General features: G+C 57.2%; 58 protein-coding genes, 1 tRNA gene and 2 pseudogenes (2 of these 61 running past the window's edge). 27 read left to right on the forward strand and 34 right to left on the reverse strand.

What is annotated here, in order from left to right; genetic code table 11:
• From ACR0DY_RS07045 to ACR0DY_RS07095, 11 genes are all read right to left on the reverse strand, one after another.
• Positions 1-462, reverse strand: partial view of an IS6 family transposase gene (locus tag ACR0DY_RS07045; RefSeq protein WP_480486156.1) — the 5' portion only. 246 nt of this gene lie to the left of the window's left edge; 462 of the gene's 708 nt are visible here — the first part of the coding sequence; its start codon is at positions 460-462; the stop codon falls past the left edge of the window.
• 407 nt (positions 463-869) lie between these two features.
• The gene (locus tag ACR0DY_RS07050; protein ID WP_209504393.1) at positions 870-2,024 is read right to left on the reverse strand and encodes a Gfo/Idh/MocA family protein; all 1,155 of its coding nucleotides are present in this window, start codon (positions 2,022-2,024) and stop codon (positions 870-872) included.
• On the reverse strand, positions 2,024-3,079 hold the full coding sequence (locus ACR0DY_RS07055) for a sugar phosphate isomerase/epimerase family protein (protein WP_480481740.1): 1,056 nt from the start codon (positions 3,077-3,079) through the stop codon (positions 2,024-2,026). Before ACR0DY_RS07055 ends, ACR0DY_RS07050 begins: the two co-directional genes overlap by 1 nt.
• A gap of 27 nt (positions 3,080-3,106) precedes the next feature.
• Positions 3,107-4,165, reverse strand: a complete 1,059-nt coding sequence (locus tag ACR0DY_RS07060) for a LacI family DNA-binding transcriptional regulator (protein WP_480486158.1) — start codon at positions 4,163-4,165, stop codon at positions 3,107-3,109.
• A gap of 7 nt (positions 4,166-4,172) precedes the next feature.
• Positions 4,173-5,795 carry a dihydroxyacetone kinase subunit DhaK gene (locus ACR0DY_RS07065; protein ID WP_480486159.1) on the reverse strand — a complete coding sequence of 541 codons (1,623 nt, stop codon included), beginning with the start codon at positions 5,793-5,795 and terminating at the stop codon, positions 4,173-4,175.
• Positions 5,796-5,806: 11 nt separating this feature from the next.
• Positions 5,807-6,799, reverse strand: a complete 993-nt coding sequence (locus tag ACR0DY_RS07070) for an ABC transporter ATP-binding protein (protein ID WP_480545709.1) — start codon at positions 6,797-6,799, stop codon at positions 5,807-5,809.
• Positions 6,792-7,889 (reverse strand): ABC transporter ATP-binding protein, encoded by a 1,098-nt coding sequence (locus ACR0DY_RS07075; protein ID WP_209597607.1) that lies wholly within the window; start codon positions 7,887-7,889, stop codon positions 6,792-6,794. The genes ACR0DY_RS07070 and ACR0DY_RS07075 overlap by 8 nt, the downstream gene beginning before the upstream one ends.
• Positions 7,890-7,891: 2 nt before the next feature.
• Entirely contained in the window at positions 7,892-8,080 is a 189-nt protein-coding gene (locus ACR0DY_RS07080; RefSeq protein ID WP_480545710.1) for a hypothetical protein, read from the reverse strand.
• Entirely contained in the window at positions 8,077-9,015 is a 939-nt protein-coding gene (locus ACR0DY_RS07085) for a carbohydrate ABC transporter permease (RefSeq protein ID WP_010442361.1), read from the reverse strand. Before ACR0DY_RS07085 ends, ACR0DY_RS07080 begins: the two co-directional genes overlap by 4 nt.
• A complete protein-coding gene (locus ACR0DY_RS07090; protein ID WP_170332156.1) occupies positions 9,012-9,959 on the reverse strand; it encodes a carbohydrate ABC transporter permease in 948 nt (315 codons plus the stop codon). Before ACR0DY_RS07090 ends, ACR0DY_RS07085 begins: the two co-directional genes overlap by 4 nt.
• Before the next feature lie 79 nt (positions 9,960-10,038).
• A complete protein-coding gene (locus tag ACR0DY_RS07095) occupies positions 10,039-11,358 on the reverse strand; it encodes an ABC transporter substrate-binding protein (RefSeq protein ID WP_209504400.1) in 1,320 nt (439 codons plus the stop codon).
• Between the two features lie 219 nt (positions 11,359-11,577).
• Here ACR0DY_RS07095 and ACR0DY_RS07100 point away from each other — a divergent pair.
• Positions 11,578-12,513: pseudogene (locus ACR0DY_RS07100) on the forward strand (IS5 family transposase).
• Between the two features lie 129 nt (positions 12,514-12,642).
• Here ACR0DY_RS07100 and urtE read toward each other — a convergent pair.
• From urtE to urtA, 5 genes are read right to left on the reverse strand one after another with little or no spacing between them, the layout of a single operon-like run.
• The gene (urtE, locus tag ACR0DY_RS07105; RefSeq protein ID WP_209504401.1) at positions 12,643-13,338 is read right to left on the reverse strand and encodes an urea ABC transporter ATP-binding subunit UrtE; all 696 of its coding nucleotides are present in this window, start codon (positions 13,336-13,338) and stop codon (positions 12,643-12,645) included.
• Between the two features lie 3 nt (positions 13,339-13,341).
• Positions 13,342-14,082, reverse strand: coding sequence for an urea ABC transporter ATP-binding protein UrtD (urtD, locus tag ACR0DY_RS07110; RefSeq protein WP_209504402.1), 741 nt, complete (start codon positions 14,080-14,082; stop codon positions 13,342-13,344).
• Positions 14,079-15,308: an urea ABC transporter permease subunit UrtC gene (urtC, locus tag ACR0DY_RS07115; protein WP_480898008.1), complete on the reverse strand. Its 1,230-nt coding sequence runs from the start codon at positions 15,306-15,308 to the stop codon at positions 14,079-14,081. Before urtC ends, urtD begins: the two co-directional genes overlap by 4 nt.
• A 3-nt stretch (positions 15,309-15,311) precedes the next feature.
• Complete coding sequence (gene urtB / locus ACR0DY_RS07120) at positions 15,312-17,264, reverse strand: urea ABC transporter permease subunit UrtB (RefSeq protein ID WP_480898010.1); 1,953 nt, start codon at positions 17,262-17,264, stop codon at positions 15,312-15,314.
• A gap of 60 nt (positions 17,265-17,324) precedes the next feature.
• Positions 17,325-18,605: an urea ABC transporter substrate-binding protein gene (urtA, locus tag ACR0DY_RS07125; protein WP_209504405.1), complete on the reverse strand. Its 1,281-nt coding sequence runs from the start codon at positions 18,603-18,605 to the stop codon at positions 17,325-17,327.
• 281 nt (positions 18,606-18,886) lie between these two features.
• On the opposite strand from urtA, the gene ACR0DY_RS07130 reads away from it, so the two are divergent.
• Genes ACR0DY_RS07130 through ureG form a run of 8 tightly spaced genes read left to right on the forward strand, consistent with a single transcriptional unit; the run spans position 18,887 to position 24,070 of the window.
• A complete protein-coding gene (locus tag ACR0DY_RS07130; RefSeq protein WP_480481749.1) occupies positions 18,887-19,822 on the forward strand; it encodes an urease accessory protein UreD in 936 nt (311 codons plus the stop codon).
• Position 19,823: 1 nt separating this feature from the next.
• The gene (locus ACR0DY_RS07135) at positions 19,824-20,126 is read left to right on the forward strand and encodes an urease subunit gamma (RefSeq protein ID WP_209504406.1); all 303 of its coding nucleotides are present in this window, start codon (positions 19,824-19,826) and stop codon (positions 20,124-20,126) included.
• Between the two features lie 16 nt (positions 20,127-20,142).
• On the forward strand, positions 20,143-20,304 hold the full coding sequence (locus ACR0DY_RS07140) for a peptidase M23 (protein WP_209504407.1): 162 nt from the start codon (positions 20,143-20,145) through the stop codon (positions 20,302-20,304).
• Positions 20,301-20,606: an urease subunit beta gene (locus tag ACR0DY_RS07145; RefSeq protein WP_209597619.1), complete on the forward strand. Its 306-nt coding sequence runs from the start codon at positions 20,301-20,303 to the stop codon at positions 20,604-20,606. Before ACR0DY_RS07140 ends, ACR0DY_RS07145 begins: the two co-directional genes overlap by 4 nt.
• Complete coding sequence (ureC, locus tag ACR0DY_RS07150) at positions 20,606-22,315, forward strand: urease subunit alpha (RefSeq protein ID WP_209504409.1); 1,710 nt, start codon at positions 20,606-20,608, stop codon at positions 22,313-22,315. Before ACR0DY_RS07145 ends, ureC begins: the two co-directional genes overlap by 1 nt.
• Before the next feature lie 18 nt (positions 22,316-22,333).
• Positions 22,334-22,786: an urease accessory protein UreE gene (gene ureE, locus ACR0DY_RS07155; protein WP_209504410.1), complete on the forward strand. Its 453-nt coding sequence runs from the start codon at positions 22,334-22,336 to the stop codon at positions 22,784-22,786.
• The gene (locus ACR0DY_RS07160; protein WP_245220424.1) at positions 22,752-23,423 is read left to right on the forward strand and encodes an urease accessory protein UreF; all 672 of its coding nucleotides are present in this window, start codon (positions 22,752-22,754) and stop codon (positions 23,421-23,423) included. Before ureE ends, ACR0DY_RS07160 begins: the two co-directional genes overlap by 35 nt.
• Entirely contained in the window at positions 23,420-24,070 is a 651-nt protein-coding gene (ureG, locus tag ACR0DY_RS07165) for an urease accessory protein UreG (RefSeq protein ID WP_480481751.1), read from the forward strand. The genes ACR0DY_RS07160 and ureG overlap by 4 nt, the downstream gene beginning before the upstream one ends.
• 664 nt (positions 24,071-24,734) lie before the next feature.
• Here the strand turns inward: ureG and gcvA are convergent.
• Positions 24,735-25,607 carry a transcriptional regulator GcvA gene (gene gcvA / locus ACR0DY_RS07170; RefSeq protein WP_480476256.1) on the reverse strand — a complete coding sequence of 291 codons (873 nt, stop codon included), beginning with the start codon at positions 25,605-25,607 and terminating at the stop codon, positions 24,735-24,737.
• 122 nt (positions 25,608-25,729) lie between these two features.
• Between gcvA and ACR0DY_RS07175 the strand changes: the two genes are divergently transcribed.
• From ACR0DY_RS07175 to ACR0DY_RS07190, 4 genes are read left to right on the forward strand one after another with little or no spacing between them, the layout of a single operon-like run.
• Positions 25,730-26,437 (forward strand): SDR family oxidoreductase, encoded by a 708-nt coding sequence (locus ACR0DY_RS07175; RefSeq protein ID WP_480476254.1) that lies wholly within the window; start codon positions 25,730-25,732, stop codon positions 26,435-26,437.
• A gap of 28 nt (positions 26,438-26,465) precedes the next feature.
• Positions 26,466-27,716, forward strand: coding sequence for an NAD(P)/FAD-dependent oxidoreductase (locus ACR0DY_RS07180; protein WP_480481752.1), 1,251 nt, complete (start codon positions 26,466-26,468; stop codon positions 27,714-27,716).
• 10 nt (positions 27,717-27,726) lie between these two features.
• Positions 27,727-28,086: a dihydrodipicolinate synthase family protein gene (locus tag ACR0DY_RS07185; protein ID WP_480481753.1), complete on the forward strand. Its 360-nt coding sequence runs from the start codon at positions 27,727-27,729 to the stop codon at positions 28,084-28,086.
• 17 nt (positions 28,087-28,103) lie between these two features.
• Entirely contained in the window at positions 28,104-28,385 is a 282-nt protein-coding gene (locus ACR0DY_RS07190) for a dihydrodipicolinate synthase family protein (RefSeq protein WP_480545712.1), read from the forward strand.
• On the opposite strand, the pseudogene ACR0DY_RS07195 reads toward ACR0DY_RS07190, so the two are convergent.
• From ACR0DY_RS07195 to ACR0DY_RS07210, 4 genes and pseudogenes are all read right to left on the reverse strand, one after another.
• A pseudogene (locus ACR0DY_RS07195) lies at positions 28,352-29,212 on the reverse strand (transposase); the annotation flags it as partial. The gene ACR0DY_RS07190 and the pseudogene ACR0DY_RS07195 overlap by 34 nt on opposite strands.
• Before the next feature lie 152 nt (positions 29,213-29,364).
• Positions 29,365-30,822, reverse strand: a complete 1,458-nt coding sequence (gene terL / locus ACR0DY_RS07200) for a phage terminase large subunit (RefSeq protein ID WP_480898012.1) — start codon at positions 30,820-30,822, stop codon at positions 29,365-29,367.
• A 6-nt stretch (positions 30,823-30,828) separates the two neighbouring features.
• Positions 30,829-31,263: a DUF5681 domain-containing protein gene (locus ACR0DY_RS07205; RefSeq protein ID WP_480898014.1), complete on the reverse strand. Its 435-nt coding sequence runs from the start codon at positions 31,261-31,263 to the stop codon at positions 30,829-30,831.
• On the reverse strand, positions 31,256-32,650 hold the full coding sequence (locus tag ACR0DY_RS07210; RefSeq protein WP_480898016.1) for a site-specific DNA-methyltransferase: 1,395 nt from the start codon (positions 32,648-32,650) through the stop codon (positions 31,256-31,258). Before ACR0DY_RS07210 ends, ACR0DY_RS07205 begins: the two co-directional genes overlap by 8 nt.
• A 464-nt stretch (positions 32,651-33,114) precedes the next feature.
• Here ACR0DY_RS07210 and ACR0DY_RS07215 point away from each other — a divergent pair, with 464 nt between their 5' ends.
• From ACR0DY_RS07215 to ACR0DY_RS07225, 3 genes are read left to right on the forward strand one after another with little or no spacing between them, the layout of a single operon-like run.
• Positions 33,115-33,345 carry a DUF3489 domain-containing protein gene (locus ACR0DY_RS07215; RefSeq protein WP_480481758.1) on the forward strand — a complete coding sequence of 77 codons (231 nt, stop codon included), beginning with the start codon at positions 33,115-33,117 and terminating at the stop codon, positions 33,343-33,345.
• Positions 33,342-33,758, forward strand: coding sequence for a DUF2924 domain-containing protein (locus ACR0DY_RS07220; RefSeq protein ID WP_480481759.1), 417 nt, complete (start codon positions 33,342-33,344; stop codon positions 33,756-33,758). Before ACR0DY_RS07215 ends, ACR0DY_RS07220 begins: the two co-directional genes overlap by 4 nt.
• Positions 33,755-35,434, forward strand: coding sequence for a recombinase family protein (locus ACR0DY_RS07225; RefSeq protein WP_480545714.1), 1,680 nt, complete (start codon positions 33,755-33,757; stop codon positions 35,432-35,434). Before ACR0DY_RS07220 ends, ACR0DY_RS07225 begins: the two co-directional genes overlap by 4 nt.
• A 375-nt stretch (positions 35,435-35,809) precedes the next feature.
• Here ACR0DY_RS07225 and ACR0DY_RS07230 read toward each other — a convergent pair.
• A tRNA-Ser gene (locus ACR0DY_RS07230) sits at positions 35,810-35,899 on the reverse strand.
• A gap of 202 nt (positions 35,900-36,101) precedes the next feature.
• Between ACR0DY_RS07230 and ACR0DY_RS07235 the strand changes: the two genes are divergently transcribed.
• The 8 genes from ACR0DY_RS07235 (at position 36,102) to ACR0DY_RS07270 (ending at position 43,657) form a co-directional block, all read left to right on the forward strand.
• Entirely contained in the window at positions 36,102-37,382 is a 1,281-nt protein-coding gene (locus tag ACR0DY_RS07235) for an SPOR domain-containing protein (RefSeq protein ID WP_480537462.1), read from the forward strand.
• Between the two features lie 16 nt (positions 37,383-37,398).
• Positions 37,399-38,565 (forward strand): D-alanyl-D-alanine carboxypeptidase family protein, encoded by a 1,167-nt coding sequence (locus ACR0DY_RS07240; protein WP_480486176.1) that lies wholly within the window; start codon positions 37,399-37,401, stop codon positions 38,563-38,565.
• Positions 38,562-39,188 (forward strand): dTMP kinase, encoded by a 627-nt coding sequence (gene tmk / locus ACR0DY_RS07245; RefSeq protein ID WP_480486178.1) that lies wholly within the window; start codon positions 38,562-38,564, stop codon positions 39,186-39,188. The genes ACR0DY_RS07240 and tmk overlap by 4 nt, the downstream gene beginning before the upstream one ends.
• 3 nt (positions 39,189-39,191) lie before the next feature.
• Positions 39,192-40,313, forward strand: coding sequence for a DNA polymerase III subunit delta' (locus ACR0DY_RS07250; protein WP_480481763.1), 1,122 nt, complete (start codon positions 39,192-39,194; stop codon positions 40,311-40,313).
• Positions 40,310-41,116: a TatD family hydrolase gene (locus ACR0DY_RS07255; protein ID WP_480545716.1), complete on the forward strand. Its 807-nt coding sequence runs from the start codon at positions 40,310-40,312 to the stop codon at positions 41,114-41,116. Before ACR0DY_RS07250 ends, ACR0DY_RS07255 begins: the two co-directional genes overlap by 4 nt.
• Positions 41,113-41,931 (forward strand): MBL fold metallo-hydrolase, encoded by an 819-nt coding sequence (locus ACR0DY_RS07260; protein WP_480506331.1) that lies wholly within the window; start codon positions 41,113-41,115, stop codon positions 41,929-41,931. Before ACR0DY_RS07255 ends, ACR0DY_RS07260 begins: the two co-directional genes overlap by 4 nt.
• 33 nt (positions 41,932-41,964) lie before the next feature.
• A complete protein-coding gene (locus ACR0DY_RS07265) occupies positions 41,965-42,897 on the forward strand; it encodes an AEC family transporter (RefSeq protein WP_480481765.1) in 933 nt (310 codons plus the stop codon).
• Positions 42,898-42,958: 61 nt separating this feature from the next.
• A complete protein-coding gene (locus ACR0DY_RS07270) occupies positions 42,959-43,657 on the forward strand; it encodes a CbiX/SirB N-terminal domain-containing protein (protein WP_480481766.1) in 699 nt (232 codons plus the stop codon).
• A 38-nt stretch (positions 43,658-43,695) separates the two neighbouring features.
• Here ACR0DY_RS07270 and ACR0DY_RS07275 read toward each other — a convergent pair whose 3' ends face one another.
• The 5 genes from ACR0DY_RS07275 to ACR0DY_RS07295 form a co-directional block, all read right to left on the reverse strand.
• Positions 43,696-44,688, reverse strand: a complete 993-nt coding sequence (locus ACR0DY_RS07275; RefSeq protein WP_480481767.1) for a diguanylate cyclase domain-containing protein — start codon at positions 44,686-44,688, stop codon at positions 43,696-43,698.
• Positions 44,685-45,272, reverse strand: coding sequence for a heme NO-binding domain-containing protein (locus ACR0DY_RS07280; protein ID WP_480481768.1), 588 nt, complete (start codon positions 45,270-45,272; stop codon positions 44,685-44,687). The genes ACR0DY_RS07275 and ACR0DY_RS07280 overlap by 4 nt, the downstream gene beginning before the upstream one ends.
• A gap of 118 nt (positions 45,273-45,390) precedes the next feature.
• Entirely contained in the window at positions 45,391-46,950 is a 1,560-nt protein-coding gene (locus tag ACR0DY_RS07285; RefSeq protein WP_480481769.1) for a trimethylamine methyltransferase family protein, read from the reverse strand.
• Between the two features lie 118 nt (positions 46,951-47,068).
• Entirely contained in the window at positions 47,069-47,761 is a 693-nt protein-coding gene (locus ACR0DY_RS07290) for an HAD family hydrolase (protein ID WP_480481770.1), read from the reverse strand.
• Between the two features lie 24 nt (positions 47,762-47,785).
• Positions 47,786-48,070 carry a DUF3572 domain-containing protein gene (locus ACR0DY_RS07295; RefSeq protein ID WP_267362783.1) on the reverse strand — a complete coding sequence of 95 codons (285 nt, stop codon included), beginning with the start codon at positions 48,068-48,070 and terminating at the stop codon, positions 47,786-47,788.
• Positions 48,071-48,159: 89 nt separating this feature from the next.
• Between ACR0DY_RS07295 and ACR0DY_RS07300 the strand changes: the two genes are divergently transcribed.
• Positions 48,160-49,560, forward strand: coding sequence for a diguanylate cyclase domain-containing protein (locus ACR0DY_RS07300; protein WP_480898019.1), 1,401 nt, complete (start codon positions 48,160-48,162; stop codon positions 49,558-49,560).
• 5 nt (positions 49,561-49,565) lie between these two features.
• On the opposite strand, the gene ACR0DY_RS07305 is transcribed toward ACR0DY_RS07300, so the two are convergent.
• From ACR0DY_RS07305 to ACR0DY_RS07320, 4 genes are read right to left on the reverse strand one after another with little or no spacing between them, the layout of a single operon-like run.
• The gene (locus ACR0DY_RS07305) at positions 49,566-50,039 is read right to left on the reverse strand and encodes a periplasmic heavy metal sensor (RefSeq protein WP_480898021.1); all 474 of its coding nucleotides are present in this window, start codon (positions 50,037-50,039) and stop codon (positions 49,566-49,568) included.
• Entirely contained in the window at positions 50,036-50,389 is a 354-nt protein-coding gene (locus ACR0DY_RS07310) for a hypothetical protein (protein WP_267362789.1), read from the reverse strand. The genes ACR0DY_RS07305 and ACR0DY_RS07310 overlap by 4 nt, the downstream gene beginning before the upstream one ends.
• Positions 50,379-50,996: an RNA polymerase sigma factor gene (locus ACR0DY_RS07315; RefSeq protein WP_480481774.1), complete on the reverse strand. Its 618-nt coding sequence runs from the start codon at positions 50,994-50,996 to the stop codon at positions 50,379-50,381. Before ACR0DY_RS07315 ends, ACR0DY_RS07310 begins: the two co-directional genes overlap by 11 nt.
• A gap of 6 nt (positions 50,997-51,002) precedes the next feature.
• Positions 51,003-51,473 carry an EF-hand domain-containing protein gene (locus tag ACR0DY_RS07320; protein ID WP_267362793.1) on the reverse strand — a complete coding sequence of 157 codons (471 nt, stop codon included), beginning with the start codon at positions 51,471-51,473 and terminating at the stop codon, positions 51,003-51,005.
• 219 nt (positions 51,474-51,692) lie between these two features.
• On the opposite strand from ACR0DY_RS07320, the gene ACR0DY_RS07325 reads away from it, so the two are divergent.
• Entirely contained in the window at positions 51,693-52,091 is a 399-nt protein-coding gene (locus tag ACR0DY_RS07325) for a DUF983 domain-containing protein (protein WP_480476112.1), read from the forward strand.
• Positions 52,092-52,116: 25 nt separating this feature from the next.
• Entirely contained in the window at positions 52,117-52,818 is a 702-nt protein-coding gene (locus ACR0DY_RS07330; protein WP_480476934.1) for an NUDIX hydrolase, read from the forward strand.
• A gap of 10 nt (positions 52,819-52,828) precedes the next feature.
• Here ACR0DY_RS07330 and ACR0DY_RS07335 read toward each other — a convergent pair whose 3' ends face one another.
• The 3 genes in view from ACR0DY_RS07335 to ACR0DY_RS07345 are tightly spaced (at most 11 nt apart) and all read right to left on the reverse strand, a layout consistent with a single transcriptional unit that may run on beyond the window.
• Positions 52,829-54,496 (reverse strand): ribonuclease J, encoded by a 1,668-nt coding sequence (locus ACR0DY_RS07335; RefSeq protein ID WP_480545718.1) that lies wholly within the window; start codon positions 54,494-54,496, stop codon positions 52,829-52,831.
• Positions 54,493-55,272, reverse strand: a complete 780-nt coding sequence (locus ACR0DY_RS07340) for a type III pantothenate kinase (protein ID WP_209504438.1) — start codon at positions 55,270-55,272, stop codon at positions 54,493-54,495. Before ACR0DY_RS07340 ends, ACR0DY_RS07335 begins: the two co-directional genes overlap by 4 nt.
• Positions 55,273-55,283: 11 nt before the next feature.
• On the reverse strand, positions 55,284-55,356 hold the 3' end of the coding sequence (locus ACR0DY_RS07345; protein WP_480545719.1) for a biotin--[acetyl-CoA-carboxylase] ligase. The gene runs 677 nt beyond the window's last position; only the last 73 of its 750 coding nucleotides appear in the window; its start codon lies beyond the right edge, outside the window; the stop codon is at positions 55,284-55,286.

The following is a 55,356-nucleotide window of genomic DNA, read 5'->3' on the forward strand; positions in this document are numbered from 1 at the left end:
GCCCATTTCTCTGAGCGCAGCCATGTAGGAAGCGAAGCGATCTGTGACGATCTCTTCGGCGCAACCATGTGGCTTCATCAATTTCTTGAGGAATTTCAGCGCTGCAGCTTTGTTTCGGCGTTTGGTGACAACGGCTTCCAGCACCTCGCCTTCATGATCCACAGCCCGCCAAAGATAGTGCCGCTTGCCATTCACCTTCACGAAAACCTCGTCCACGTGCCACTTCGATTTTGAAAAGGCTCTGAGTTGCTGAACACGCTTTCTTCGGATCTCAGCGGCAAACACCGGCCCAAACCTATTCCACCAATACCGGACAGTTTCGTGACTCACGTCGATGCCTCGCTCGTGCAGCAGATCTTCGACATTTCGAAGCGAGAGTGGAAACCGAATATACAGCATCACCGCAAGGCGGATGATCTCGGGGCTGGTTTTGAAGTATTTGAATGAGGCAGGTCTGGTCATGGGAAAAAGCTACGCAACCGCCCTGCTCCGCTCAAGCAAAGTTCTTCTGACAAGACCGCTGCAGGCATTGGTTTTGCTTTCATGCCTGAGTATTCGGTTACTCTGCCGGGCTTGTTGCAGCGCCCGCTTGTGGAGCCAGAAGTTTCAAGAACTATCGCGGCCTTTACAGTCCCTGGCCGAAAATACTCGCCGGCTCTCGATGCGCTGATGAGGTTTTCGCAGACTTTTGCATGGCCGGGATAAAAAACTTCGGTTTTGGGCCTGCTCTGAAACCCGATTTTCCTGCCGTTTGTAGTTAGAGTTTTTCGCTCGTATTTTCCTTTGGTCGTTCCAAGAGTTTGCGACACTTTCATCAAACGGCAAGTTAACGTGACAACCCCCGTCTGCCCTATGCCCACAACCAGATTCTAAGCTAAGTCGATCCAAGCCGCATTCCTTGAAGAGCTTTGCACGCACGCGGCCACAAATTTAACGCCATTGAGCCCGTCATAGACTGTTGGATAAACAACCGAAGCGTCAGGTGAAATACCATTTCGGAAAGCTTGGATCGCTTCAGCAGCCTCTCCATAGATATTCGCGAACCCCTCAAGATATCCCTCGGGATGTCCCGGAGGAACTCTACTCAACCGGTTGGCTGCATCAGCAGCACTAGCTCCATTTCGTGTGATTAGACGCTTTGGTTCGTTGTATGGCGTGAACCACAGGTAATTGGGATCTTCCTGAGCCCACTCCAACCCACCTTTTTCGCCATAGACGCGCAAACGAAGTGCGTTTTCGTTGCCGGGAGCCACCTGAGAAGACCACAGCATACCGCGCGCTCCGCCTTTGAAGCGAAGCAAGACGTGGGCGTTGTCATCGACTTTGCGCCCCAGCACAAAGGCCTGCAAGTCTGCCGCAAGGCTTTCCGCTTTTAGCCCGGTCACGAAGCAGGCAAGGTTGTATGCATGAGTTCCGATGTCACCGGTTGATCCACCCGCGCCCGAGCGTTCGGGATCGGTTCGCCATTCCGCCTGTTTGAAATCCTGCTGCTCGGTCAGCCAATCCTGTGGGTATTCAACCTGAACCACGCGGATCTTGCCAATGTCGCCGTTGGCAACCATTTCACGCGCCTGCCGAACCATTGGATAGCCTGTGTAATTGTGGGTCAAAATGAATAGGGCATTCGCACTTTCTGTTGCTTTGACCAGCTTTTTCGCATCGGCAAGGGTCGAGGTGAGTGGCTTGTCACAAATTACATGAATACCGCGTTTCAGGAACTCACGTGCGGCTGCATAATGAACGTGATTTGGCGTGACAATTGAGACTGCCTCGATCCCAGATTTCAGTCGGGCTTCCCTAATCGCCATTTGTTTGAAGTCTTCATAGACCCGTTCGAGCCCCAATGCCTGACCACTTTCAAGAGATTTCTCTGGCGTCGAAGACAAAGCACCGGCAACCAGCTCGAACTTGTCGTCCAATCGCGCGGCGATGCGATGAACACCCCCTATGAAGGCGTCGTTTCCGCCGCCAACCATGCCAAGCCGAATGCGTCCTGAGGTTTCTTCACTGCGTCCTGTGACCATCACTCAATCCCCAGCATTTTACGATTGGCGGCTTCGTCAGCGCCACCGTCGGCGAAATCATCAAAGGCTTTCTCGGTCACACGGATGATGTGATCTGACACAAATTGAGCACCTTCACGCGCTCCATCCTCGGGGTGTTTGAGGCAGCATTCCCATTCGACCACAGCCCAGCCATCAAAGTCATTCGCGGCCATTTTTGAGAAAACTGCACCGAAATCCACCTGACCATCGCCCAGTGAGCGGAACCGCCCTGCCCGATTGACCCAGCTTTGATACCCGGAATAAACACCTTGCCGCCCGGTCGGGTTGAACTCGGCATCTTTGACATGGAACATCCGAATTCGATCTTTGTAGATGTCGATGTTGTCCAGATAGTCGAGGCATTGTAGCACGTAGTGCGACGGGTCGTATAGCATGCAGGCCCGTGGGTGATTTCCCGTCCTTTCCAGAAACATCTCGTAGGTCACACCATCGTGGAGGTCCTCTCCGGGGTGAATTTCGTAGCAGACATCGACACCGCATTCATCGGCGTGATTCAGGATGGGCACCCAACGGCGCGCAAGCTCATCAAATGCCGTTTCAATCAAACCGGCAGGGCGCTGCGGCCAAGGATAGACATATGGCCATGCCAACGCGCCTGAGAATGTCGCATGTGCCGAAATGCCTAAATTTTTCGAAGCGGACAGCGCTTTGTTGACCTGGTCTACGGCCCATTCTTGACGGGCTTTAGGGTTTCCTCTGACGCTTTCCGCTGCAAAGCCATCAAACGCACTGTCATAGGCTGGGTGAACGGCAACAAGCTGACCCTGAAGATGCGTTGAAAGCTCGGTGACTTCGACGCCATTTTCTTGGGCCTTGCCTTTGAACTCATCGCAGTATCCGACGCTGGATGCGGCCTGTTCGAGGTCGAACAACCGGCCATCCCAACTGGGAACCTGAACGCCATTGTATCCACAGTCAGCCGCCCATTTTGTGATCGCGCCCCACGAATTGAACGGCGCTTCGTCCCCGGCAAATTGTGCAAGAAACAAAGCTGGACCTTTGATTGTCTTCATTGAATTTCCTCCCCAAAACCTGAGTCTCTATGGCGGTAAATTTTCCTTCAGATAGATGTCGATACGGATACGTTCCTGGGCTTTGTTGAATGGCACTTTGTCTGAAGTTGCACGCAGCAGACGGACGGCTGAACGAACAATGTGCCCAGTGTCTTGCGAGATAAGAGCGTCAAATGTACCGAGCGTAAGCGCCTCACGACTAAGCGGAGTAAGCTCATGAGCTATGATCACCAGATCTTTGCTGAGCTTGTTTTCTGAAAGAAATTGAATCAGTCCTGCATTGCCTGCTGCGGAGGAATAAATTCCAACCAGATCCGGGTAGGTTTCAAAGATCTCGGGCATCATCTTGTAAATCAGATCCGGGTCATCCCGGCCCTCGACAGACGCTACGACTTCGAGGTGTGGAAATTCCTCAGCTACAACTAGATCAAAGCCTTGACGGCGCTCTAGGTGGTCACGTGCCAAACGGGATCCTGTAAGTACCAAAACCTTGCCGTCACGATGCACAAATCGTCCCATCAGCTGAGCTGCGGTTCGCCCTGCCGAAACGTTATCAATTCCTACAAAGTGGTCTCGCTCAGAACTCGGCAAGTCAGACACCAACGCAACCACCGGAACGCCTTTGTCCCTGAGCCTTTTTACGGCGTCGCGGACAGAAGGCGTTTCAGGCCCGAAAACGGCAACGCCATCAACATCCGAACTGGCGACAGCATCCAGAATGTAGACGATTTCTTGCGGCTCGAACGGAGCGACCTTCTTTATCGCAATGCGGGTCCGCTCGATAAATTGGTCACGGGATTGTTCTGCGATCCGACTGCTGATTGCCTCCACAAACTCGTTGTCCGTGTCCGGCAGAACAAAGAGGAAGTTGTAAACTCGGTTTCGCGCTAGGTTGGCCGCGGCCGTATCGCGCACATATCCCAGCTCATCAATCGCCTTTTGGACTTTCTGCACGGTCACTGCCCGCACGCCGGGGCGCCTGTTCAAGACCCGGTCAACAGTCGCCAGACTGACACCCGCAACGCGCGCGATGTCGTTGACGGTTGGCTTTTTCACCAATTCTAGTTTTTGTTTTTGGTTTTCCACGTGTTCTTCAGTCCTCAATCTCCCGCGCCAAGCCTTCAAATAACAAGGCAACGGCCTCAGCCCCCGGATCGTTATGTCCAACTAGATTTTCTTCGGGAACATAAGCTGCACGACCCGCCTTCGCACGACGAATTTTTGCCGTGTTGTCCGCGCCTTCGCGAGCAGCCTTGGCCGCATCGGTTAGGCCAAACGGGAGAGCGGCAAGTGCGGGTGCCAGAGCGTCAATCATCGTTCTGTCGCCGACCTTGGCCCCCCCAACCTGGCTGACCCTATTCAGACCTTCGATCAAGGATTTCGGGACAGACGCGCCGCTCGCACAAGCATCTCCGGCTGCGTTGAAGAAGATTGCGAGTATCACCCCGGAAGAACCACCCATAGTCTGGCTCAATTCATTGCCCAATGCCGGGAACAATTGTGTCAGATCAGCAAGCGGCATGTGGTCAAGGCTACCTTGCAATGCTCTTGCGGCAGTGGCCAATGTGCTTCCTGTATCGCCATCTCCGGATTTCGCGTCCAGCTCGTTCAGGTTCTTCTCTGCGTTAATGAGCAGTTCAGACAACCGGGTGATCGTTTCCCTTGTGGTGGGATTGTTCGAAGGGATTGGATCGATTGGAGTCAGGCCATCAGGCAACGGGGCTACTTTGATCGGGTCAATGGAATTGACGCCGGGCCATGCGGCCAGATCAACGGGTGCTTCAAGAGCTGACAATTCGTCCTGATCCACAGGCAGAATGGAAACCGAAAACCCGTGCATATCCAGCGAAGTCATCATGGGGGCCGGGCCAATGATATGCTGGGCAATACCAGTTTCAGACAACGCATGCGTGAGGACAGCCATTTCTAGCGGAGTTGTAGAGCCGAGGTTGTTGACCAGCGCCACACAATCCCCTGAACTCACCCTTTGCTTTAGTTTCGCCACCACTGTGGACATGGCCGATACAGCATTTGAAAATTCGACTTGTTGTACACCGGGCTCGCCGTGGATGCCCAAGCCGAGTTCCGCTTTGCCAGGGGCAATCCGGTCTTCTTTTGGAGAGCCCGGAACAGTGCAGGTGTCCAAGCTCATTCCGATGCTGACAACCTTTGCTATGGTACTTCTTGCTGCTTTGGTAACGGTGTCCAGATCGGCACCCCCTTCAGCAAGCGCTCCGGCAATTTTGTGCACCAATAACGTACCTGCCACGCCACGTGGTTGCGGAAGGTCGGGCAAGGCGATGTCATCATCAACTACGACCATCTCTACTTTGCGGCCCAATGCACGGGCGCGTTCAGCCGCCAGTCCAAAATTCAATCGATCACCGGTGTAATTTTTGACGATAAGCAGGCACCCGGCCTCACCCGTGACCGCAAGAATGCCCGCCAGAACTGCCTCGACCGAGGGTGAGGCGAAAACTTCGCCGCAGACCGCGGCTGTCAACATACCGGCGCCAACGAAACCTGCATGGGCGGGCTCGTGACCAGACCCTCCGCCAGAAACCAAGGCGACTTTCGACTTGTCCCAATCCGACCGGTAGACAACCTTGATATGCGGGTATCCGTCCAGCCGTGTAAGCTGCCCGCCTGAGGAAGCCAAAAGGCCATCTATCGCCTCGGTTACCAGGGTTTCTTTTGTGTTGAGGAACTGGGCCATGCTTTTGCTCCTTAATTCACGCGCGCGCCAGACGCGTCAAAATACAACGGGTTATGGGGGCGAATTTTTATAATTTTTCCAGAGGGGTAATCCTGATGAACATCAATCAGGGTGACAACCGGGTGGCCATTCAGGTCCAGGTGCAGCCGTGTTTGGTCGCCCAGATGTTCGGCACGTATGACACGCGCTTCACTGCCCTCGCCTTCAATGATGTTTTCCGGGCGAAGACCAATCTGTGGTCCTTTGTGATCGCCTCCGAACAACTCGGACGGCAGGATGTTGATTCGCGGCAGACCCAACCTGCTGGCAACGTAAACACTGCCCGGGTTTTCGTAGATATCCCGGGGTGTCCCGTATTGAACCAACCGGCCGTTCTCTAAAACGCCGATATGCGTAGCCATTGTCATGGCTTCGACCTGATCGTGGGTCACGTAAAGCAAGGTTGATCCCAGATCGGCCTGAATCCTTTTCAGTTCGACCCGCAAATCCGCCCGAAGCTTGGCGTCCAAAGAGCTGAGCGGCTCGTCCATCAGGAAAATCTGGGGATCGCGCACCAGTGCCCGTCCAATTGAAACGCGCTGCATTTCGCCGCCAGACAGTTCAGTGGCTTTGTTGTCCAGCTTGTGCGGGATCTGCAGGATCTCCGAGACTTCGTTGACCTTCCTGGCGATCTCATCCTCTGGCGTCTTCAGGATCGGTGACCTCAGAGGGAAGGACAGGTTCTCACGCACCGTCATATGGGGGTACAGCGAGTATTGCTGGAAGACCATCGCCACATCACGCTGGGCAGGTGTATCCATCCCGACGTCGCGCCCGGCAATGCGAACAGTGCCTGAATCCAGTTTCTCAAGCCCGGATATCAATCTCAGCGTTGTTGTTTTTCCCGCGCCCGTCGGACCCAACAAAACCACAAAGGCACCGTTGGGGATCGTCATTGAGATATCATCCACCGCTTTGATTTCGCCGAATGACTTCGAAATGTTTTCCAGAACGACTTCAGCCATTGCTTAGTACCTCGTCGTTCAGAGCGGACCTCAACGCGCGTCCGGTAGAATTTTCGAAAAGGGTCACTGCGGATGAGCGGAACTTCAAGCCAACCGTCTCGCCGGGGTTAACGGTTTCGCGCGCATCTATGCGGGCTTTCAGCTCTCCGTTCGGGCTTTGCAGCGTCACGATCTGGGTGGTTCCAAGATATTCTGCGGCCAGGACCTTGGCTCGGTAGGCGCTGGCATCCGACAGAAAAACATGCTCAGGGCGAACACCGAAAACCAAGTCACCTTCCGCCCCTTCCAACAGTGTGGGTACGGCTTCGTCGTGACCATTCAGTCGCACCGTTTCCGAGCCAGGCGCGACCTTTCCCTGAAACGGCAGGAAGTTCATCGAAGGAGACCCGATAAAATCTGCAACGAACATCGTAGCTGGTTTGTCGTAGATTTCCTGAGGTGTGCCGAATTGCTCGATCACAGCGTTGTTCATCACCACGATCTTGTCCCCCATTTGCATGGCTTCCAGCTGATCATGTGTGACGTAAACAGTGGTCGCCCCCATGCGATCATGAAGCGCGCGCAGTTCTTCGGCCATGTGCTCACGAAATTCGGCATCCAGGGCACCAAGAGGTTCGTCCATCATGAACGCCTTGGGTTCGCGAACAATCGCGCGTCCAAGCGCCACGCGCTGCCTATCGCCGCCTGACAACCCACCTACCGGGCTATCGAGGATGTCCTTGATCCCCAGAATTCCCGCGACTTCTTCTACTTTGGCTTTGACAGCAGCACGCGGCATGCCCTGCGATATCAGGGGGTAGCTGATATTTTTTCGCACGTTCATGTGCGGATACAGCGCAAACATCTGGAACACGAAGGCAATGTCTCGCTCCGATGGGGGGCGCTGGCTGATCTCCTCGCCGTCCAGGTAGATTTCACCCGACGTCGGAAGTTCCAAGCCTGCGATCATCCGCAGCGTCGTCGTCTTTCCGCAGCCGGATGGCCCTAGCAACATGAAGAACTCACCGTCCTCAATCGTGAACGAGCTTTCGCGGACAGCCGTGAAATCGCCGAACATCTTCTTTACGTTTTTAACTACGATCTGGGCCATTTCTACTCCGGGAAATGGCTGACGATGATGAACATGACGGTTCCGATCAGCGTGACGATGAAAGAATATGTGAAGGCCCAAAGGACAAAGGGCTGCATAAGCATGAAGACACCCAGAGCGATGAGGATGGTCGCGATCATCTCCCATGGGCCCCGGCGAAAACGCATCAATCCGGCAAGAAACTCGCTCATTTGCGCACGGCTCCGAATGTGATCCCACGCAGCAGGTGTTTGCGCATCAGGATGGTGAAAATCATGACAGGGATCAGGAAGATCGTGGCACCTGCCGCCACTGCAGGCCAGTCCAGGCCGCCAATACCGATAATGGTTGGGATGAACGGTGGTGCAGTCTGCGCGTTCGCGGATGTCAGCAGCACGGCAAACGCGTACTCATTCCAGGCGAAGATCAGGCAAAAGATAGCTGTTGAGGCTATGCCGGTCGCGGCTTGCGGCAGCACCACTTTGTAAAACGCCTGAAACCTCGTGTAGCCATCTATGAGCGCGGCTTCTTCGTACTCTCTTGGGATTTCGTCGATGAAGCCTTTTAGCAACCAGACCGCCAAGGAAATATTCACGCCCGTATACAGCAGGATCATCCCCAGATGCGTGTCGCTTAATCCAAGGTTTCTGAACATCAGGAAGATTGGGATGGCGACAGCGACCGGTGGCATCATCCTTGTGCTCAGGATAAAGAACAAAAGGTCGTCCTTGAGCGGGACCTTGAACCTGCTGAACGCATAGGCGGCCAGCGTACCAAGGAAGATACTCAAGAACGTCGAGCCAAATCCGATGATAACCGAATTCATAAAGCGCTCGCCAAACTTTGATGGCCCGACAATCACCATGTCGTATTGGCGGACGATCTCATCGGCCCAGTTCTGCGGCGGGTTCGCTTCCAAAAACTCCTGCGTCTGCCGCGTGCGCGTGGTGAAGAGATTTACATACCCTTCAAGCGTTGGGTCAAAGACCACTTTGGGTGGGTAGCTGATCGCATCGGCTGGAGACTTGAAACCTGTCAGTAAAATCCAAACCAGCGGGATCATTGTGATCAGCGCATAAGTGATGACCAGAAAACCGGCGATCCACTTGGAACGGTTCGAAGGTTCGGTTACGGAAAAACTGCTCATCTCTGTTTCACCTTGTTCAAGGCTTTGACGTAGATCGACGCAAGGCCGAACACGGTGACGAAAAGGATGATCGCATAGGCCGAGGCGTAGCCCGTACGCCACTTCTCAAACGCCTCCCGCTTGAGATTGATTGAGGTGAGTTCCGTTACAGAACCGGGCCCTCCGCCGGTTAGCTGAACCACCAGGTCGAACATCTTGAAGTTCTCGATCCCTCGAAACAGCACGGCAAGCATCAGGAACGGCAGGACCATCGGGATGGTGATCGTAAAGAACTGCCGCAGCTTGCTGGCCCTGTCGATCTCAGCCGCCTCGTAGATGTAATCGGGAATGCTGCGCAGCCCGGCCAGACAGATTAGCATCACGAAGGGGGTCCACATCCAGGTGTCGACAATAACGATCGCCCAAGGGGCCAAAGTAACGGATCCCAGCATTTCAAAGCTCGATGGATCTTTGCCTGTGAACCATGACACGATGTAGTTAAACAGCCCGATTTGAGGTTGATACAGGAACTTCCAGAAGTTCCCGACGACTGCAGGAGACAGCATCATCGGCAGCACGATGATCGTGGTCCAAAGATCGTTGCCCTTGAATTTCTTGTTGATCAACCAGGCCAAAGTAAACCCGATCAAGACCTGGAAAAAGATCGTCCAGAACAGGAAGTGCGCCGTCGCCTGCATATTTAGCCAGGTGTCCGAGTCTGTCAGAATACGCTCGTAATTCCTGAGCCCGACATCTTTGACTTCGCGCCCGATCCGGTTGGCCTTGTAGTTGGTAAAGCTCAGTTGGATGGTCCAGATCAACGGAAAGATGTTGATCGCCAGCAATAGAAAAATCGTCGGGGAGATGAATATCCAGGCGATCGCGCGGTCGGATAACCCTCGGATTTTTCGCGCAACTCGCTCGGGCGTTGCCTGGGCAACGCGATCTACGGTCCGGTCAGACATCTCTTTGCCAGTTCTTGTTGGTTTAGGACTCACGGGTGAAGGTGGAGCGGGATTGCGCCCGCTCCTGCCTGTGTCCGGACTACAGCTTGCCTTCGTCTTCGAAGACTTCAGTCCAATCTTCGATCAAAAGATTAAGAGCTTCTTGAGCTGTACCTTGATCAGCAACGACGTAGTCGTGGATGCGTTTCTGCATGGCCAGCAGGAGTTCTGCATAGGCAGGCTCTTGCCAGAAATCCTGAACCCCAGCCATTGCTTCCAGGAAGTCACCGGCAAACGGTTGGCTGTCCACGAAACCAGGATCTTCCAGCACTGAGTTATGCGCCGAGTAGCCGCCTAGCTCCCACCACTTGGCCTGCACTTCAGGCTGTGCGAACCACTTGATGTACTCAAGTGCAGCGTCCTGTTTGTCAGAGTAGCTGACAACAGAGATACCTTGTCCGCCCAGCGTCGAACCTGCCTGATTTTGCGGTGGGTTCACAAAGAAGTCGATCTTGTCACCGCCGGTATTGGGGTCAGCATAGAGACCTGGGAAGAACGCAAACCAGTTCATGGCCATGGCGACCTGACCGGACTTGAAGGCGTCCAAGCTCTCACCCATGTAAGAGTTGGTATATCCCGGAGGCGTCGCCGTTTCGTAGAATTCCTTATAGAATTCCAGCGCCTCTACCGCTTCGGGTGAGTTTACGGCGCCTTCCATGTCATATGAGCCCGGGGTGTTTTCGTATTTAAAGCCCCAAGGATACAGTGCTCCGGTCACACCCATGGTGATCCCTTCAGAGCCGCGCTCGGTAAAGATAGCTGCGCCGTAGACTGTCTTGCCGTCGATCTCACGACCCTGAAAGAACTGGGCGATCTGTAATAGTTCTTTCTGAGATTCAGGCTCACGTAAATCCTGACCAGTTGCTTCTTTGTATGCGGCTTGGATTTCAGGATTTTCGAACCAGTCCTTGCGATAGAACCAGCCATTCGCATCGCCCATCGCAGGCAGGGCATAGTAATTGGGTGTGCCCTTGGGCCAAGTTGAATAGGCGTAGACAGTGGCCGGCGCGAAATCGTCCATGCTGATGCCTTCAGCATCGAAGAAGTCGTTCAGTTTGACATAGTGGCCATTTTCAGCGCCACCGCCGATCCATTGGCTGTCACCAATAAGCAGATCGCAGAGCTTACCACCGGAATTCAGCTCATTCAGCATCCGGTCCGCAAAATTTGGCCAGGGAACAAATTCGAAGTTCATCGTGTGGCCGGATTCTGCTTCGAATTCTTTTGATAGTTCGACAAGCGCGTTGGCCGGGTCCCATGCAGCCCAACATAGCGTCAAATCTTCAGCATTTGCCTTGGTAGAAAGAGTAGTAGCGGCAAGGACTATTGCGCTGGCCGAGGCCAGTTTTGTGTAAGTCATCCATTCCTCCCTTTTTGCGCCGTCAATCGAGGATGTGCGAATCGCGGCATACTTCCAAGGCTATTTGAGGTACGCACCTCATGTCCAGATTTTTTTGAGGTTCGTACCTCAAACTGTCAGAAGAGGCCGTCAGATATTCTTTTAGCTGTTGATTGGCTTTGTTGCGCAAAGGTTGGGTGAGGGATTCATCTTGTGAATCCAGCGTGGTAGCAGGACTGCATGAGCAGACCTATCCCGCCGAGCTACAAGACCAAGAACTGGCCAGCCTACAATGAAGCCCTCAAGCAACGTGGCTCCCTGGCGATCTGATTTGATCCGGACATGGTTTGGGTACCACCGCCGACCGGTAAGCAAGGCCGGTAGCCGCAGTATAGCGGCGCTGCGATTCAGACATGCCTGACGACGATGAAGGTCCTCTTCGGCATGGCCCTCAGGCAGACCACGGACTTCGTGGAGAGCCTGCTGCGCCTGGTCGGCCTCGACTGGTCGGTGCCGGATTTCAGCACGCTGAGCAGGCGCCAGAAGACCCTGGCGGTTTCCATACCCTATCGCGGCTAGCAAGGTTCCCTGAACCTTCTGATCGACAGCGCCGGCTTCAAGGCGGAGGGCCAAGGCGAATGGCATGCCCGCAAGCATGGCCGCGCGAAACGCCGTCTCTGGCGCAAGATCCACATCGGCGTTGACGAACAGACGCTGGAGATCCGCGCCATCGAAATCACCGGTAACAACATCGGTGATGCGCCCATGCTGCCTGAACTACTCAGCCAGATCCCGGTCGATGTCGAGATCGCCTCGGTCACCGCAGACGGGGCGTATGACACGCGCAAATGCCACGATGCCATCGCAAACCGGGGTGCCCACGCCGTTATCCCGCCGCGCAAGAACGCAAAACCGCGAAAGCCATCGACAGCAGGCGCTATCGCCCGTAACGAGGCGCTGTGCGCCTCGAAATACCTTGGCCGTGCCATCCGGCGAAATTGGAGCGGATACCACCGCCGCAGTCGCGCCGAAACGAAGATGCACTGCGTGAAGCTGTTGGGGCAGAGCCTCATGGCGCGCGACTTCGAGCGTCCAGTCGCCGAACTCCCAATCCGTGCAGCCGTCCTGAACAGCTACACCGCGCTCGGCATACCGGTCACAGAGCCCACAGGATAAGTACGTCCGGGGAAAAGGGAAGTCCGGGCTTCAGGCTCTTCGCGCAACAAAGCCTAGCTGGAGTGCTAAATTGCGCCCCTTAAACCCTGAAGCTTCTCGCCGCTCAATAGGCTGGTTCCTTTATGAATGTCAAACCGTTACGCCTTGCAGAACCTGTTCCCGCGATAGCTCGTCCCGCGTGCCTTGCATCAGGACCGCGCCGCGCCGCAGGACGATGAACTTGTCGGCAAGATCATAGGCGAAATCGAAATACTGCTCGACCAGAATGATGGCCATCTCTCCTTTGGTTCGGAGGTGACGAATTACTTCGCCGATCTGCTGGATGATGTTGGGCTGAATGCCTTCGGTTGGTTCGTCCAGCAGCAAAAGTTGAGGCTTGGCGATCAGCGCCCGGGCGATGGCAAGTTGCTGTTGCTGGCCACCCGACAGATCACCCCCGCGCCGGTTCTGCATTTTCTTCAGCACCGGGAACATATCGAAGATCTCGTCCGGAACGAAATGTTCGCTTGCTGACAGGCAGGCAAAACCGGTTTCCAGATTTTCGCGCACAGTCAGCAACGGGAAAATCTCGCGCCCCTGCGGCACATAGGCCACGCCTTTCCACGCCATGCGATGGGCTGGCAGAGGCGGCAGGGCCTCGTCATTCAGCATCAGATCGCCGCCCGAGCGCGGATGCGTGCCCGAGATCGCCTTGATCAGGCTGGTCTTGCCCACACCATTGGTGCCCATCACGCAAGTCACCTCTCCTCGCGCGGCCTCCAACGAGATACAGTTGAGGATTTGCGAGTGCCCGTAATGCAGGGTCAGATCGGTCAGTTTCAGCATTGTTTAGCGCCCCAGATAAACGTCGATGACATCCTGATTTGATGTGACATGATCCAGCGAACCTTCGGCCAGAACCGAGCCTTCATGCAGAACCGTGACCCGACAATTCAGGCGGCGGACGAACTCCATGTCATGTTCCACAACCACGACGGCGCGGGTCTTGGCGGCCTGTACCAGCAGGTCGGTTGTGTGTTCGCGTTCTTGCGAGGTCATCCCGGCGGCGGGTTCGTCCACTAGCAACAGACGTGGTTCCTGCGCCAGTAGCATCCCGATTTCCAACCATTGCTTTTGTCCGTGGCTTAGTTCGCCGGATTTGCGGAGCAGTTCGCCATACAGGCCAATCTCAGCGGCCAGTTCCTCGACCTTCTCCAGATGATCCGTCGAAGGGCGATAGAACAGCACACCCAGCCAGCCCCGTTTATTCTTCAACGCCATCAGCAGGTTTTCCTGCACGGTCTGGTCCTCGAACACGGTGGGTTTCTGGAACTTACGCCCGATGCCGGCTTGCGCGATCTTGGCCTCGCTCATTCGCAGCAGGGAAACGGATTTCTCACCCCAGGTTACCCGGCCCTCGTCAGGCCGGGTCTTGCCGGTGACAATATCCATGAAGGTCGTTTTACCTGCCCCGTTCGGCCCGATAACCGCGCGAAGCTCGGCCTTGCCAATCTGGAAGGACAGGTTGTTGATGGCGCGGAACCCGTCGAAGGTGACTGAAACGCCGCTGACCTCCAGCAGAGTGCTCATTCCAAGGCCTCCATTTCGCGCAATGCGCTTTCATCGGGTCCAAGCGGGGCACCGTAGCGTTGCGGCGCGCGGTGGTTGGTCCAGAGGTCGAATAGCCCTCCAATACCCTTTGGTGCGAACAGGGTTACCAGCACGAATGAGACGCCCAGCAGCACCTGCCACCAGTCGACCCATTTGATCGTGTAGAACCCAAGTGGGATGTCCGGCGCTTGTCCACCTGTGAACCATGTGCTGAGCAGGCTGACAAACGCCGCGCCGATGACCGCTCCATACAGGCGACCACGCCCGCCGATGGCGACCCAGACGGCAAGATATATCGAGGCAATGGGGGCCATCTCCTCGGGGTTGATGATCCCCGCCTGCGGATAATACAGCGCGCCCGCGATGGCGGCGATGCAGGCGGTCAATGTGAAGACAGCCAGCTTGTAATTCTCGACCGAATAGCCAAGGAACCGCACTCGCGCCTCATTATCGCGGATGCCGCGGATAACCGAGCCGAACTTGCCCGCCACGATCCATGCCGCCAGCATGTAGCCCAGCCCCAGGGCCAGCGCTGAGGCCCAGAGGAACCAGATTGACACCAAGTCCTGCGAGGCCGTGACGCCCGGCAGGTTCTGCAGGCCCGACAGGCCGTTGTTGCCACGCATACCGCTGTCGTTCTGGAACAGGTACAGCGCCAGTGCCAATGTCATGGCTTGGGTCAGGATCGACAGGTAGACACCCGTGACCCGGCTGCGGAACGCCAGCCAACCAAAGATCAGTGCCAGAAGGCCCGGCACCAGCACGACCAGCGCCAGTTGCAGGAACAGGCTGTCCGAAAAGGCCCAGATCAGCGGGAATTCGGACGATCCGACGACGCCGAAGATTTGCGTGCCGATGGCATCCACGACCTCGGCCGATGTTGGCGGAATGTCGGCTTGGGAGAGCGACTCCACCACGATCAGGCGGGTACGTTCATACATCAGCCACATGCCGATCATGTAGCCGCCCAGCCCGAAGAACGCGAAATGGCCGAGGGACAGGATGCCCGTAAATCCCCAGACCAAATCCATGGCCACAGCGATCAGGCAAAGGCACAGGGTCTTGCCCAGCGTTTTGACAAAGCTGGTCGAGATCACGCCAATCCCGAACCCTTCGGACAGGACGGTGACGCCCAACGTGAACAGGGAGAGGATGGCCAGAAAGACCAGTACCGATGCGTTTTTGGCGACAAAGCTGCGTTCCATGGCTCAATCCCCCGCCGCACGACCTTTGAGGGCAATGATGCCCCTTGGCCGGAACTGGATGAAAATGATGATGAAGATGATCATGTATGTTTGCGCGGCGAGGGTGTTCGAGGGGTTCATCCACTCGATCCCCTTTTGCAGGAAGCCGATCATGCCCGCACCTGCCAGCGCGCCCCAGATGTTTCCGACGCCGCCAACAACCACGGTCATGAAGCTTTGCACGATATAGTCGCTGCCCAGATCGGACGTGACCTTTGCGAACAGACCAATCGCAACCCCGGCAATCCCGGCGATGCCCGAGCCCAAGCCGAAGGTCAGCATATTCACCCGCCCCGGATTGATACCCATCGACCCGGCCATGCGTGGGTTCTGTGTCACCGCGCGCATCTCAAGCCCAAGCCGCGTGCGCTTCATAATGTAGAGGAACAGTCCCAAAAAGATCGTCGCCAGCACAAAGATCGCGATGCGGATATAACTGATCGAAACCACATCGTTCAGCACCCACGCCCCATCCAGCCAGCCGGGCGCGGTCAGCGGGCGGGCCTGCGTGCCAAAAATGTTCTTGGCCAGCTGTTGCAGTGCGATTGAGATGCCAAAGGTCGCCAGCAGCGTCTCAAGCGGACGGGCATAGAGCCAGCGGATAACTAGCCGCTCCATCGCGACGCCCATCGCGAAGGTGACGGCAAAGGCCATCGGGATGGCGACGATTATCGACAGCGTGTGGTCGGGGATGAACTGCTGCACCACGTATCCGGTATAGGCGCCCATCATGATGAACTCACCATGAGCCATGTTGATCACACCCATCACGCCGAAGGTGATCGCCAGACCGATGGCTGCCAAGAAATAGATCGACGCCAATGAGATCGCGTCCAGTGTCAGGTCGAGCGTCTGGTTCAGGCCGACCTTCAGCTCGATCTGTTCAAGTGCCTGCACTGCAGCTGCGGTCACTTCGGGCGAGGGTTCCGTGTAGGTATCAATGAACACATGTTCAGCCAGCGCCGTGTTTATGTCGGCCTCGGTTACCAAGGCGGGAACGACCCTTGCCTCTGCCAAGGCTACATATGCCCGAGCGCGCGTTTCATCTGTATTCAGTTGCGCAAGCGGAATGTCACCAACGCGACCCCCGTCAATATTGGCCGCAAGAGCTGTCCGGATATCATCCCGTGACAAGCGTAGGGGCGCCAGATTGCCAGTGACCAGCAAGTCATAGGCCTCATCGCGCGTCAAATCACTCGAACCCGGTTCTAAAACGGCGGCGATATTCACATTAGACGGAAGTTCCGGTGCTGCTTGTCGCGTCGTCGCGATCAGTGGATTTAATGCGCCACGGACGTCCACGCCCAGATCGTCGGACATCTGCTCAATCGCAGCCACGCGCGCCGCGGTATCTTCGTCATATCCAATCGTCAGCAACCGTTCGAGCCGTTGTTTGTGAGCTTTCAGATCAGCATCAGCTTCATCGGCAATCGACGCGCGTAGGGGCTCCAGCAAAGCACGTTCGGGGTCACGTTGGATGGATTGCAAAGCGGCCAGCCGCCGAGCGCGGTCCGGATCTGTTAGCTGGTACTGCACCAGAGCCGTGCCAATCATCGCGCGGATGCCGCTATTGGGCTTCAACTGCTTCAGGTTGGATTTCTCGAAAATACCAACGACCTCGCCAGTATCGAAATCGGTAAGCTCATACGACCGGCCTTCGACCTTTTTGCCTGCAAAGAACAGGCCGTCCGACTTGCGCATCCACACGTCCTTGGCGGCCCATGTCTCAAGCATCACCTGCGCTTGCGGCAACCCGCTGCTGGCAATCGCATCAATCACGGGCCCGATTGTCTTGCGTGAGCTTTTGGCGATGATCTCCTGATGCTCTTGCAGGATCGGTTGCAGACCGGCCTCTTGCGCGTTGGCGGTCAGGTGGGCGCATAGAATTGCGAGGCCCGCAAGGAAAAGTCGTAACATGTGGTGAAACCCGAGTGTCTTTGGGGGCAAGGCGGGCATCACACCCACCTTGCGTGTCGGTTAGTAGTTCGACAGGGTCTGAACGCAGGTCTCGGTCTCGGTGTTGTACATACCGCAGCCCAGCTCTTTCCAATCCGATACCAGCACCGCCGATTCCGGTAGGAAGTCGGTCCAGGCGTCGCCCGGCACAACGTCGGTTTCGCTGATGATGTCGAACTGGCCGTCTTCCTGAATCTCACCGATCAGAACCGGCTTGGCCAAATGGTGGTTCGGCAGCATGACAGCGGTTCCACCGGTCAGGTTCGGGAATTCCTGCCCGTACATCGCGGCGCGCACGGCATCTACGTCGGTCGAACCGGCCTCGGTCGCGGCGTTAACCCACATGTTGAAACCGATGTAATGTGCCTCCATCGGGTCGTTGGTCACCCGGTCTTCGCCCATGGTAGCTTTCCATGTTTCAACAAATTCAGTGTTGGCGTCGGTATCCGCCGACTGAAAGTAATTCCAAGCAGCCAGATGGCCCACAAGGTTGGTTGTATCCAGGCCCGACAGTTCTTCCTCTCCGACCGAGAACGCAACGACCGGAATGTCATCCGCCGAGACGCCAGCCGCAGCCAGTTCCTTGTAGAAGCCGATGTTGGCGTCGCCATTGATGGTTGAGATCACTCCGACCTTCTTACCATCCGCACCCAGCGCAACCACATCCGCCACGATCTTGGACCAGTCGGAATGGCCAAAGGGCGTGTAGTTGACGAAGATATCACCGTCCGCGATGCCCTTTTGCTTCAGATAGCTTTCGAGGATATTGTTGGTGGTGCGGGGATAGACATAGTCTGTGCCAAGCAGCGCGAATTTCTCAACGCCAAGCTCGTCGAGGAAATAGTCGGTCGCCGGGATCGCTTGTTGGTTCGGCGCGGCACCGGTATAGAAGACGTTTTTCGAGCTTTCTTCACCCTCATACTGCACCGGATAAAACAGAAGGCCGTTCAGTTCCTCAATCACCGGCAGCACCGATTTGCGGCTGACGGACGTCCAATTGCCAAAGATCACATCCACCTCATGCACGGTCAGTAGCTCACGCGCTTTTTCCGCAAACAGCGGCCAGTCGGATGCAGGATCAACCACAACTGCCTCAAGCTGCTTGCCCAGCAGGCCGCCTTTGGCGTTCTGCTGGTCGATCAGCATCAACATCGTGTCTTTCAGCGTGGTTTCCGAAATCGCCATAGTGCCTGACAACGAGTGCAGTACGCCGACTTTGATCGTGTCTTCAGCAGACAGAGCGGCCGTTGCCATGGCGGCAAAGACAACCGATCCGAAGAGCGTGGATTTGAGAGATGTCATGTAATTCTCCTGGCGGGGCGGGCACAGAAGCCTTGCGTTGACACGCTGTCTTCTACTACCTGATCCCCGCAACTGTATGTTGCGTTACGTGTGGCGGTTGTGTCCGAGGTCCAATTCGCGCAGCCGTCACACACCCCCGGCGGTCGTTAGCCCGGCAGGCCCCACATCGATTCTGCATTGCAGCGAAATAGGCAAATCTGGCCCCATAGCATTCTGGCAAAGTGGACTGATATGCCCGATTTTTGATCTACATGCTGCATGCGTGATTAAAAATTGCACTTATGGTACGGGACTTGGTCGAAAATCTGCACCTGTCGATAGAGTTTCGACATCCCAAAGGTGAAAAAGCGCCAAACGTTCATGACGCGAAAGCCGCTGCCATCACTCAATTCACGCCCATATCGTCGGCGTCACATGCGAGACCGCCACGCGCTGAAGGCCGGGTTACGCTGTCGGCCAAACTGTTCCACGGGCGCAGTGTGATTGATCGCTTGCGGCCGGCGGGTTCGTTCAAATGTCTCTTCCCACGCGGACACGGCAGCCAATTGGACGCCGTGCTTTTGAACACGGCTGGTGGTGTTACTGGCGGTGATGATTTCCGGTTTTCAGGCCGCGCAGGCCGGGGCACCGAACTGACAGTGACCACGCAGGCTTGTGAGCGGGCATACAAAGCACAACCCGGTCAGGCCGCACGCATCGTCAACACTTTAACCGCCGGTCCGCAGGCAAGGCTGAACTGGCTTCCGCAAGAGACGATCCTGTACAGTGGCAGCGCATTAAACCGGCGCTTGCGTATTGATTTGGCCGAGGATGCCTCGGCCCTTATGGTTGAACCTTTGATCTTTGGTCGTACCGCGATGGGTGAAACTCTGACGGATATCCGCCTCAGCGATCGGATCGAGATTCGGCGCAACGAAAGGATGGTGTTTCTGGACGCCACCCGGTTCACCGGCGACCTTAGCGCGCATCTGGCCCGTCAGCACATTGCAGATGGCGCGGGCGCGATGGCCTTAGTCGCATTTGCCTCGCCCAGGGCCGAAGGGCATCTGAAGGCAATCCGCCAGATGCTGCCCGATACCGCCGGGGCCAGCCTGTTTCAACCTGACCTGCTGGTCGTCCGACTGCTGGCCAAGAACGGGTATGCCCTGCGCCGAAGTCTGATGCCCGTGCTTCGGCGACTGAACAACGACTCGCTTCCAAGATGCTGGACAATCTGACATGAACCTGACTCCCCGTGAAAAAGACAAACTGCTGGTCGCCATGGCCGCTGAAGTTGCCCGTAAACGACTGGCCCGTGGTGTCAAACTGAACCATCCCGAGGCGATTGCCCTTATCACCAGCGCCGTGGTTGAAGGCGCACGCGACGGGCGGTCGGTCGCCGATATGATGCAAGCCGGGGCCGAGGTGATCACCCGCGCGCAATGCATGGAAGGCGTCCCCGAGATGATTCACGAGGTTCAAGTTGAGGCCACCTTTCCCGACGGCACCAAGCTGGTGACCGTTCACAACCCTATTCGCTAAAAAAAGGAACACTGATATGACCCGCATGCTTTTCCCTGTTCTGATCCTAGCTGGCCCCGCCGCCGCGCATAACGGCACGCATATCCACGCGCATGGCACGGACTATGCCGCTCTGGCCGTGGGCCTCGCGATTGTCGCGTTGGCTGCTGTTGCCTTGATGGTGAAGCTAAACAAATGATCCCCGGCGAGCATTTCCCCGCTGAAGGCGAAATCACGTTCAACCTGGGCGCCGAGCCGTTGACGCTGATGGTCGCCAATACTGGCGACCGCCCGATTCAGGTCGGCTCGCACTATCATTTTGCCGAGACCAACCCGGCGCTGGAATTCGACCGCGCTGCCGCCCATGGCCTGCGTCTGGACATCGCCCCCGGCACCGCCGTGCGGTTCGAACCGGGACAGGAACGCGAGGTTTCGCTGATCCCGATCGGCGGCGCACGCAAGGTCTATGGGTTCAATCAAAAGGTCATGGGGGCGTTGTGATGCCAGCAAAAATCAAACGCTCCGACTATGCCGCCATGTTCGGCCCCACCACCGGCGATAAAATGCGGCTGGCCGATACCGACCTGATCATCGAGGTCGAACGCGATCTGACCATCTATGGCGAAGAGGTCAAGTTCGGCGGCGGGAAAGTGATCCGCGACGGGATGGGGCAGTCTCAGGTCACACGGGACAAGGGGGCGGTGGATACAGTCATCACCAATGCGCTGATCGTGGATCATTCGGGTGTCTACAAGGCGGATGTCGGTCTGAAAGACGGGCGTATCGCCAGGATCGGCAAGGCGGGGAACCCCGACACGCAGCCAGGTGTCGACATTATCATCGGCCCCGGCACCGAAGCCATCGCGGGCGAGGGGCGCATCCTGACCGCAGGCGGGTTCGACAGCCATATCCACTTCATTTGCCCTCAGCAGATCGAAGACGCGCTGCATTCCGGCCTGACCACCATGTTAGGCGGCGGCACGGGTCCGGCCCATGGCACGCTGGCCACCACCTGCACCCCCGGCCCCTGGCATATCGGACGGATGTTGCAGGCGGCGGATGCCTTCCCGATGAACCTCGCCTTTGCGGGCAAGGGCAACGCCTCATTGCCAGCTGCGCTCGAGGAACAGGTCAATGCCGGGGCCTGCGCTCTGAAACTGCATGAGGATTGGGGCACGACCCCTGCCGCCATCGACTGCTGCCTGTCGGTGGCCGATTCGATGGATGTACAGGTGATGATCCACACCGATACTCTGAACGAATCCGGTTTCGTCGAAAACACTGTCGCCGCCATGAAAGGACGCACCATCCACGCCTTCCACACCGAAGGCGCAGGTGGCGGCCATGCCCCTGACATCATCAAGATTTGTGGCGAGAATCACGTTCTTCCCTCCTCGACCAACCCGACGCGACCTTTCACTGTAAACACGGTCGAGGAACATCTGGATATGCTGATGGTCTGCCATCACCTCGACAAGTCCATCCCCGAGGACGTAGCCTTTGCCGAAAGCCGCATCCGGTGCGAGACCATCGCGGCCGAGGATATCCTGCACGACATGGGTGCGTTCTCGATCATCGCGTCTGACAGCCAGGCCATGGGCCGGGTCGGAGAGGTGCTGATCCGCACATGGCAAACCGCCGACAAGATGAAGAAACAGCGAGGGCGTCTGACCGAGGAAACCGGTGAAAACGACAACCTGCGGGTCCGCCGTTACATCGCCAAGTACACCATCAACCCGGCGATTGCCCACGGTCTGAGCCATGAAATCGGCAGCATCGAGGTAGGCAAGCGCGCCGATCTTGTCCTGTGGAACCCGGCCTTTTTCGGCGTGAAACCCGAGATGGTTCTGCTGGGCGGTACAATTGCCTGCGCGCAGATGGGCGACCCAAATGCCTCGATCCCGACACCGCAACCTGTTTACAGCCGTCCGATGTTCGGGGCTTATGGGCGGTCGGTGGAGCACTCGGCGATTACCTTTGTCTCGGCAGCAGCGCAGGCGGACGGGATCGGTGAAACTCTAGGCCTGGCCAAGAAAACAGTCGCCGTGCGGAACACACGCGAGATTGGCAAACGCAATTTGCCGCTAAACGATGCGACGCCCCATGTCGAAGTAGACCCGGAAACCTACGAGGTCCGCGCCGATGGTGAATTGCTGACCTGCCAACCTGCCGAGGTGCTGCCGATGGCGCAGCGATACTTTATGTTCTGAGATACAAGGAGCACCAAGATGACCACCGCGATCAAAACCGCTCGTATCTACCACGACCATGCGCATGCACCCGCTCATGCGCAGGTCTCGCTGGACTATGATGGCCGCTTCCTGCGCCGCAAGATGCTGGCCACGGATGATGGCGAGGCGTTTCTGGTTGATCTCTCCAACACCAAATCGCTGGATCATGGCGGGGTTCTGGTATTGGAAGACGGTCGTGAGATTGAAATCGTCGCGGCCCCCGAAGAGCTGCTGGAGGTAAAGGGTGACCACCTGCTGCGCCTTGCCTGGCATATCGGCAACCGGCACACACCCTGCCAAATCGAATCTGACAGGCTGCTGATCCAGCGCGATCACGTCATTCGCGACATGCTGATGAAACTGGGGGCCGATATTCGCGAAGTCGTCGAACCCTTCACCCCCGAAGGCGGGGCCTATGGCCACGGCAGGACCCATGGTCACGCCCACTAGCTCTGACATCCTGACACTGACCCAATGGTTGTCCCCCGCCTATCCGGTTGGGGGCTTCGCCTATTCCCACGGGCTGGAGGCAGCGATTGAACTGGGCCGGGTCGCCAGCGCAAACCAGACAGGCGACTGGGTCGCCACGATACTGCAACATGGCTCGGGCTGGAATGACGCGCTATTTCTTGTGGCCGCGTATAACGCCGATGACAGGGCCGCGTTGGCCCGAATCGATGCCTCCGCCCGCGCCTTTTGCGCCGGGTCGGAACGGCTGATGGAATCCGACCTTCTGGGTCAGGCTTTCGGATCCGTGACCGGAGATATCTGGGGGCTCGACCTGCGGCGCCTCACCTACCCGGTCGCGGTGGGCCGTGCCGCGCGGATGCAGAATCTGCCGCGCCCGCTGGTGTCGCAGATGTTCCTTCAGGCCTTCATGAGCAATCTTGTGGCCTGCGCAACCCGCCTTGTCCCTTTGGGACAGACCGATGCTCAGCGGCTGATTCGTGATCTGACCCCGCTCTGCACTTCGATTGCGGAAACAGCACAACACACGGGCCTTGATGAACTGGGTTCAACCGCATTCCTGTCCGATATCTTGTCGATGAAACATGAAACTCAATATTCAAGGATATTCCGAACATGAGCAGTATGAACGGCCCCCTGCGCGTTGGTATCGGCGGCCCGGTTGGCGCTGGTAAAACGACCCTGACTGCCGCTTTGGCAGAGGCCCTGGGCGAGGCCTTTTCGATTGGTGTCATCACCAACGACATTTATACGCAAGAGGATGCCGAAGCGTTGATGCGGATGCAGATTCTGCCCCGGGACCGGATTATCGGTGTCGAAACCGGCGGTTGCCCGCATACCGCGATCCGCGAGGATGCCTCGATCAATCTGGCCGCCGTGGCAGAGATGCAGGCCCGTCACCCCGGCTTGGATATAGTTCTGATCGAAAGCGGCGGCGACAATTTGTCGGCCACATTCAGCCCGGAACTGGCGGACCTGACACTCTACGTGATCGACGTTGCAGCGGGTGAGGAAATTCCGCGCAAGGGCGGTCCTGCGATAACGAAATCGGACATTCTGATCATCAACAAAACAGATCTCGCCCCCAATGTCGGCGCGTCGCTCGAAGTGATGGAGCGCGACGCCACGCAAATTCGAAAGGGCCGACCTTTCGTGTTTTCGGCCCTACGCCACCGAACGGGCGTTGACGCGATCGTCAGTTTGTTAGCGCAGATTGGGGGTCTGAAAATTGCAGATGGATGTGTTGCAGAGGCTTCTGGCGGTTGACGTGTGCCTTTGACGGCGGAATGACGACCGAACCATGTAGCTCGTAGTCCGCTCACAATTTCGTTCTTGGGCGCGGCGAACCGGCCCGATCGCCGATACAGTGCTCCACCGCAAGGTGTCGTGCCGACACCCCCCGAGGATGAACGCAATCGTCATCAATGGGTTATCTTCGGCAAGTCTCCGAAAGAGCTCGTTTGTCTCGTTGCTCGAAGGGTCCACCAGTACTTGCAACCAGTCTTCGCCTTGCCTCAGTTTTCCACTTCAAAATTTGTTGGCGTAACCTGACCATGTTGATCAGTTTATGGGATATGGCCAAAGTATAGAACCCGCCTGAGCATTGGACTTTAGACACTAGGCGACGTGTTTGGGCGGCCAAGGAACCTAGTCATTTGAAGCAGCTAAGTCTGAGTACCCGAGTCCTCAGAACGTCCGAACTTGTGGGCGAAATCGGCCCATAGCCGTCGTTCGACCTTGATCACCATCGCTGCGGTGCGGCTCATCAGAGGAGACATTCGCTGCGCGAGCAAAGCTCGAAGACAGGCGGAGTTCAGAAGAGCGGACAATGCTGTCGATTGCAAAGAAGGTGAGAAAGTCGGGGAATCATCACGCGCCACAATTGCTTTGGAACGAGGCGGCGGACTTGAGCGCTCTTCCGCCCTGCGAGCTACGCTTGTTCCTTCAACCAATTCCTGACTGTTGCCACAACTTCAGGTTTCCTGGGGGCTCGAGGGGCCACCACGTAATATCCCTCTTCCGTCGTCACCGAGATATCGAACGGCTGGCAAAGCCGGCCAGATTGAAGATCAGCTTCGACAAATTCCCGGTTCGTCAGCGCCACGCCTTGTCGGGCAATTGCAGCATCAATCGCGAGCGACGTTTGGCTGAACGCCATTGTCTTGAGAGCCGAAACAGGCTGATCGCCAAGTGCGGCTTCGAGAAACAGGGGCCATTGGCCATGAGTGTCTTCCAGCAGTACCTGGGTCAACAGGTCTTGTGGGGAACGGATCGAGTTAGAGCCATCGGCAAGGTCCGGATGGCAGACCGCAATCAGCTCTGCATTGAACAGCGGCTCCGCCAGAAGGCCCGGCCCGAAGGGGGGCTTGCCCTGACGGATCGCAATGTCGACTCCATCTGTCTGGAAATTCGCAAGCGCGTTCGATGCGTCCATGCGAACGCGAATCTCGGGGTGATCCAGGGCAAGTGTCCCCAGTTTTGGCACCAGCCACTTTGTTGCAAAAGAGGGGGTTGAGCTGATTGTCACCACGGTGTCCTGAGGCGACAGATTGGCTGTTGCTTCGGCCATCATCTCGAAGGCGCGGCGGATCGGGGGAAGGTATTTCCGGCCTTCATCCGTCAATGACAATCCGCGGGCTTGTCGTTCAAACAGTTTGATTTTCAACAACTCTTCAAGCGCGCGCACCTGTTGCGCAACGGCACCCTGGGTGACACCAAGCTCTTCCGCGGCAAGCCGGAAATTTAGATGACGCCCCGAAGCCTCGAAAGCCTTCAAAGAGTTCAATGGTGGTAGCTTGCGCATGGTACTTGCTCCAAGGGAGTAGAATTTCTACAGCGTTAAGACAGAATTACTGATTGGTCAAATGCTGTGATAGGCCCGATGTTGGACCCAGACGGATACAACGAGGTTCACGGAGACGGAAAATGGCTGACAAGAAAGTAGCGATCATTATGGGCGGCGGCAGCGGCATGGGAGCAGACAGCGCCCGTCGGCTTGCGGCTGACGGCTTCAATGTCGCCATTCTGTCTTCGTCGGGCAAGGGCGAGGCTCTGGCACAGGAATTGGGCGGTATCGGCGTGACCGGCACCAACAAATCCAGCGCGGACATGCAGAAGCTCGTCGATGCGGCCATGGAGAAATGGGGTCGCGTCGATGTGCTGGTCAACTCGGCCGGTCACGGTCCGCGGGCGCCGGTGCTGGAAATCAGCGACGGCGACTGGCATGAGGGCATGGAGGTTTACTTCCTGAACTCTGTACGTGCCACGCGGATTGTAGCGCCGATTATGCTTGAACAGAAGTCGGGCACGATCATCAACATCTCGACCTTTGCCGCGTTTGAACCCGATGCGGTTTTCCCGACCTCGGGCGTGATGCGAGCGGGGCTTGCGGCCTATACCAAGCTGTTTGCGGACAAATACGCCGCCGACAACGTTCGTATGAACAACGTCTTGCCGGGCTTCATCGACAGCCTGCCGGAAAACCCGGATTTCCTGGCGAAGATCCCAATGGAGCGGTACGGCAAATCGTATGACGAAGTTGCCGCGACCGTGGCTTTCCTGGCCTCGGAAGGCGGTGCCTATATAACTGGCCAGAACATCCGCGTGGATGGCGGCATTACACGCTCGGTCTGATCCGAGTTCCAGCGCGAAAGACAAAATCATGAAACCGACTTCGAAAGACTCCTCTTGGGAGATGGATCTCCCTGTGTTTTCAGCAACCCCGAAGCATGATGCCTATGACGTCGTGATTATCGGCGGTGCCACGATGGGGGCCTGCACTGCGTGGTTTCTGGCCTCGAATCCTGACTTCAAGGGCAAGGTTCTTGTGGTTGAGCCCGACCCGACCTTCTCAAAGGCCCAGACCGGGGCCTCGAACAACTGCATGCGCCAGCAGTTTGCCAACCCAATCAACGTGAAGATTGGGCAGTACGCGGCAGAGTTCGTGCGCGATTTTCGCAAAAACCTGGGCGGTGACCCGAAGGTGCCCGAACTCAGCATCCGCAACTTCGGTTATCTCTATCTCTCTGACTCCCCGGATTTGACCAAGGTTCTGCAACGGGACCAAAGCGTTCAGGAGGAATGTGGTGCAGGCACCAAAATGGTGGCGCCCGAAGAGATTGCGGCAGCGTATCCGTTCTACAACCTCGATGACATCGAAGCGGGCAGCCTGAACACCGTCGACGAAGGCTATTACAACGCCCCTCTGATGATCGAATGGCTTATCAAAAAGTCGGTCGAAGGCGGTGTCGACTATGTTCAGAACACAGTCACCGCGATCACGCGCGACCGCAACAAGGTAACCGGCGTGACCCTCGCCACAGGCGAAGTCATTGCGGCGGGCGCCATCGTCAATGCCGCAGGAACCCGTGTCGGAACGATCGCCGGTATGGCCGGTGTCAAACTCGATATTCAAGCCAAGCGGCGCTATACGTTCATTTTCCGCGCCAAAAAACCGCTGGATCGCGACCTGCCCCTGACCATCGACCCGACAGGCGTGCATTTCCGACAATTCGGCGATGATTACCTGGTTGGCTGTCCGCCTCTGGGCGAGGATGCAACCGTCGACCCAGACGACTTTTCGGCAGAGGAAACCATCTGGGAAGACAAGGTTCACCCGATCATCCGCAACCGTATTCCACAGTTCAAGGATGTTGAAGTCATCGACTATTGGATTGGGCACTACGATTTCAACACGTTCGATTTCAACGTGGTGATAGGTCCGCATGACGAGGTGTCGAATTTCCATTTTACCAACGGATCATCAGGGCATGGATCGCAACAAGGCCCCGCAGTAGGTCGGGGTGTCGCCGAGCAAATCATCTATGGCGAATTTCGTTCGATGGACCTGTCACCGTTTCTCTATGAGCGCTTTGCCAAAGGCGAACGCGTCATCGAACGCGCCGTAATCTGAGGAAGTTGATATGAGCTACAATGTGAAACTCTCGGGTGTCATGCCCGCCTTGGTCACACCGTTTGATGCGGCGAACAAGATCGACTTTGACGCCTTCGAAACCCTCCTGACCCATTTCCGGGATGCGGGCGTGACGGGCTGGGTGCCAAATGGCTCGACCGGCGAATATTTCAGCCAGTCGACCGAGGAACGGCAGCAGGTTCTGCAATTCGTCAAGGAGTTCGCCAACGATGACGAGATTCTGATCGCCGGCACCAACGCGCCCGCTACACGGCAAGTGATCGAACAGACCGCCATGGCCAAGGAGATCGGCTATGACAACGTGCTGTTGCGCCGCCTTTCTACACCCGTCCGACGCAGGACGAACTGATCAGGCACTATGAAACTGTGCTGGCCGAGGTTGATGTGAATCTGGTGCTTTACAGTTACCCGGCCAAGGACGGCAGCGATATCAGTTTCGAGCTGATAGATCACTTCGCAGACAACCCGCGTGTCATCGGAATCAAGGAGAGCTCGGGTGTGTTGCAGCGCGCAATCGATATTGCCACTCGGTATGAAGGCAAGATCCAACTGATTTCAGGCTCGGACGACATCGCTTTGGACTTTATGTTCTGGGTGCAGGTCGAACTTGTCTTCACCAGCCAGTCCAGCATGGGGCCGGAACCGTAAGCGGTATCTGCGATTAACCGTTCTGGGTGCAGGTCGAACTTGTCTTTGACCCGGTTCAACATCGTCTTTGTTGAACCGACTTCTGCCTGTCGGATTGATCTGGTGGCTTCGACATCGACGATTACACCGTGATCCGTATCAATCAGATAATTGTCGGAATAGCTGAAGAATGCAGGGCCTTTGCGGGCTGCAGTCCATTGGCTGGCGGGGTCAGAATGTGAGGTGAACTTGGGCTGTACCTCGCTGGCCGCGCCGAATGCCGCCTCGTCCAGCGTGTCGAGATACTCGCGGACCGCGCGGGACGCATCTGCCGGGTCAATGCTTGCCGCGTCCCAGTCTTCCTTCGGTGTTGAGTTCCGTTTGTTAGCATAGGCTTCGATCAGGCTGGCATCAATCGCCATGCGCTGGCCGCTGACGAGACCTTCCTCAATGCAGCGTGCCACAGTTGTCTCAAACAGACGACGCAACAGTTCGCTTTCCCGGAAACGGCCGTGCCGGTTCTTGGAAAACGTGGAATGGTCTGGCACCCGGTCGTTCAAGTCGAGACGGCAGAACCAGCGGTATGCCAGGTTCAAATGCACCTCTTCGCAGAGCCGTCGCTCGGATCGAATACCGAAGCAATAGCCAACCAACAGCATGCGGATCAGCAGTTCGGGATCGACGGAGGGCCGGCCCGTGTGGCTGTAGAAATCCGTAAGGTGCGCGCGAATGCTGCCCAGATCGACGAACCGGTCAATCGAGCGCAAAAGGTGGTCTTGCGGGACATGATCCTCCAGCGAGAACTCGTAAAACAGCGACGCTTGCGCTTCCTGTCTCGGTCCCATCATGGCTGATCCCTCCCTTTAGGAAGAATTGAATCAGCAACTTACCAACCGATCAAGCCCGAGTTTTTCAACAAAATACGCCGTTCGGACCCAATGACCAAGGTTTCGCTGGGCGGTTCTAGGCCGACTACCGGCCTCGAACTTTGGTTTCTGTTCTACCGCCGTCTGATCCGCTCGCGACGGCGCTCGCGACGTTCGATGTTTATCTGATGATCATGGCCTAGCGCGCGGTAGAATCCCAATCCCTTGGACCAGTTCAGAAAGTGGGCAAAGCTGTCGACCTGATCGTCATTGCGACCGCGTGGAAAGGACTGCAGTTCCCGTTTGAACGCCGCCAGCCAGGGCGCGTCTGCAGGCAGATACACCTTGCCCTCTTCGATAGGACCGCACGCGGACTGGAACCGGGTTTCCTTGTCCTTGTCAGGTCTAATGCGTTCATAGCGCCGACGGTCATCACGAAACAATTCGTCCAAAAGCGGTTTGCCAGAAGCGGCATCCTCGATCAGAACTCGATCCGGATCCCAGCGACTGACAAGCTGCAGTGCCTTGGCTTTCAGGTCTGGGTAGTCCACCTGCCCACGCCAGACGTCGAGAAGGTACCACGCATTTTCTCGGAACCCCCAGGTTGTACAGACCGAGAAGTCGGACCGGGGATCCGCAGACATCCCCGTATCCCAGCTTTGAACGACAAGCTGATACCAGCGGCGATCTTGGATAGTCTTGTAGGTACCAAACCACTCCCAGCGCAGGGGTGACCCGTCGGGAGCAATGGGGTTCTGCTGATACTGGCAATTGAACACGGCTGCGCCCATTTCACGACGCTTGGTATCCAGCGTGTCCTGATCCAAACGGGACGGGCAAAGGAGATCACCCGGTTTGCGGCACATGACCCTTCCACGCCCAAGAGGCACTGTCTCATGGTCTTCGGCGATGGCAGGCAGGTTCAGGTGCCGATAGGTACCGCGGTCCAGCAGATAACCCGGCGGATCCATCTCGTGCAACCGCTGTGCAACCATAACCACACGCCCTTCGGAAGGGTTGTCAAAGCGCGACAGCAAGGTCCCCTCAATGAACTCCTGTGCCTTGACCAGTTCAGCTTCGGAGCCCGCATCGCCGGCTTTCAGCAGGTCATCGATGATGATGTAGTCAGCGCCATGTCCAGTCACAGAACTTCCGATGGAGACAGCCTTACGGCTGCCTCCCTTTGTGGTGCGGATTTCTTCTGAGGTGTTGCCCTTTTTAGCCAAGACCGTTTCAGGGAACATTCCCCGGTACCAGCGCGCAGACATGATCCGACGACAATCCTCGGAATGTTTGCGTGCCAGATCCAGCCCGTAGCTGGCAACAATAATCTTGGCGCTGGGGTTATGACCGAGAAGATAAGCGACATAGGCAACGGCCACGGTGACCGATTTCAGGCACCGGGGCGGAATGTTGATAATCAACCGCTTGTTCTCGCCGACGCGAACGTTGTCCAACTCATGGCACATGGCCCGCACATGCCAAGCCGGATCAAAGCTGTGGTCAGTTCCTTGGTGCAGCGTGTCAAACACACGCCAAACAAAGGGAAAGAAATTGCCCCGGCAAACCTCGCGCGCGGCTTGCAGGACCATTTTGGATCAGGAGCCGTCATCTTCCGCCTCCTCATCTTCCGCACCGCCGTCACCGTCCAATTGGCTGGAAAAGAAATCCCGGAGGATGTCGTAGTCGACCTTATCCGGCCCTTCCAAAGCAGCGCTGGCCTGTCCGCTCCCATCATCTGAACCGCCAAACAGATCAGAGTCGACCTTAAGAAGCGCCATCAGCAATTTCGTGTCGCCCTTCAAAGCACCTGCCATGAGCCGCTTTGCAATTGCCTCCGCCTTGGAAATTCGGGTTTCGTGGTTGCCTTCGCGGACTGTGATCTTGGTTTCCAGTTCGCGTTTCAGGCTGGCATTCACGCCTTTGGCAGCTTTCGGTCGTCCTTTCGGATTTCCGGATCGCCCTTTTTGGAACCGGGTTGCTTTGGGCGGCTTGCCGTAGCCGACCTCATACTCTTTCGTATCGTCAGACATGATCCGCCTCCAGCTCTGAGGTGGCATCGGTTGCCGCAGAATGCGCATCGAACGTCTGGCCGGTCACCGCGTGCACGGCGTTCTCACCGGTCATCTCCTGCCAGCGGCGGATGGCGACATCAACATATGCCGGGTCGAGCTCAATCAAGCGCGCCTGCCGTCCGGTTTTCTCAGCTGCCAGCAAGGTCGCGCCGGACCCGCCAAAGGCGTCCAGCACGACATCACCGCGATGACTCACATCCATGATGGCATCTGCCACCAGGGCCGTTGGCTTCACTGTGGAATGATCAGCGAGATCCGCCTCGCGCCCTGCTCCAAAGCTGTTCACACCAGCATAATCCCAAACATTCGTTCGGTTGCGCCCGTGTTTACCCAGTTCGACATTGTTGATATGCGGCGCACCTGGTTTCTTGAAGATGCAAACCAGCTCGTGCTTGGAACGATAAAGGCTGCCCATCCCGCCATTGGTCTTGTTCCAGACGCAGAGATTGATGAGATCAAAGCCACCTGCCTTGCCGGACGCAATCAGTTCTTCAATGTGACGCCAGTCCATGCAGATCATCGCGATGCCACCGTCCGGCAAGCAGTCAAACAGCCGGTTGGTCACGCCTGAAAGAAAGCTGCGGAACTCGCTGTCCGACATTTCTCCCGACGCCATGGCAAATTCGCGATGATCGCCGCCGGTGCCGCAACGGACATGCCCATTGACCGGCACATTGTAAGGCGGATCGGTAAAGACCATCTGCGGGGTCTCGCCATCCAGCAAGGCGTCGTAGCTCTGGGCTTGCAAGGAATCCCCGCAGAAGATGCGATGATCTCCGAGAACCCAGAGGTCGCCAGGCTCCGTGATTACGGGTGCCTCAGGGTTCGGCGTCTCAACAGATTCCGCTTCAGTCTCCGTGACCTCATCCGCGCAGTCGATGATAATGTCGATCTCCGGTGTTTCGAACCCGGTGATATCCAGATCAAAGTCCAGTTCACCATCAAGGCTGAGATCCATCAGCTCGGCAAACTCGATCTGCAGAGCAGCTTCGTTCCAGTCGGACAATTCCGCCAGCTTGTTATCCGCAATGCGCAGAGCCCGCACTTCTGCGTCTGACAAGTGATCCGCGACAACTGTCGGCACAGACTTCAACCCCAGGGCTTTAGCGGCCTCATAGCGGCCATGACCCGCGATGATTGTGCCCGAACCATCCAACAAGATCGGGGTGACAAAGCCAAACTTGGCCACCGACGCTTTCAGCTTGTCGATATTCTTGGCCGCGTGCACGCGGTTGTTGTTGGCGTAGGGCTTGATTTGGCTGATCTGAGATTGGACGACTTTGTCCGCCATCCAGATCGGCGTGTTGGACGCCTTGGCGTCGCTCTGTGGTTTTTTGGCAGACATAGCCGCCTCCTTTCGTTTGACGCTTGTTAGCGTCGACAAGAAAGGATCGTGTTGGGAATTCGGAGAGAGCACGAGTAGCAACTCTCCGGACCAATCGATCCGGTTCGTTGCCCCTTCGAATGCTCTCGGTCTTATCCGCTTCAAGAAATGCGGCGCCGAATGCTGCCTGGGAGATGTATTCACCTCCCCGTGGGACCTTGTCCCTTGCAGGGCTGGCTAGAATCTATGCACGGGCTTTTGCAATTGCAACCCCCAAACAAAAAAGTAACCAATTAAGATTGTTGACGAATAATCGGGGGTGCGGCAGCAACGCCCTGCAATACACACCCCTCCAGAGATCGCCCCAGAAAGAGCTGGACTGTTGCTGTGAACCACGCATCACTGAACCCACGCCCGAGCCATTCGGGCGCTCCTCGGTACCGGGGTTCGGCATTCCGCCAGCCCCAGATCAGAGGAGACGATACATGTCCAAATCCAAACAAACCAAAATTGACAAGGTGCAAGCTTTGTTGCATCGCCCGAACGGTGCCAGCCTTGAGGCGCTCTGCAAAGCAACGGGGTGGCAGCCTCATTCGGTCCGAGCGGCATTGAGTGGGTTTCGGAAGAAAGGCGCGACGATTGAACGGCGGACCTCCGACAAACCAAATGGAGCATCCACATATCATCTGGCGGCGGGAACTGGAGAAACGTCATGACCAAGACGAGCGATGTCGCCGATCTCGCCGCCATGGGTCGATCGGATCTGGTCACGCTCTGGCAGAAACTGTTTGATCAACCAGCCCCCGCCATGCTCAGCCAACCCTTCCTGCGCCGTTTTATCGCCTTTGAGATGCAGTCCCGCCGTCATGGCGGGCTACCCCGCCAGGTCAAAGCCACGCTGGAAAAGGGTTCCGAGAAAAAACCCCGGCCAGCCTGCCCTGCTCTTAAACCCGGCGGGCGCCTGCTGCGCGAGTGGAATGGCGTGACCCATGTAGTGGACGTTACAGAGGACGGCTTTGTCTGGAACAGTCGGTCCCATCACTCGCTCTCGGCCAACGCCCGAGAGATTACCGGTGCGCATTGGTCAGGGCCGCGTTTCTTCGGGCTCACCGGCAAGGCGGCCAAATGAGCCCGCGCCGTAAAATCCGATGCGCCATCTACACGCGCAAGTCCTCAGAAGATGGATTGGATCAGGACTTTAATTCGCTGGATGCGCAATATGAGGCCTGCGCAGCCTATGTCGCCAGCCAGCGACACGAAGGCTGGACCCTACTACCCGGGCGCTACGATGACGGCGGCCTGTCCGGCGGTACACTCGAACGCCCTGCCATTCAACGCCTTCTTGAAGAGATCGATGCCGGGCGTATTGACATGGTGGTGGTTTACAAGATTGACCGGCTGACCCGCTCGCTTGCCGATTTCTCGAAGCTGATCGAACGGCTGGAACAGGCAAACTGTTCCTTTGTGTCCGTCACACAAGCATTCAACACCTCCTCATCCATGGGTCGGTTGACCCTGAATGTGCTGTTGTCCTTTGCTCAGTTTGAACGGGAAGTCACCGCCGAACGTATTCGCGACAAAATCGCGGCGTCCAAGAAAAAGGGGCTTTGGATGGGTGGCAACCTGCCCCTCGGCTATGACCGCCACCCCGATCCGAAGGCAAGAACGCTGGTCGTGAATGAAGAGGAAGCGAAAACGGTCCGGCATCTCTTTGGGCTTTATGACGAGCTGGGTTGCCTGCGCAAAGTAGAAGAACGGGCAACGGCAGAAGACCTGCGGTCGAAACGGGTTGTTCGGGCGGATGGAAGCATGAAAGGGGATTGTCCGCTGTCACGCGGTCAGATCTATTACCTGCTGCGCAACCCGGTTTATCTCGGAAAAATTCGCCACAAGAATAAGAACTGGGACGGACAACATACGGCGATCATCGACCAACGTGTTTGGGACCGGGTACAGGAAAAAATGCGACAGGCCTCCAATCGCTCCCGTGCACGCGGCGGCTCTGATACGCGCCAACACTCCAATGACCCCGGCGCCTGGCTCACCGGTCTGCTACAGGACGAAACAGGTGATCGGTTGACGCCGACCCACACCACACGCAAAGGCCGACGGTTGCGCTATTACGTCTCCAATCGACTGATCTCGGGTGGCAAGGATTTCTCCGGCTGGCGACTGCCCGGCCCGGCGCTGGAACACGCAGTCATTGATGTCATCGTCAGACATCTGCAAGACGCAGCCGCGGCGCACCAAGTACTGGCGCAACCGGAGGCCGGGTCAGCCGATGCAGTGCAGACTACAGTTGCAGATTTAGTAACCCGGCTTCTAGGCCAAGGCGGTCAGGTCGGCGCTGCTCTTATGGCCAAAGGCAAAATTGCACGAGGACAGATCGACCTCGAATTTAACCCCAAAACTCTGGCAAGCGCACTTGGCATCGCGGCCGATCATCTGCACCCGGATCTCACCCACGTCACCGCATCTTTCGATCTGCGCCGCCGCGGTGTCGAGGCCAAGATCATCGCTGGAGACATTTCACCCCAACCCGATCCTCACCTCCAGTCCATGCTGCTCCGCGCCCATGGCTGGGCGCGCGATCTGAATGCCGGGATTCAACTGATGGAAATTGCACGCCGTGAAAGCGTTCCCGGCGCATTCATCCGCACCCGCGCCCAGCTCGCGTTTCTCTCCCCGAAGATTCAGGCCGCGATTCTAGACGGGACCCAACCGCCCGAACTCACACTCAAGCGTCTGGTCAGCGTGACCCACCCACTTAATTGGTCCGAACAGGAACGCCAGTTCGGCTTTTGATAGCTTCAGATCCTGCGTCCCTGATACAGGGTTCGCCCTCCCTGATCCGCTGGAACAATTCCCTGTTCCCGCGAGAAAATTCCCTGTTCCGCTTTTTAGGGAATTTGCAACATAAACCTCTGAAAAACATGCAGTTCTGACAGGAGAAATGACCGAACTCAGACCCGTTTCACGAAAATTCCCTGTAAATTGCCGGGTATCAGGGAAATCCAGCCCAAAGCGACCCCGCCAAAATGCGGCACTGAGACTGCGGCCGGAATTGCGCTCTGAATGTACAGTCTGCTCCGTCTCTGATTGAAAGCGCACGCGCCAACTCGCGGAAATTGCGGCACAATTCCGGGTCAGAAAACACAACTGAAGTGAGACGGGTATGGGTGGCGGGGAGACAGGGATTCGAACCCTGGGGACGCTCTCACGCCCAACGGTTTTCAAGACCGCCGCATTCGACCACTCTGCCACCTCCCCGTCGAAGGCAGGGTCTAAGCGCAAGTTCGGCCAGAGGCAAGTCGAAATCGGGATTTCTTGCCGAAGCCCGCGCAGCGGTCTTTCCATGACTCTTCAGCCGCGTTATGATCCCCGAAATAGACCGAAACAGGCTGGCAAGCAGAACCAGCAGACCGGCAGCGGGGTTCCGAGGACGAGACCCCTTCAGGCAAGGGATAAGCAGATGAAGCGAGCGATCATGACACGCCCGGGACCGAAACGGTTGGCGTATCTGGCGTTGACTTTGACAGTTTTAAGCGGGTGTGAAGATATTCTTCAAGAGGCTGAAAAACCTGAAGAAAACTCAAACAAAACCGAACTCCTTCCCGAGGTAGCCTCGGGCTCGCAGCGTGACGTCGAAGCTCCCGAGGTTTTTCAGGTCACCGAAGCGGGGCTTTGGGATGGCAGGCCCTCGCTGGGCGGGATCTGGGTTGCCTACCCGGAAGTATCCCAGCCCGAGCGTGTCGTAATTACGAACACCGCAAACAACAAGTCTGTAACAGGGGCCCTGTTCCGACGTGAACGCAACCTGCCCGGCCCGGCGCTTCAGGTGTCATCTGCTGCTGCGGAACAGCTCGGAATGCTGGCGGGCGCGCCGACAAAGGTCAGTGTGGTCGCTTTGCGCCGTGAAGCTGTAAAGGAATCACCACCAGAGGACGCGCCCACACCGGAAGACGAGGCGGCAGATACGGCTGCGGTGTCGGACACCGCGGCCACCGGCGATCCATCCGCGGCAGATACCGAAAAACCGGCCAAGCCGAAATGGTGGCAAAAGAAGGCGCCAGCGGCAGCAGCCGGTTCGGCAGCGGTTGCGGCGGATGCGGCAAGTTCTGCCAACGCAGCGACCGAAGGTACGGACACGACCACAGCTGCGGCATCAGCCACTGAGGACCCAACAGAGCCCGCTGAAGAAAAACCCGCCAAGCGGAAGTGGTGGCAGAAAAAAGAGCCAGCAGCGGCAGCGGCGGGAGCCACCGTGGCTGCGGCGGGTGCAGCAACAGGCGGTGCTGATGTGGCCGCAGATGTTGCGGCAGCCGCAGCTGCACCGGCGTTGTCGGACGCGCCGGTCGAAGCCCCCGCTGAAAAGCCTGCAAAACGGAAGTGGTGGCAAAAGAAAGACCCCACTGAGATCACCGAAACGCCACTGGATCCCATCGAAGGCGCTGCATCCGCGATTGACGCGACCGAAGCGGTTCCTGCCGCAGCGGCGGCAACAGGCGCTGCGTCTCCGCTGAGCAAACCATTTGTGCAGATCGGCACGTTCAGCGTCGAAGCAAATGCGAATGCCGCCGCCGAGAAAGTGCGCCGGAATGGCATGTCGACTGTTGTGCGGGAACTGAAAACCGAAAACAAAACAGTATGGCGGGTCCTGGTTGGCCCTGCCGCAACCCGGGCCGAACGCAAGGCCATTCAAAAAGATGTAAAGGACCTTGGTTTCAAAGATGCGTTCACCGTGTCCGACTGATACAAGGAGGCGTAACATGCTATCCTCATTGCGAACTTCTGTTCTGGCCATTGGGCTTGCTGTACTGGCAATCCCGGCTCAGGCTTTTGATACATCCGCCCGCGCGGCTTATGTGATCGATCAGACCACCGGTACGGTGCTTTTGGCAAAAGACGCCGATCAGCCCTTGCCTCCTGCATCCATGTCCAAGCTCATGACGCTGTATGTTGCTTTCGAAGCGCTGCGTGACGGAAGACTGACGCTGGACGAAACCCTGCCCGTGTCCGAACACGCGATGAGCTATGGCGGCTCGACCATGTTTCTGAACACGCAGGACCGGGTTCGGGTCGAGGACCTGCTGCGCGGCATCATCGTTCTGTCAGGCAACGACGCCTGCGTGGTCCTCGCCGAGGCGCTAAGCCCTGACGGGACAGAGGCCGGGTTTGCCCGCTATATGACCCAGCGCGCAAAGCAGATCGGTATGAACAACTCGAATTTCGCGAACTCGAACGGTTGGCCTGCCGCCGGACATATGATGTCGGTTCATGATCTTGCGGTTCTGGCCGACAGGCTGATTACCGACTTTCCCGAATACTACCCCCTGTTTTCAGAAGAGGTATTCGAATTCGATGGCCGTGCGCCGTCGAATGCCCGTAACCGCAATCCATTGCTGAAACTGAGCATTGGCGCGGATGGCCTGAAAACCGGCCATACGCAGGAGGCCGGATACGGCCTGGTCGGGTCTGCCAAACAAGGCGATCGCCGTGTCATCTTTGTCCTCAGCGGGCTGGACAGCACCGGTCAACGGGCAGAGGAGGCTGAGGCCGTGGTTAACTGGTCGTTTCGAAATTTTGTCGAGAGGACAGTTGCCAACGCGGAAACGCCGATAGCCGAAGCCAAGCTGTGGATGGGCGAGAAAAAGACTGTTGGTCTTGTACCTGACGGCGATCTGACGGTTCTGTTTCCGGTTCTGGGCACACAAAACGTCAAGGCTGAAGTTGTCTATCAGGGTCCTATCAATGCGCCGGTCAAGAAAGGCCAGCAACTGGCCGAACTTGTCATCAAGCCTGAAGGATTGCCGGAAATTCGACGTCCACTGGTGGCAGCGGAAGACGTTGCAATTGGTGGATTTGTCGTCCGTATGCTGACCGTTGGCGGCATAGTTCTGAAAGACGTGATCAATAACCCACTGGAGTCGATGTGACCAAGGCGGGGTTATTTCTGACTTTCGAAGGCATTGACGGATCAGGCAAGTCAACTCAGGCGCGGATGCTGGCGGATCAACTGCGGGCGCAGGGTCATGAGGTCGTTTTGACGCGTGAACCGGGCGGCTCACCCGGCGCGGAGGAAATCCGCAGCCTGGTATTGGAAGGTGATCCCGACCGCTGGTCGGCCGAAACGGAAATCCTGCTTTTCACGGCCGCCCGCCGCGACCATCTGGAACGTACGATCGAACCCGCACTTGCCGCAGGGCAAGTGGTGATCTGCGACCGCTTTGCCGACAGCACACGTATGTATCAGGGCCTGTCGCGGGGCGATCTGCGCGGCCTTGTTGATCAGCTGCACAGCCTGATGATCAAGCGCGAGCCGAACTTGACGCTGCTGATCGACATGGACCCCGATACCGGCCTGTCCCGCGCCAAAGGGCGGCAAGGCGCGGAAGAACGGTTCGAAGATTTCGGCCCGGACCTACAAAGGAAAATGCGGGCTGGCTTTCTGGCACTGGCCCATGAGTTTTCCGACCGTTTCCGCGTGGTGGACGGTAACCGGGACATGGACAGCGTTGCGCAGGATGTGACAGAAATCGTCCAGGCTGCTTTGCGATAGACGATGAATGACGAAATCCCCTCTCCGGATCAGGTGCCCGGTGCGCCGCATCCCCGCGAGACCGTCCGGCTTTTTGGTCAGGATGCGGCGGAACAGGCGTTTCTGACCGCCTACAACTCGGACCGGCTGCACCACGGCTGGTTGCTGACCGGGCCGCGTGGCGTCGGCAAGGCAACGTTGGCCTGGCGGATTGCGCGGTTCTTGCTGGCAACACCTTTGGCAAACGACGGTGGGCTGTTTGGCGCGCCGCCACCGCCAGAGACGCTCGACATTGATCGCGACCACCCGGTGTCACGTCGCATTCTGGCCGGGGCCGAGCCGGGATTGGCCGCGATAGCCCGGTCGCTGAATGATCAGGGGCGGCTGCGCAACGAAATCGTTGTGGACGACATCCGAAAGCTGGGAAAGTTCTTTGGCCTGTCCTCTGCCGATGGTGGGCGCCGGATTGTAATCGTGGATTCGGCGGATGAGATGAATGTCAGCGCCGCCAATGCTTTGCTGAAGATGCTGGAAGAGCCTCCGGCGCGTACAACTCTTTTGCTGGTATCGCACCAACCCTCGCGCTTGTTGCCGACCATCCGCTCTCGGTGCCGGACCTTGCGTCTTGGGTCCCTGAGTGCCGGGGATATGCAGGACGCGCTGTCGCAAACCGGGACGACCTTACCGACGCATCCCGAATATCTCGCCGCATTGGCCGCTGGCTCGGTCGGGGAGGCCGTTCGCCTGATCAATCTGGGCGGACTTGAAATCTATGCCGAACTGATTGCCATTCTGGGCACCCTGCCCCGCCTGGACCGGCAGCGCGCGCTGGCCCTGGCCGAGGCCGCGGCACAACGCGGCGCGGCCGAGCGCTTTGATCTGCTGCTGACACTGATCGATATCGCCTTGTCTCGGCTGGCCCTGACCGGGGCAACCGGAGCACCGCCGACCTCTGAGGCCGCCCCGAACGAAGCTGAAACGCTGGCCAGACTGTCGGATTCTTCGGATCAGGCCCGTCGCTGGGCCGAAGTCGCAGCGACAATCACAGCCCGCGCGCGACATGGTCAGGCGGTGAACCTTGACCCTGCCGCTCTGGTCCTAGATACGGTGTTCAAGATACAGGAAACCGCCGGCCAGGTCAGATGAGCGACATCCCCCAGATCACCGACAGTCATTGCCATCTGGACTTCCCGGATTTTGACGGTCAGTTGGACGACATCATCTCGCGCGCGGCTGAGGCTGGCGTGACCCGGATGGTGACGATTTGCACCAAACTGCGCAATGAACCCGCGGTCCGTGCAATTGCCGAAGCCCATGCACCGGTATTCTACGCCGCAGGCACCCACCCGATGAGCGCCGCAGACGAGCCTATGGTCTCGGTCGATGAACTGGTCGCGTTGGCACAGCACCCGAAATTTGTGGGCATCGGCGAATCCGGTCTGGATTACCACTATACTGCCGACAGCGCTGAGCTTCAGATTCAATCCCTGCGCATTCATATCGAAGCTGCCCAGCGCACTGGGTTGCCTTTGATCATTCATGCCCGCGCCGCAGACGACGATATGGCCCGAATTCTGGCCGAAGAGTATCGCAATGCGCCTTATTCCTGCGTGATGCACTGTTTTTCGTCCTCGGCCGAGTTGGCCAAAGCCGCGCTGGATCTGGGATTTTATCTGTCCATGTCCGGCATTGCGGCCTTTCCCAAAAGCCACGAGTTGCGCGACATTTTCGCAAGCGCGCCGGTGGATCGCATTCTGGTGGAAACCGACGCGCCCTATCTGGCGCCGCCCCCTTATCGTGGCAAGCGAAACGAACCGGCTTATACCGCGCATACAGCCCGAAAAGGGGCCGAACTGTTCGGGCTGGAGTATCCGGCTTTTGCCGCCCAAACTCAGGCGAATTTTGACCGGCTGTTCAGCAAGGCGGCAACGAACAGGGCCGCTGCATGACCGAATTGCGATTTACCATTCTGGGCTGCGGATCGTCAGGCGGCGTACCCCGGTTGGGTGGCCACTGGGGTGCTTGCGATCCTGCTAACCCCAGGAACATTCGCCGGCGCTGTTCCCTGCTTGTCGAGCGTGACGGCCCCGGCGGCACAACCTCAGTGTTGATTGATACGACCCCGGACATGCGCAGCCAGTTGCTGGACACGGGCACCGGGCGGCTTGATGGTGTAGTCTATACACACTCTCACGCGGATCATGTCCATGGAATCGACGACCTGCGCATGATCGTGTTCAACATGAAAACCCGTGTACCGGTCTGGGCTGATGGTGATACTCAGAACGCCCTGCTGGGGCGGTTTGGATACGCCTTCATTCAACCCGAAGGGTCACCTTATCCTCCGATCCTCGACCTCAAGTCCATCGACGGGCCGTTCGAAATTGATGGACCCGGCGGGCCCATTCCGTTTCGTCCATTCAAGGTCAATCACGGCTCGATAGATTCTCTAGGTTTTCGCATGGGACGGCTCGCCTATTTGCCGGATGTTGCCGAAATATACGACGACGCATGGCCTGAAATGGAAGGGTTGGAATATCTTATAATCGACGCCCTGCGCCGAAGCCCTCATCCCACACATGCACATCTGGAAAAAACGCTTGAGTGGATTGAGAAGCTGCAACCAAAACAGGCGATACTAACCAACATGCATATCGATCTGGACTATATGACCGTCGATGCAGAAACTCCGGACAATATCACCCCCGCCTATGACGGGATGGTGATACATCACGCGTTTCAGGCCCCTGTTCCTTTTGCATAAGATATCGCAACCTGGCCGTTGCACGGGGGCCAAATGCTGCAAAGCCTGATTGACGTCATTCTTCCTGTCTTTCTTGTGATCGGTGCCGGCTACACGGCAACACGAACAGGATATTTCAAAGAAGACCATGTCGACGGGCTGATGAGATTTACGCAAGGGTTCGCGATCCCATGCCTGTTGTTTCTTGCCATCGCGCATCTGGACCTCAGCGCCAGTTTCGATCCCCGGCTTTTGGCCAGTTTCTATTCCGCCGCCGCGTTGTGTTTCATCACCGGTCTTTTTGGTGCGCGCTTCATTTTCGGCCGCGAATGGGAAGACTGCGTGGCAATCGGGTTTTGTTGCCTGTTCTCTAACTCGGTTCTGCTGGGATTGCCGATTACCGAACGCGCTTATGGTCCCGAGAACCTGACAGGCAACTATGCGATTATCGCCTTCCATTCCCCGTTTTGTTACGGCGTAGGGATCACGGTGATGGAGGTTGTCCGCAATCGCGGAAACGGTGGCGTACGCATGGCGCGTTCCGTTCTGTCCGCAATGTTCAAGAACGCGCTGATCCTTGGTATTGCACTGGGATTCGTGGTTAATCTGTCCGGGTTGGCCATCCCGGCTGTGGTGGACGAAGCCCTTGGTCTGATCACGCGGGCCGCCCTGCCCGGCGCCCTGTTTGCACTGGGCGGGGTACTGGTCAAATACAAACCCGAAGGTGATCTGCGCACCATCGCTTTTGTTTGCTGTATCTCGCTGATGCTGCATCCCAGCCTTGTGTGGATATTCGGCAAATCCACAGGGCTGCCACAGGATCTGTTCCGCTCGGGCGTGTTGAACGCAGCCATGGCGCCGGGGTTCAACGCCTATATCTTTGCTAACATGTATGGCCGCGCCAAGCGGGTGGCAGCTTCGGCTGTTCTCATTGGGACAGCCACATCCATCCTGACTGTCTGGCTTTGGCTAACGGTTCTGGGCTAACAGTAGTGTTGACTTCGGTTCGCACAGAGGCACCTAACGCATATCGTGTCAGGAGATCCAAATGCCACATGCCATCATCGTCGCACATGGCCAGCCGTCCGATCCGGAACCGGCCGAGGCTGCTCTGGCTGCCTTTGCGGCTACAGTCGACGCCCTGACCGAGCATGTAACGGTGCATTCAGCAACTCTGGCCGCGCCCGGCGCGTTCGAGGCTAAGCTGAACAGCCTGCCGGAGAACACGGTCATCTATCCGCTTTTCATGGCAAATGGGTGGTTTGTCACCAGCGCTTTGCCCAAGCGGTTAGGGGATCACAAAGCGCGCATCCTAGACCCATTGGGTGTTGACCCAGAGCTACCGGAAATGACCGCGCAAGCCCTGCAATCTGAGTTGTCCGAAAGAAATTGGGTAACTGCGTCGACCGATCTGGTCATTGCCGCACATGGGTCGGGGCGTAGCCGAAACCCGTCGGCCGTGGCACTGAACTTCGCATCTCAACTTGAGGAAATGCTGGTTTTCAAATCTGTCCGCGTTGGGTTTGTTGAAGAGCCGCCATCCATTTCCGACGCCGCAACCGGCACGGGGGCCCAGGCACTGTGCCTTCCGTTCTTTGCCTGCACCGGGGGGCACGCAATTGAAGACGTACCCGCCGGATTGAGCCAAGCAGGGTTCAAAGGCGTTCTGCTGCCAGTGGTTGGAGAACTGCCACCCATCCGGCACCAGATTGCCAAGCAGGTAACAAAGGCCGTTCAGCTCGCGTGATAATTTGCTGAGATCTTTGACCCGAAAACAGGCAAAACTCAGGTTTGCGCTTTGATCAGAGTGGAATACAGGCGATGGCAGGACCGGCCGTCTCGCTTGGCCTGATAAAGGGCAACGTCGGCGGCGTGAAGGATGTCAGCGGCTTTGGCAACCTTGAACTGGGTGGATAAGGCCGTTCCGATACTTGCAGAGATACAGCACGGTTGGTCCTGAAACATCATAGGTTCATTCAACCTCGCGATCAGGCGCCCCGCGATGGACTCCAGAGTTTCTTCCCGCGTCAGGTCTTTGAAAATAATGACAAACTCATCCCCACCAACCCGCGCAACCGTATCGTCGCCACGCGTCTCTTCAAGCATGATGCGGGCCGCCTGTTGCAGAACGTAATCCCCGGCTGCATGGCCCAGCCGATCATTCACGGATTTAAAGAAGTCTAAATCCAGATGCATAAGGGCAAATGTAGAATTTGCCAGGATCAGATGCCCCAACAAATGATCCATCGCGCGGCGGTTCTTCAATCCTGTCAATGTATCGGTATATGCCTGCTCTTCCGCGGCTAGCATTGCCCCCTGAAGCCTGAGATTAAGTGAACGAGACGCTTCCATCGCGGCGGATTTGGCTTCGACCAGATACAACAGCTCGATCGCCAGGTCAGTGCCGGAAAAATCAGCGCTTGTCAGGGCGTAATCCCGAACCGCATCCAAAATCGAAATACCGAATGACAGATTGATGACTGCACCGCCCGAGTCGGGCAAGGGCGCGACCAGGCCTTTCAGGGTCGTACGCGGTTCATCGCGAAATCTCAGATGCAGTTTGGCACCGGCCATCGACATCAACGCGGGAAGGGTGGTGACTGTTCTGGGGCGGATCAGCTCGAACACGTCCAGAACACCCAGCCCGACCAAAGGCAATTCGGGCCGCAGCTTTTGCAGTGTCGGACCCGCTTGTTGAATGCGTCCGCTTCGGTCCACCAACAGGAACATCGGGCAAAGCGTTTCCAGAAGATCTGCCAGTTCCTGAGTATGTTTCATCTGTTCCGAGCCCCCAGATCAAAATGGCGCCCCTCGGCAAAGGCGCTTTCGACCAAAATGATTGAAATGATTTCACAACACTCTTGACGACCCTCATGCGACAGCATCACCAGCGCACCATAATCATCGGCCATCGCGCGCAGGACCCCGACCATAACACTGGAGAATCCCGGTAAGTCCGGAAGGCAGCACAACTGGTATTCCGTGGCTGAAAGCTCTCTCAACTCAAGCGCAGGCAAATTCAGATCAGAGACAGCCAGTCTTACACGATCCGCAAGATCATCGAGGGAATGAAGGAACTCAACATAGGTGACACCCCCAAACCTAAGCAGTCGGCGCAGCCCTTCCATGTTCGGATGGGACACCAGATATGTTCCCAGATCTTCGAGGATTTCCGCCTGTGGTCGATTGAGGTCAATACTCAGGGCCTCAAGCAACCGGGTCGTCATGTCATCATCATAGATGAGCATGGCTTCAAATTCGACAAACCCTAGCCGCGCACCTTCGGTCACGCGAACCCAGCAGGATTGCCCGTAGGTCGCGCCGACAAAGGACTGTATCGCCCGATTGATCAGACCATGCATCGGATGCCTCAGTTTGGTGTCCTTGGCACTGTGGTCTGAGAAACCTTAACAAATAGCCAAAATTCGCCCCGAGTTGCTGTGAAAGCAGCGGAGTATCAAGTCGACACTACCCGCCCAGTCAGAAGTCCGTCGGCGCGCCGCCTTCAGCCTTGCGGCGTTCAACGAACTCGGCCAGTTCCTCGCGGATACCATCGTCCATCGGAGGTGCCTCAAAGCTCGAGATGATCTCTTTGAACATGTGATGCGCACGCTCAGCCGTCCAGATGCCTCCGGCGGCCTCCCAGCCCTCATAGTTCTTCCAGTCGCTCAGGAAGGGCTGGTAGAAGGCCGTGGTGTAGCGATCCTGTGTGTGTTGGATTCCAAAAAAGTGACCGTCATTGCCAACCGCGCGGATGGCATCCAAAGCAATCTCATCCGGTCCGGTCGCGGTTAGATCAGGGTTCATATAACGCTGAATTTGCTGCAAAACCTCGCAATCCATAATGAATTTTTCCGGGCTTGCGATCAGGCCGCCTTCCAACCAACCGGCGGCGTGGTACACCATGTTGGTGCCCGACTGCACGGCCGCCCAGAGCGAATTCGAGGTTTCCCACACGGATTGCCCGTCTGGCACATTGGCCGCACACACACCGGATGAACGCAGCGGCAGCCCATAATATCGCGCCATCTGCCCGGTCATCTGGGTCGAGCGCATGTATTCCGGCGTCCCGAAAGCGGGCGCGCCTGATTTCATGTCCACGTTCGACGTGAACGTTCCGATTACGCAGGGAATACCGGGGCGCACATATTGGAACAAAGCGATAGCGCATAAGGCTTCGGCCAGGGACTGGGCAACCGCCCCCGCCATCGTTACCGGTGCCATTGCCCCCGCCAGCGTAAAGGGGGTTACGACAATCGCCTGCCCGCGCCGCGCCAATCTCAGGCAGCCATCAATCATCGGATGGTCATGCTTCAGCGGCGAGGTCGAGTTGATGTTGGTGTACATCCGTGGCGAGGCCTCGAATTCCTCATGGCTGAGACCGCCCGCGATGCGCACCATTTCCATCACATCTTCGACACGTTCCTTACCCAACGAATAGGCGTGCATCGCCTTGTCGGTCAGGGTCAGCTTGTCATACAGCACATCCAGATGCCGGACGCTGGCATGAATATCGACGGGTTCTACAGGATATCCGCCTGCGAAGTGAATACAGTTGAAGTACTGCGTCAGTTTCAGAAGATTCTGGCACATCTCGCGATTGCCGGGCACTTTCTTTCCAATCTCCATGTCCCAGTAATTAGGCGGCGACGAAACGTTGCCAAACAGGATGTTCTTTCCACCGATCTCGATCCTGTGGTCAACATTGCGGGGCGTGATGGAAAACTGGCTGGGCGCCTTGGCGATCATCTCCATGACGAAATCGCGCCCCATGCGGACGTTGTCACCATCGATCGTGCACCCCGCCTCGCGCAGGATGCCGATTGCCTCTTCGTTGTAGAATTCGATCCCGATTTCTTCCAGAATTCGCATGGCCCCTTCATGGATCGCTTCGATCCCGGCCTGATCCAGCGGTTCAGTCGGGCGATCTATATTGATGGGTGGGTCCCACGGCATCTGGTCAATCACCGCGCTGCCCCTGCGTGCTGCCGCACCTGCGCGTCCTCCGCCGCGGCGTTTGCGTGTGTTGGTCTCGGCCATGGTTGCCTCCGTTCTGGCTTGATACAAGCAAGACCCGAAGACGCATTTCTGGCCGCTCCATCTGCGACAGAGCTTGTCGGTTTTCTATAATTGAGCGTCGATTTTCCGGATCAACGCATCATTTTTCGGCCAGCCATGCAGGAATGTGACCGATATCCGGCAAGACCACATCCGCCATCGGTGCCAGCGCATCTGCTTCTGCCAATCCGGTCAAAACGCCAATGGTGATCATCCCGGCTGCGCGCCCCGCTTGCAGGTCATGAACACTGTCACCCACCATTGCAATGCGCGACGGCTCGACCCCGACCTGTGCGGCAAAGGCCAGCAACTGACCGGGCCCCGGTTTGAACCCATGACCACTGTCATACCCAGCGATAAAATCGAAGTGTTCGCGTATTCCAGCAGATTCCAGATGCTGCAATGCCGGGTGCTCACTGTCATTTGTCGCAACGCCCAGTTTGATCCCGGATTGCTGCAACCCTTTCAGGAATGGGCCCAACGGCACGGCAGGGGATTGAGGAGCGGCTGCGGCCTCGGCATTCATCATGTCCACAACTTCCTGCAATGTCACATCGTCAACATGCGCAATAAGCACCTCGGCGATTTCTTCGACCGTTGCGGCGATCACAATGCTATCTGTGGCATACCGCTCTTGCTCGTAGTCAAACCCGATGACGCTCCCGAGTTCCACCGCCCGGTCTACATCCCCCTTTGTCAGACGCATCAGCAACGAGCGCCCGAAGGTTCCCCAGGTTTTGGCAAAATCGAACAAAGTGCCATCCTTGTCGAAGACGATTGCTTCTATTGGCATCGCGTGCTCCTGCGGAAAAGGTGTTCAGGTCCAGTGTACATCGCCACCGCCTGACAGAACGGCCCGCGCTTGGGCCGGGTGATCATAGGCGATCGAGTTGGCGTCACAAAACGCCATGACCCACGAATCGTCAAGCACCAGAAAATCGAGAACCGAAGCCAGAAAGTCCCTATCACCGGCCCGATTGCGAACATCCCCGATCGAAGCGCCTGTCGAGCCAAGAAATACAGGCAAAAGCTCGTCATTGCTGACCAGCCACCCCAGGGCTGTCAGAGCAAGAGTCTCGGCTAAATCGGGCGATAGGGGCATAAACCGCGCTCAGAGAATGGTGTTGGAAAGAGTTTGTTAACCAGACTCATAAACAATTTGTTCACGCATGCAATCAACGGTGAACGACTATGTCTGTGCAAGGCACCATCCTTGTCCTCGACGGGGTATCAACCAACCGCATAATGCTGAAGGTTCAACTGACTGCTGCCTGGTACCACGTGGTGCAGGGTGGAAAACTTGAAGGGCTACAAGCCCTTGCCCGTCGCGTGCAGCCAGACCTTGTTCTGACGGCCCAAACATTGCCCGATGGAACAGCCGCAGATGTCAAGAAAGCCCTCACCGAAGTATCAGGCCTTGATGACGTGCCCGTTGTCGTACTGGCAGCACAGAATGACAAAAACGCGCGCCTGCGTGCCCTGAAAGACGGGCTGGACGATGTGTTGACGCACCCTTTCAAAGATACGTTGCTACTGGCACGCATTCGCAGCCTTTTGCGCGCGCGTGCAGCTACTCAAGATTTGCAGGTCAGCAACGGATCGCAACCTATTGGGTTTGGGGAACCCGCCCCTGTCATGATCAGCCCACCGAACGCGGCCCGGGTTGATATCTTGACCGATACTGTCCGAACTGGTGCCCTTTGGCACAAGGCCTTGCAAGGCCACCACCATTTCGATCTGTCCTGGCATCTTCAATCGAACCTGCAAGGCGTTTTGTCCGGGCCGATACCGGACGCGATTGTGGTCGAACTGGGCTCGCCCCCGTCCGCGCTGAATATCCTTGCAGATCTCAGGTCACGCGCAGCAACCCGGAACACTGTCCTGATTGGCATCCTGCAGGACAACGACGCCGTGCAGGCCTCGGAAGCGCTGGACAGAGGAGCGGACGCCGTATGCCTGGGGGGGTTCTGCGCGCAAGAGATCCTGTTGCGGCTGAACAATCAGATTGCGCGCAAGGCACGGCTTGATCATTTGCGCGTATCACTGAGAAAAGGGATCGCCGAGTCCTGGATTGACCCGCTGACCGGGCTGCACAATCGTCGTTACGCCATGCGGGCATTGGATCAGATCGCGCGCCAGTCTGCCCGTACCGGACGTGGCTTTGCCGTCATGCTGGCGGATCTGGACCACTTCAAGACCATCAATGACTGCCATGGCCATGGCGCCGGTGATTGTGTTCTGACGCAGGCCGCAAAACGCATGCAAAGCGCACTTGGATCCAAAGGTTTTGTCGCCCGTATCGGCGGTGAAGAGTTCATGTTTGCAGTACCTGATGTGTCACAAAAGCAAGCCAGAAAACTGGCTGAGACCATCTGTGACAGCATTTGTCGCGCCCCGTTCCGACTATCGGACCAAGGTTTGCGGGTTAACGTCACGATCAGCATTGGGCTGGAGATGCCGCAATCGGGTACGCCGGGAAAAGAACGCACACCCGTTCCTGTTGAAGATATCCTGAAAGCCGCCGACAAAGCCCTTTACGCGGCAAAAAAAGCGGGGCGCAATCAGGTGAGTATCAGGCAAAGCGCAGCCTGAACCCGTCAATCCATTTTCTTGTGCCCATGCGGCCCGCGTTCGACGATCTTTTGCAACCTGTCCGCATAAGACTGCCGCTCTGCGTCACTCATCGCGGTGACGCGAGCCAGCCATTGTGTCTGCAATGCTAGTTGCAGTTCTGCCGTCGCCTGCGACTGTTGCTGCAACAACACTTCAACGGCGACCGGATCGAAGGGCACCCTGCGCAGCGCCAGGCTCAGGGCTTGAAAGTCCTGTTTGCGCCCCCTTAAGTCTTTTTCGCGCAGCGCAGACAGTTCCCCTCGCATCGCTTTGCGGTCATCTTTCGGCAAAGCGCGATACAGCGCAGGACCGAACCCCGGCGGTGCCTCGGTGTGATCTCCATCCTTCAGGCGCAGCACGGTTCCGACTGCAACACCGACAACTAACAGGTTCAGTGCCAATGACGAAACCAGCAAAACCGTCATCCACCGGCGTTTCGGTTTAGGGGCAGCATTCATTCAGTGCTCTCCAGAAAACTCGTGTCATACCCAAGGTCCGCCACAAAAAGGACCGTCTCCTGCGATGCCAGCAGATTGGCGGGATCAGGCAGGAACCCCGGCGCGGAAAAGCCGATCCAGAGCCCCGCCGCACTTGCGGCGATCAAGCCGCCCAACCCCTGCCAGCCACCTACGTTGTCCATCATTCGATGCCAGATCGAAGATTGAGGACGCGGTTCGGGCCTTAGGCGACTGAGGCGGAGTTTTTCAGCATCTGTCTGAATGCGCACGGCCAGATCGTCGGGCAGCGCCGGTCGGTTTTGCCGAGCCTGCGCAAACAAATGATCCAGTTCCAGGTTTTCATCCGTCATCGTCATACCCCAGTTCTTCACGTCGCCCGGCCAGTATCGCGGTCAGACTTCGTTTGCCCCGCGCGGTCAAGCTTTCGACCGCTTCTACTGAAATTCCCATGATCCCGGCAATTTCAGGGTTGGGCAACTCTTCGATGTGGCGCAGAATCACTGCCTGCCTCTGCCTTTCGGGCAGCTGAGACAGGGCAAGCTGCAACGCATCCACGCGGGCCTCATCCTGCAGTCGGTCGGCTACGCTGGCTTTGCCATCTTCTGGCTCAGGAATATCCGACAACCTGCCGGGGGACTTCCTGCGCCGAATGTCCACACACAGATTCAACGTCACGCGATACAGCCATGTCGACACTTTGGCCTGACCCGGCACCCATTCCGGCGCCATCTGCCACATCCGCATCATCGCCTCCTGCGTTACGTCTTCTGCCTCGGCCCGATTGCCCAACATACGCAACGCGACGGAATAACAAAGCGGCCCAAGGCGATCTGTTAAGACCCGCGCAGCCTGTGCGTCACCCTCAGCAAATTGGCCCAGCAACACATCGTCGCTGAGAGAGCTCGCGGTGCAACCCGCACCGCGAACATCGTGTAGGTGGGAGGTCAGGTCCTCCACCCTGCATCAGTTGTCGATTGCACCCGACTTGTGGTGCTTTTTCTTATGGTGCCGTCCCATCCGGTCTTTGGCATCGGCAAATTCCTGTTCCGATATTCCACCACTGTTATCTGCATCCATCCGGTCAAACATCTTGTCACCCCGGCGCGGTTTCGGCAACTCGTCCTGGCTTAGGAACCCGTCTTTGTTCGCATCGTTGTTTTCGAACATTTTGGTGACGCGGTCGTTTGCTTTTTTCTGAGCGGCGGCCTGCATCTCCTCAAGGCTGAGCTGGCCGTCCCCATCAGTATCCGCGGCCGAGAAACGCTCGGTGCGATGTGCTTCCATTTCCTGCTGTGTCACTTGACCGTCGCCATTGGCATCCAATTCCTGAAAGGACACTGGCTCACGACCACCCGGGCCAGCCGCCAGAACAGACGTGCCGGTGATTGCAACACCCGACAGGACAATCGCCGTGATGAACTTTGCGTTTTTCATTTCGGTTTTCCCTTGTTGACGCGGCCTGAGTGCCGCTGCTCATATCCATTCAAACGCGCGAGGCAGGGAATTCCGTCGCAGTGTCAGCAACTTTTTTTGAACCATCTCGGTATTTCACAACGTGGTTCACCCTAGGTGCGTTGCAAAGCGACGCACCCCCCTTTAAAAACCACCCGTTCAGGCGCATTATCCGCCAAAGATTACTGCGCGAGTTATATTATGACGGATCAGACGATCGACACCACAACCCAGAGCGAGCGTGAAACCTGGCCCGCTTTGGTCAAAGGGTTTCGGTGCAAGTGCCCTAGTTGCGGCGAAGGCAAGCTGTTGCACAGCTACCTGAAAGTGAATGACACCTGCTCGAACTGTGGACAGGAACTGTTTCATCATCGCGCCGATGATGGGCCCGCCTATCTGACGATCCTGCTGGTCGGGCATTTGTTGGCCCCGGCCCTGCACGTCTCGTATGTGAACTGGCGCCCGGACCCATGGGTAATGGCCATCGGGTTTTCCATTGCTTGCATTGCACTGTCGCTGTTTTTGCTCCCCCGTTTGAAAGGCGCTGTGGTCGCCTATCAGTGGGCGCGTCGTATGCACGGTTTTGGCAACGATTCATGAGCCGGAAGAAGCGATTGTTCTGGGCATGATGACCGACAAGACCGCCATCCGCGACGCCGCAACCGTCATCGTTTTGCGGAACAGGTGGACCAATCCGTCGATCCTGATGGGTCAACGTGGGTCCAAGGCTGTGTTCATGCCCAACAAATTCGTGTTCCCCGGTGGAGCGGTCGATCCGGCGGATGCGGATGTACCGCTTGCGACCGCACTGCCTGACCTGTGTTCTGAGCGGTTGGCGGAACAGGCGGAATCCGGAAAACAACACGCCCTTGCCGCCGCAGCAATTCGCGAGCTTTGGGAAGAAACAGGACTTGTCCTTGGCCAGACAGGACACTGGCCGGGCAGCATTCCCGACGACTGGCAGAGCTTTTCCGCCATGGGTTACGTGCCGTCGGCAGCTGCGCTGCAGTTTGTTTTTCGCGCAGTCACACCGCCCGGTCGCCCCCGCCGGTTCGATGCGCGGTTTTTTCTGGTCGATGCCGATGCGCTGCAGGGCGATCTGGATGATTTCAGCCATGCCTCGGACGAGCTGTCGCATCTACAATGGGTGGAACTGGATCGGGCGCGCGACCTGGATCTGCCGTTTATCACCGAAGTTGTTCTGGCCGAAGTAGCAGCCCGGGTGACCTCACCCGAGCCGCCAGTATCGGTTCCGTTCTATCAGAACAACGAAGAAGCTAATCTGTTCCTGCGGCTCAGAGGCTATCCGATGCCCGAGCACGACTGACCGATCAGTTTCACCGCATCCGGCTGACAACCACCGTCACTTCAGGTTTTTTGCCGATTTCCGCTTTTGCCGTCTGACGCACAATCCGGCGCATTTCGTCTTCCAGCTTGTCGTCATCCCGTAGGGTCTTGGCTGCCGCCCGCATCAGGAACTGGTTCAGGTCTTCTTCCAACACCTCGACCAACCCGGCCCGGGACGTTCCGACTTCGGGCAGACCCATCGTATCGCACCACGGTTCGCCCAGCGGCTCGTCTTCTTCGTCCAGAACGACTGTCACAGTTACGTGGCCGTTCAGCGCCATGCGAATACGGTCACGTACCACACCGTCCATCGCACCGATTTTCACCGTACCGTCCAGATAGGTACGCCCGGTTTCGACATAGTCGACCACCACGGGTGCATTGCCGCTGAGATCCAGCATGGTGCCGTTCACGGCCAGCACACCCGTTCTGCCACCCTGCTCAGCCAGTTTGACATGCTCGCGCAGGTGCCGGTGCTCTCCATGCATTGGGATCACAACTTGCGGATCGATCAGCGCGTGCACCTTCTCAAGATCGGGCCGGTTCGCATGGCCAGAGACATGATAGAGGCCCGAGCTGTCATCCACTACATCCACGCCCTTTTCACTGAGCTGGTTCATGATGAAAATCACGCCACGTTCATTTCCGGGAATGGTTTTTGACGAAAACAGGAACAGGTCGCCTTCGGACAGTTCCAGACCACGGTACTTGCCGCGGGCCAGTTGCGCGCTTGCCGCACGGCGTTCGCCCTGGCTGCCGGTCACGATCAGCATCAGGTTCTGGCGCGGCAAGTCCAGCGCCTCTTCCGCGCTGATCACCTTGGGGAAGTCCGACAGGATACCGGTTTCAGTCGCGGCCTCGATCATCCGCCGCATTGCGCGCCCCAGCAACACAACTGAACGCCCCGCGCGTGCGCCCGCCTCGGCCAATGTTTTGACCCGCGCCACGTTCGACGCGAAGGTGGTAGCCACAACCATACCCTCGGCGTTTTCGACTAGCTTAGTAATCTCTGGCCCAACCTCGGATTCCGAACGGCCCGGATGCGCCGAGAAAACATTCGTGCTGTCGCAAACCAACGCCTTGACACCCGGCTTGGCAATCTCGGCCCATAGATCGGGGTCAAAGGCTTCGCCCACGACCGGGTTTGCATCCAGCTTGAAATCACCCGAATGCACCACGCGCCCTGCGGGCGTGTCGATGACCAAAGCAGCACTTTCTGGGATCGAGTGTGAAACAGGAAGGAAACCGACGGTAAACGGTCCGACTGAAACCGTTTCAGGCCAAGCGGACACGGTTGTCACCGCATCGGTCGGGTGCGCATATTCTTCCATCTTGCGACGCGCGATATTGGCCGTGAAAGCCCGGGCATAAACCGGGGCTCCCAGTGCCTCATAGCAATGAGCCACGGCGCCGACATGGTCTTCATGCGCATGGGTGATGAAAACGCCATCCAGCCGGTCGGCTCGTTCTTTCAACCATGAAATATCCGCGTAGATCAGGTCGACACCCGGTGTTGTGTCCATATCGGGAAAAGTGACGCCCAGGTCCACCAGGATCAGACGTTCCTGCCCGGGTTGACCATATCCGTACACGTAGGCATTCATGCCAATTTCGCCCGCGCCACCCAGCGGCAGGTAGATCAATCTTTCACTGCTCATATCGAGCCATTTTCCTTGTTGTAGCGATGAATCACGGTCAAGCCGTGCATCGTCAAATCATCCTCGATTACGTCGAACCCCACGTCGGCCTGATCGAACAAGGGGGCCAACCCTCCGGTTCCCACGACTTTCATCGGCATTCCATATTCGGCCTTGATCCGCGCGATCAGCCCCTCAATCAGGCCGGAGTATCCCCAATACACGCCCGACTGGATACAACCAACCGTATTTGTACCGATCACCTTCTCGGGGCGCGTGATGTCGATATGCGGTAGTGCGGCTGCGCCCTGATGCAAAGCCTCAAGGCTGAGGTTCACACCCGGAGCGATGACGCCCCCTACATAGGCACCGTCCGCGGCGACAACATCGAAATTTGTTGCGGTACCAAAGTCCACCACGACGACATTGCCGCCATGACGGTCAAATGCGCCAACCGCGTTGGCCAGTCGATCCGGGCCCGGCACAGTTCCTTGATCCACACGCGGCGGCACGGGCAACAGGCAGTCCGGCCTTCCCACCACCAGCGGCCTGCACCCAAAAAAGCGATCAGCAAAGATGCGCAGGTTGAACACGACGCGTGGCACGGTCGACGCAATGATGACATCCGAGATATTCGCCTCGATCCCGTAATGTTTCACCAGCGTCGAATACCAGGTGAAATAGGCGTCCGCCGTGCGTGCATGATGGGTCGAGGTGCGCAGGGTGCACAGAAATTCCTGACCGTCCCAGATCGAGAAGACTGTATTGGTATTGCCGCAATCAATGGCCAGAAGCATTTGCGCCCCTTTCAGAAATAGACATCCGCCGCAGGAATGCTTACGCGGCCTTTGGCGGTGTTTAAGACAAGGTTACCGCTTGCG

The organism is Ruegeria sp. O6 (genome assembly GCF_056535045.1).

What these genes read in the sequence shown, in the direction of transcription:
- ACR0DY_RS07210 (WP_480898016.1), bottom strand. Translation starts at nt 32,650, where the DNA reads ATGTCTGCCAAAAAACCACAGAGCGACGCCAAGGCGTCCAACACGCCG.
- ACR0DY_RS07180 (WP_480481752.1), top strand. Translation starts at nt 26,466, where the DNA reads ATGAAACCGACTTCGAAAGACTCCTCTTGGGAGATGGATCTCCCTGTG.
- ACR0DY_RS07310 (WP_267362789.1), bottom strand. Translation starts at nt 50,389, where the DNA reads ATGACGGATGAAAACCTGGAACTGGATCATTTGTTTGCGCAGGCTCGG.
- ACR0DY_RS07255 (WP_480545716.1), top strand. Translation starts at nt 40,310, where the DNA reads ATGAGCGACATCCCCCAGATCACCGACAGTCATTGCCATCTGGACTTC.
- ACR0DY_RS07340 (WP_209504438.1), bottom strand. Translation starts at nt 55,272, where the DNA reads ATGCTTCTGGCCATTGATTGCGGCAATACCAATACAGTCTTCTCGATC.
- ACR0DY_RS07075 (WP_209597607.1), bottom strand. Translation starts at nt 7,889, where the DNA reads ATGGCCCAGATCGTAGTTAAAAACGTAAAGAAGATGTTCGGCGATTTC.
- terL (WP_480898012.1), bottom strand. Translation starts at nt 30,822, where the DNA reads ATGGTCCTGCAAGCCGCGCGCGAGGTTTGCCGGGGCAATTTCTTTCCC.
- urtB (WP_480898010.1), bottom strand. Translation starts at nt 17,264, where the DNA reads ATGTTACGACTTTTCCTTGCGGGCCTCGCAATTCTATGCGCCCACCTG.
- ACR0DY_RS07220 (WP_480481759.1), top strand. Translation starts at nt 33,342, where the DNA reads ATGACCAAGACGAGCGATGTCGCCGATCTCGCCGCCATGGGTCGATCG.
- ACR0DY_RS07095 (WP_209504400.1), bottom strand. Translation starts at nt 11,358, where the DNA reads ATGACTTACACAAAACTGGCCTCGGCCAGCGCAATAGTCCTTGCCGCT.
- urtE (WP_209504401.1), bottom strand. Translation starts at nt 13,338, where the DNA reads ATGCTGAAACTGACCGATCTGACCCTGCATTACGGGCACTCGCAAATC.
- ACR0DY_RS07240 (WP_480486176.1), top strand. Translation starts at nt 37,399, where the DNA reads ATGCTATCCTCATTGCGAACTTCTGTTCTGGCCATTGGGCTTGCTGTA.
- ACR0DY_RS07225 (WP_480545714.1), top strand. Translation starts at nt 33,755, where the DNA reads ATGAGCCCGCGCCGTAAAATCCGATGCGCCATCTACACGCGCAAGTCC.
- gcvA (WP_480476256.1), bottom strand. Translation starts at nt 25,607, where the DNA reads ATGCGCAAGCTACCACCATTGAACTCTTTGAAGGCTTTCGAGGCTTCG.
- ACR0DY_RS07270 (WP_480481766.1), top strand. Translation starts at nt 42,959, where the DNA reads ATGCCACATGCCATCATCGTCGCACATGGCCAGCCGTCCGATCCGGAA.
- ACR0DY_RS07280 (WP_480481768.1), bottom strand. Translation starts at nt 45,272, where the DNA reads ATGCATGGTCTGATCAATCGGGCGATACAGTCCTTTGTCGGCGCGACC.
- ACR0DY_RS07300 (WP_480898019.1), top strand. Translation starts at nt 48,160, where the DNA reads ATGTCTGTGCAAGGCACCATCCTTGTCCTCGACGGGGTATCAACCAAC.
- ACR0DY_RS07265 (WP_480481765.1), top strand. Translation starts at nt 41,965, where the DNA reads ATGCTGCAAAGCCTGATTGACGTCATTCTTCCTGTCTTTCTTGTGATC.
- ACR0DY_RS07330 (WP_480476934.1), top strand. Translation starts at nt 52,117, where the DNA reads ATGATGACCGACAAGACCGCCATCCGCGACGCCGCAACCGTCATCGTT.
- ACR0DY_RS07305 (WP_480898021.1), bottom strand. Translation starts at nt 50,039, where the DNA reads ATGAATGCTGCCCCTAAACCGAAACGCCGGTGGATGACGGTTTTGCTG.
- ACR0DY_RS07065 (WP_480486159.1), bottom strand. Translation starts at nt 5,795, where the DNA reads ATGGCCCAGTTCCTCAACACAAAAGAAACCCTGGTAACCGAGGCGATA.
- ACR0DY_RS07135 (WP_209504406.1), top strand. Translation starts at nt 19,824, where the DNA reads ATGAACCTGACTCCCCGTGAAAAAGACAAACTGCTGGTCGCCATGGCC.
- urtC (WP_480898008.1), bottom strand. Translation starts at nt 15,308, where the DNA reads ATGGAACGCAGCTTTGTCGCCAAAAACGCATCGGTACTGGTCTTTCTG.
- ACR0DY_RS07205 (WP_480898014.1), bottom strand. Translation starts at nt 31,263, where the DNA reads ATGTCTGACGATACGAAAGAGTATGAGGTCGGCTACGGCAAGCCGCCC.
- ACR0DY_RS07235 (WP_480537462.1), top strand. Translation starts at nt 36,102, where the DNA reads ATGAAGCGAGCGATCATGACACGCCCGGGACCGAAACGGTTGGCGTAT.
- ACR0DY_RS07160 (WP_245220424.1), top strand. Translation starts at nt 22,752, where the DNA reads ATGGCCACGGCAGGACCCATGGTCACGCCCACTAGCTCTGACATCCTG.
- ACR0DY_RS07090 (WP_170332156.1), bottom strand. Translation starts at nt 9,959, where the DNA reads ATGTCTGACCGGACCGTAGATCGCGTTGCCCAGGCAACGCCCGAGCGA.
- ACR0DY_RS07260 (WP_480506331.1), top strand. Translation starts at nt 41,113, where the DNA reads ATGACCGAATTGCGATTTACCATTCTGGGCTGCGGATCGTCAGGCGGC.
- ureE (WP_209504410.1), top strand. Translation starts at nt 22,334, where the DNA reads ATGACCACCGCGATCAAAACCGCTCGTATCTACCACGACCATGCGCAT.
- ACR0DY_RS07320 (WP_267362793.1), bottom strand. Translation starts at nt 51,473, where the DNA reads ATGAAAAACGCAAAGTTCATCACGGCGATTGTCCTGTCGGGTGTTGCA.
- ACR0DY_RS07185 (WP_480481753.1), top strand. Translation starts at nt 27,727, where the DNA reads ATGAGCTACAATGTGAAACTCTCGGGTGTCATGCCCGCCTTGGTCACA.
- ACR0DY_RS07285 (WP_480481769.1), bottom strand. Translation starts at nt 46,950, where the DNA reads ATGGCCGAGACCAACACACGCAAACGCCGCGGCGGAGGACGCGCAGGT.
- ACR0DY_RS07050 (WP_209504393.1), bottom strand. Translation starts at nt 2,024, where the DNA reads ATGGTCACAGGACGCAGTGAAGAAACCTCAGGACGCATTCGGCTTGGC.
- ACR0DY_RS07070 (WP_480545709.1), bottom strand. Translation starts at nt 6,799, where the DNA reads ATGGCTGAAGTCGTTCTGGAAAACATTTCGAAGTCATTCGGCGAAATC.
- ureC (WP_209504409.1), top strand. Translation starts at nt 20,606, where the DNA reads ATGCCAGCAAAAATCAAACGCTCCGACTATGCCGCCATGTTCGGCCCC.
- ACR0DY_RS07325 (WP_480476112.1), top strand. Translation starts at nt 51,693, where the DNA reads ATGACGGATCAGACGATCGACACCACAACCCAGAGCGAGCGTGAAACC.
- ACR0DY_RS07080 (WP_480545710.1), bottom strand. Translation starts at nt 8,080, where the DNA reads ATGAGCGAGTTTCTTGCCGGATTGATGCGTTTTCGCCGGGGCCCATGG.
- ACR0DY_RS07130 (WP_480481749.1), top strand. Translation starts at nt 18,887, where the DNA reads ATGGTACGGGACTTGGTCGAAAATCTGCACCTGTCGATAGAGTTTCGA.
- ACR0DY_RS07275 (WP_480481767.1), bottom strand. Translation starts at nt 44,688, where the DNA reads ATGAAACATACTCAGGAACTGGCAGATCTTCTGGAAACGCTTTGCCCG.
- ACR0DY_RS07335 (WP_480545718.1), bottom strand. Translation starts at nt 54,496, where the DNA reads ATGAGCAGTGAAAGATTGATCTACCTGCCGCTGGGTGGCGCGGGCGAA.
- ACR0DY_RS07295 (WP_267362783.1), bottom strand. Translation starts at nt 48,070, where the DNA reads ATGCCCCTATCGCCCGATTTAGCCGAGACTCTTGCTCTGACAGCCCTG.
- ACR0DY_RS07175 (WP_480476254.1), top strand. Translation starts at nt 25,730, where the DNA reads ATGGCTGACAAGAAAGTAGCGATCATTATGGGCGGCGGCAGCGGCATG.
- ACR0DY_RS07215 (WP_480481758.1), top strand. Translation starts at nt 33,115, where the DNA reads ATGTCCAAATCCAAACAAACCAAAATTGACAAGGTGCAAGCTTTGTTG.
- ACR0DY_RS07290 (WP_480481770.1), bottom strand. Translation starts at nt 47,761, where the DNA reads ATGCCAATAGAAGCAATCGTCTTCGACAAGGATGGCACTTTGTTCGAT.
- ACR0DY_RS07085 (WP_010442361.1), bottom strand. Translation starts at nt 9,015, where the DNA reads ATGAGCAGTTTTTCCGTAACCGAACCTTCGAACCGTTCCAAGTGGATC.
- ACR0DY_RS07055 (WP_480481740.1), bottom strand. Translation starts at nt 3,079, where the DNA reads ATGAAGACAATCAAAGGTCCAGCTTTGTTTCTTGCACAATTTGCCGGG.
- ACR0DY_RS07145 (WP_209597619.1), top strand. Translation starts at nt 20,301, where the DNA reads ATGATCCCCGGCGAGCATTTCCCCGCTGAAGGCGAAATCACGTTCAAC.
- urtD (WP_209504402.1), bottom strand. Translation starts at nt 14,082, where the DNA reads ATGAGCACTCTGCTGGAGGTCAGCGGCGTTTCAGTCACCTTCGACGGG.
- ACR0DY_RS07140 (WP_209504407.1), top strand. Translation starts at nt 20,143, where the DNA reads ATGACCCGCATGCTTTTCCCTGTTCTGATCCTAGCTGGCCCCGCCGCC.
- urtA (WP_209504405.1), bottom strand. Translation starts at nt 18,605, where the DNA reads ATGACATCTCTCAAATCCACGCTCTTCGGATCGGTTGTCTTTGCCGCC.
- ACR0DY_RS07250 (WP_480481763.1), top strand. Translation starts at nt 39,192, where the DNA reads ATGAATGACGAAATCCCCTCTCCGGATCAGGTGCCCGGTGCGCCGCAT.
- ureG (WP_480481751.1), top strand. Translation starts at nt 23,420, where the DNA reads ATGAGCAGTATGAACGGCCCCCTGCGCGTTGGTATCGGCGGCCCGGTT.